This window comes from Ramlibacter aurantiacus, assembly GCF_016722895.1.
GTDB lineage: Bacteria > Pseudomonadota > Gammaproteobacteria > Burkholderiales > Burkholderiaceae_C > Ramlibacter > Ramlibacter aurantiacus.
In genome coordinates this window covers 109,980-165,264 of record NZ_JAEQNA010000006.1, presented here as the reverse complement: position 1 = coordinate 165,264, position 55,285 = coordinate 109,980, and the positions used below count along the sequence as shown (strand labels likewise).

At 68.7% G+C, this 55,285-nt stretch carries 57 protein-coding genes and 1 riboswitch (1 of these 58 running past the window's edge); of the genes, 35 read left to right on the top strand and 22 right to left on the bottom strand.

The window, feature by feature from the left end:
- Window positions 1-71: 71 nt before the first annotated feature.
- From JI739_RS16460 to JI739_RS16430, 7 genes are read left to right on the top strand one after another with little or no spacing between them, the layout of a single operon-like run.
- Window positions 72-1,232 (top strand): alpha/beta hydrolase family protein, encoded by a 1,161-nt coding sequence (locus tag JI739_RS16460; RefSeq protein WP_201685024.1) that lies wholly within the window; start codon window positions 72-74, stop codon window positions 1,230-1,232.
- A gap of 53 nt (window positions 1,233-1,285) precedes the next feature.
- Window positions 1,286-2,335 (top strand): Bug family tripartite tricarboxylate transporter substrate binding protein, encoded by a 1,050-nt coding sequence (locus tag JI739_RS16455; protein ID WP_201685023.1) that lies wholly within the window; start codon window positions 1,286-1,288, stop codon window positions 2,333-2,335.
- 14 nt (window positions 2,336-2,349) lie between these two features.
- On the top strand, window positions 2,350-3,264 hold the full coding sequence (locus tag JI739_RS16450) for an amidohydrolase family protein (RefSeq protein ID WP_201685022.1): 915 nt from the start codon (window positions 2,350-2,352) through the stop codon (window positions 3,262-3,264).
- On the top strand, window positions 3,261-3,992 hold the full coding sequence (locus JI739_RS16445; protein ID WP_201685021.1) for a cysteine hydrolase family protein: 732 nt from the start codon (window positions 3,261-3,263) through the stop codon (window positions 3,990-3,992). The genes JI739_RS16450 and JI739_RS16445 overlap by 4 nt, the downstream gene beginning before the upstream one ends.
- The gene (locus JI739_RS16440; protein ID WP_201685020.1) at window positions 3,989-5,173 is read left to right on the top strand and encodes an alpha/beta hydrolase; all 1,185 of its coding nucleotides are present in this window, start codon (window positions 3,989-3,991) and stop codon (window positions 5,171-5,173) included. Before JI739_RS16445 ends, JI739_RS16440 begins: the two co-directional genes overlap by 4 nt.
- 4 nt (window positions 5,174-5,177) lie before the next feature.
- Window positions 5,178-5,654, top strand: coding sequence for a (2Fe-2S)-binding protein (locus JI739_RS16435; protein ID WP_201685019.1), 477 nt, complete (start codon window positions 5,178-5,180; stop codon window positions 5,652-5,654).
- Window positions 5,651-7,801: a xanthine dehydrogenase family protein molybdopterin-binding subunit gene (locus JI739_RS16430; protein WP_201685018.1), complete on the top strand. Its 2,151-nt coding sequence runs from the start codon at window positions 5,651-5,653 to the stop codon at window positions 7,799-7,801. The genes JI739_RS16435 and JI739_RS16430 overlap by 4 nt, the downstream gene beginning before the upstream one ends.
- 38 nt (window positions 7,802-7,839) lie before the next feature.
- Here the strand turns inward: JI739_RS16430 and JI739_RS16425 are convergent, their stop codons facing one another.
- Window positions 7,840-8,745 (bottom strand): dihydrodipicolinate synthase family protein, encoded by a 906-nt coding sequence (locus tag JI739_RS16425; RefSeq protein ID WP_201685017.1) that lies wholly within the window; start codon window positions 8,743-8,745, stop codon window positions 7,840-7,842.
- 112 nt (window positions 8,746-8,857) lie between these two features.
- Between JI739_RS16425 and JI739_RS16420 the strand changes: the two genes are divergently transcribed.
- Window positions 8,858-9,883, top strand: coding sequence for a LysR family transcriptional regulator (locus JI739_RS16420; protein ID WP_201685016.1), 1,026 nt, complete (start codon window positions 8,858-8,860; stop codon window positions 9,881-9,883).
- Window positions 9,884-9,941: 58 nt separating this feature from the next.
- Here JI739_RS16420 and JI739_RS16415 read toward each other — a convergent pair whose 3' ends face one another.
- Genes JI739_RS16415 through JI739_RS16390 form a run of 6 tightly spaced genes read right to left on the bottom strand, consistent with a single transcriptional unit; the run spans window position 9,942 to window position 16,421 of the window.
- Entirely contained in the window at window positions 9,942-10,964 is a 1,023-nt protein-coding gene (locus tag JI739_RS16415) for an aromatic ring-hydroxylating dioxygenase subunit alpha (RefSeq protein ID WP_201685015.1), read from the bottom strand.
- 14 nt (window positions 10,965-10,978) lie between these two features.
- Entirely contained in the window at window positions 10,979-11,914 is a 936-nt protein-coding gene (gene kce, locus JI739_RS16410; protein WP_201685014.1) for a 3,5-dioxohexanoate:acetyl-CoA acetone transferase, read from the bottom strand.
- A gap of 5 nt (window positions 11,915-11,919) precedes the next feature.
- Window positions 11,920-12,786 (bottom strand): fumarylacetoacetate hydrolase family protein, encoded by an 867-nt coding sequence (locus JI739_RS16405; RefSeq protein WP_201685013.1) that lies wholly within the window; start codon window positions 12,784-12,786, stop codon window positions 11,920-11,922.
- Between the two features lie 17 nt (window positions 12,787-12,803).
- Window positions 12,804-13,733 carry a VOC family protein gene (locus tag JI739_RS16400; RefSeq protein WP_201685012.1) on the bottom strand — a complete coding sequence of 310 codons (930 nt, stop codon included), beginning with the start codon at window positions 13,731-13,733 and terminating at the stop codon, window positions 12,804-12,806.
- Window positions 13,734-13,743: 10 nt separating this feature from the next.
- Window positions 13,744-14,739, bottom strand: a complete 996-nt coding sequence (locus JI739_RS16395) for a Bug family tripartite tricarboxylate transporter substrate binding protein (protein ID WP_201685011.1) — start codon at window positions 14,737-14,739, stop codon at window positions 13,744-13,746.
- 35 nt (window positions 14,740-14,774) lie between these two features.
- A complete protein-coding gene (locus tag JI739_RS16390) occupies window positions 14,775-16,421 on the bottom strand; it encodes an FAD-dependent monooxygenase (protein WP_354003739.1) in 1,647 nt (548 codons plus the stop codon).
- A 105-nt stretch (window positions 16,422-16,526) separates the two neighbouring features.
- On the opposite strand from JI739_RS16390, the gene JI739_RS16385 reads away from it, so the two are divergent.
- From JI739_RS16385 to JI739_RS16370, 4 genes are read left to right on the top strand one after another with little or no spacing between them, the layout of a single operon-like run.
- Window positions 16,527-17,435 carry a LysR family transcriptional regulator gene (locus JI739_RS16385; RefSeq protein WP_201685009.1) on the top strand — a complete coding sequence of 303 codons (909 nt, stop codon included), beginning with the start codon at window positions 16,527-16,529 and terminating at the stop codon, window positions 17,433-17,435.
- Window positions 17,436-17,491: 56 nt separating this feature from the next.
- Entirely contained in the window at window positions 17,492-18,607 is a 1,116-nt protein-coding gene (locus JI739_RS16380; protein ID WP_354003738.1) for an acyltransferase family protein, read from the top strand.
- Window positions 18,608-18,664: 57 nt separating this feature from the next.
- On the top strand, window positions 18,665-19,546 hold the full coding sequence (locus JI739_RS16375) for an alpha/beta hydrolase (protein ID WP_201685007.1): 882 nt from the start codon (window positions 18,665-18,667) through the stop codon (window positions 19,544-19,546).
- 54 nt (window positions 19,547-19,600) lie between these two features.
- On the top strand, window positions 19,601-20,272 hold the full coding sequence (locus JI739_RS16370) for a TetR/AcrR family transcriptional regulator (protein ID WP_201685006.1): 672 nt from the start codon (window positions 19,601-19,603) through the stop codon (window positions 20,270-20,272).
- Here JI739_RS16370 and JI739_RS16365 read toward each other — a convergent pair.
- The 3 genes from JI739_RS16365 to JI739_RS16355 are packed head-to-tail and all read right to left on the bottom strand — an operon-like array spanning window position 20,262 to window position 24,372.
- Window positions 20,262-21,740, bottom strand: coding sequence for an amidohydrolase family protein (locus JI739_RS16365; protein ID WP_201685005.1), 1,479 nt, complete (start codon window positions 21,738-21,740; stop codon window positions 20,262-20,264). The two genes, JI739_RS16370 and JI739_RS16365, sit on opposite strands and share 11 nt — an antisense overlap.
- A 31-nt stretch (window positions 21,741-21,771) precedes the next feature.
- Complete coding sequence (locus JI739_RS16360; protein WP_201685004.1) at window positions 21,772-22,731, bottom strand: VOC family protein; 960 nt, start codon at window positions 22,729-22,731, stop codon at window positions 21,772-21,774.
- A gap of 24 nt (window positions 22,732-22,755) precedes the next feature.
- Entirely contained in the window at window positions 22,756-24,372 is a 1,617-nt protein-coding gene (locus JI739_RS16355) for an FAD-dependent monooxygenase (RefSeq protein ID WP_236589788.1), read from the bottom strand.
- 203 nt (window positions 24,373-24,575) lie between these two features.
- Between JI739_RS16355 and JI739_RS16350 the strand changes: the two genes are divergently transcribed.
- The 5 genes from JI739_RS16350 to JI739_RS16330 all read left to right on the top strand — a co-directional run bounded on the left by JI739_RS16350 (window position 24,576) and on the right by JI739_RS16330 (window position 28,207).
- Window positions 24,576-25,496: a LysR substrate-binding domain-containing protein gene (locus tag JI739_RS16350; RefSeq protein WP_201685002.1), complete on the top strand. Its 921-nt coding sequence runs from the start codon at window positions 24,576-24,578 to the stop codon at window positions 25,494-25,496.
- 131 nt (window positions 25,497-25,627) lie between these two features.
- Window positions 25,628-26,467 (top strand): fumarylacetoacetate hydrolase family protein, encoded by an 840-nt coding sequence (locus tag JI739_RS16345; RefSeq protein WP_201685001.1) that lies wholly within the window; start codon window positions 25,628-25,630, stop codon window positions 26,465-26,467.
- A gap of 29 nt (window positions 26,468-26,496) precedes the next feature.
- A complete protein-coding gene (locus JI739_RS16340) occupies window positions 26,497-27,078 on the top strand; it encodes a VOC family protein (protein WP_201685000.1) in 582 nt (193 codons plus the stop codon).
- On the top strand, window positions 27,075-27,767 hold the full coding sequence (locus JI739_RS16335) for a glutathione S-transferase family protein (protein WP_201684999.1): 693 nt from the start codon (window positions 27,075-27,077) through the stop codon (window positions 27,765-27,767). Before JI739_RS16340 ends, JI739_RS16335 begins: the two co-directional genes overlap by 4 nt.
- The gene (locus JI739_RS16330) at window positions 27,764-28,207 is read left to right on the top strand and encodes a nuclear transport factor 2 family protein (RefSeq protein WP_201684998.1); all 444 of its coding nucleotides are present in this window, start codon (window positions 27,764-27,766) and stop codon (window positions 28,205-28,207) included. The genes JI739_RS16335 and JI739_RS16330 overlap by 4 nt, the downstream gene beginning before the upstream one ends.
- Here JI739_RS16330 and JI739_RS16325 read toward each other — a convergent pair.
- Window positions 28,176-28,796 carry a LysR substrate-binding domain-containing protein gene (locus tag JI739_RS16325; RefSeq protein WP_354003737.1) on the bottom strand — a complete coding sequence of 207 codons (621 nt, stop codon included), beginning with the start codon at window positions 28,794-28,796 and terminating at the stop codon, window positions 28,176-28,178. The genes JI739_RS16330 and JI739_RS16325 overlap by 32 nt on opposite strands.
- A gap of 594 nt (window positions 28,797-29,390) precedes the next feature.
- Between JI739_RS16325 and JI739_RS16320 the strand changes: the two genes are divergently transcribed.
- Window positions 29,391-29,654 (top strand): type 2 periplasmic-binding domain-containing protein, encoded by a 264-nt coding sequence (locus JI739_RS16320; protein ID WP_201684996.1) that lies wholly within the window; start codon window positions 29,391-29,393, stop codon window positions 29,652-29,654.
- Here the strand turns inward: JI739_RS16320 and JI739_RS16315 are convergent.
- Window positions 29,641-30,714, bottom strand: a complete 1,074-nt coding sequence (locus JI739_RS16315) for a Rieske 2Fe-2S domain-containing protein (RefSeq protein WP_201684995.1) — start codon at window positions 30,712-30,714, stop codon at window positions 29,641-29,643. The two genes, JI739_RS16320 and JI739_RS16315, sit on opposite strands and share 14 nt — an antisense overlap.
- Window positions 30,715-30,871: 157 nt before the next feature.
- On the opposite strand from JI739_RS16315, the gene JI739_RS16310 reads away from it, so the two are divergent.
- Both JI739_RS16310 and JI739_RS16305 read left to right on the top strand, forming a co-directional pair.
- A complete protein-coding gene (locus JI739_RS16310; protein WP_201684994.1) occupies window positions 30,872-31,855 on the top strand; it encodes a Bug family tripartite tricarboxylate transporter substrate binding protein in 984 nt (327 codons plus the stop codon).
- A 123-nt stretch (window positions 31,856-31,978) separates the two neighbouring features.
- Complete coding sequence (locus tag JI739_RS16305) at window positions 31,979-32,974, top strand: NAD(P)H-quinone oxidoreductase (protein ID WP_236589786.1); 996 nt, start codon at window positions 31,979-31,981, stop codon at window positions 32,972-32,974.
- Window positions 32,975-33,003: 29 nt separating this feature from the next.
- On the opposite strand, the gene JI739_RS16300 is transcribed toward JI739_RS16305, so the two are convergent.
- The 8 genes from JI739_RS16300 to JI739_RS16265 form a co-directional block, all read right to left on the bottom strand.
- On the bottom strand, window positions 33,004-33,222 hold the full coding sequence (locus JI739_RS16300) for a hypothetical protein (RefSeq protein ID WP_201684993.1): 219 nt from the start codon (window positions 33,220-33,222) through the stop codon (window positions 33,004-33,006).
- An 85-nt stretch (window positions 33,223-33,307) separates the two neighbouring features.
- Window positions 33,308-33,475, bottom strand: a complete 168-nt coding sequence (locus JI739_RS16295; protein WP_236589784.1) for a hypothetical protein — start codon at window positions 33,473-33,475, stop codon at window positions 33,308-33,310.
- A gap of 120 nt (window positions 33,476-33,595) precedes the next feature.
- The gene (locus JI739_RS16290) at window positions 33,596-34,426 is read right to left on the bottom strand and encodes an alpha/beta fold hydrolase (RefSeq protein ID WP_201684991.1); all 831 of its coding nucleotides are present in this window, start codon (window positions 34,424-34,426) and stop codon (window positions 33,596-33,598) included.
- Complete coding sequence (locus JI739_RS16285) at window positions 34,423-35,790, bottom strand: metal-dependent hydrolase family protein (RefSeq protein WP_201684990.1); 1,368 nt, start codon at window positions 35,788-35,790, stop codon at window positions 34,423-34,425. Before JI739_RS16285 ends, JI739_RS16290 begins: the two co-directional genes overlap by 4 nt.
- Entirely contained in the window at window positions 35,787-36,563 is a 777-nt protein-coding gene (locus tag JI739_RS16280) for an ABC transporter permease (protein ID WP_201684989.1), read from the bottom strand. Before JI739_RS16280 ends, JI739_RS16285 begins: the two co-directional genes overlap by 4 nt.
- A gap of 14 nt (window positions 36,564-36,577) precedes the next feature.
- Window positions 36,578-36,988: a RidA family protein gene (locus JI739_RS16275; protein WP_201684988.1), complete on the bottom strand. Its 411-nt coding sequence runs from the start codon at window positions 36,986-36,988 to the stop codon at window positions 36,578-36,580.
- 76 nt (window positions 36,989-37,064) lie between these two features.
- On the bottom strand, window positions 37,065-38,081 hold the full coding sequence (locus JI739_RS16270) for an ABC transporter substrate-binding protein (protein ID WP_201684987.1): 1,017 nt from the start codon (window positions 38,079-38,081) through the stop codon (window positions 37,065-37,067).
- 42 nt (window positions 38,082-38,123) lie between these two features.
- Window positions 38,124-39,029: an ABC transporter ATP-binding protein gene (locus JI739_RS16265; RefSeq protein WP_201684986.1), complete on the bottom strand. Its 906-nt coding sequence runs from the start codon at window positions 39,027-39,029 to the stop codon at window positions 38,124-38,126.
- Window positions 39,030-39,291: 262 nt separating this feature from the next.
- On the opposite strand from JI739_RS16265, the gene JI739_RS16260 reads away from it, so the two are divergent.
- From JI739_RS16260 to JI739_RS16195, 14 genes are all read left to right on the top strand, one after another.
- Window positions 39,292-40,548 carry an aromatic ring-hydroxylating oxygenase subunit alpha gene (locus JI739_RS16260; protein ID WP_201684985.1) on the top strand — a complete coding sequence of 419 codons (1,257 nt, stop codon included), beginning with the start codon at window positions 39,292-39,294 and terminating at the stop codon, window positions 40,546-40,548.
- On the top strand, window positions 40,545-41,018 hold the full coding sequence (locus JI739_RS16255) for an aromatic-ring-hydroxylating dioxygenase subunit beta (protein ID WP_201684984.1): 474 nt from the start codon (window positions 40,545-40,547) through the stop codon (window positions 41,016-41,018). The genes JI739_RS16260 and JI739_RS16255 overlap by 4 nt, the downstream gene beginning before the upstream one ends.
- 15 nt (window positions 41,019-41,033) lie before the next feature.
- Window positions 41,034-41,771, top strand: coding sequence for a GntR family transcriptional regulator (locus JI739_RS16250; protein ID WP_201684983.1), 738 nt, complete (start codon window positions 41,034-41,036; stop codon window positions 41,769-41,771).
- Entirely contained in the window at window positions 41,768-42,511 is a 744-nt protein-coding gene (locus JI739_RS16245) for an SDR family NAD(P)-dependent oxidoreductase (protein WP_201684982.1), read from the top strand. Before JI739_RS16250 ends, JI739_RS16245 begins: the two co-directional genes overlap by 4 nt.
- Window positions 42,512-42,566: 55 nt before the next feature.
- Window positions 42,567-43,346, top strand: a complete 780-nt coding sequence (locus JI739_RS16240; RefSeq protein ID WP_201684981.1) for an SDR family oxidoreductase — start codon at window positions 42,567-42,569, stop codon at window positions 43,344-43,346.
- 67 nt (window positions 43,347-43,413) lie between these two features.
- Window positions 43,414-43,525, top strand: a riboswitch (TPP riboswitch).
- 62 nt (window positions 43,526-43,587) lie between these two features.
- Complete coding sequence (thiC, locus tag JI739_RS16235; protein ID WP_201684980.1) at window positions 43,588-45,399, top strand: phosphomethylpyrimidine synthase ThiC; 1,812 nt, start codon at window positions 43,588-43,590, stop codon at window positions 45,397-45,399.
- A gap of 77 nt (window positions 45,400-45,476) precedes the next feature.
- Window positions 45,477-46,232 (top strand): SDR family NAD(P)-dependent oxidoreductase, encoded by a 756-nt coding sequence (locus tag JI739_RS16230; protein ID WP_201684979.1) that lies wholly within the window; start codon window positions 45,477-45,479, stop codon window positions 46,230-46,232.
- Between the two features lie 8 nt (window positions 46,233-46,240).
- Window positions 46,241-47,137, top strand: coding sequence for a LysR family transcriptional regulator (locus tag JI739_RS16225; protein WP_201684978.1), 897 nt, complete (start codon window positions 46,241-46,243; stop codon window positions 47,135-47,137).
- 283 nt (window positions 47,138-47,420) lie between these two features.
- The gene (locus JI739_RS16220; RefSeq protein WP_201684977.1) at window positions 47,421-48,407 is read left to right on the top strand and encodes a substrate-binding domain-containing protein; all 987 of its coding nucleotides are present in this window, start codon (window positions 47,421-47,423) and stop codon (window positions 48,405-48,407) included.
- A 31-nt stretch (window positions 48,408-48,438) separates the two neighbouring features.
- On the top strand, window positions 48,439-49,683 hold the full coding sequence (locus tag JI739_RS16215) for an aromatic ring-hydroxylating oxygenase subunit alpha (RefSeq protein WP_201684976.1): 1,245 nt from the start codon (window positions 48,439-48,441) through the stop codon (window positions 49,681-49,683).
- A gap of 12 nt (window positions 49,684-49,695) precedes the next feature.
- Window positions 49,696-50,073 (top strand): RidA family protein, encoded by a 378-nt coding sequence (locus JI739_RS16210; protein WP_201684975.1) that lies wholly within the window; start codon window positions 49,696-49,698, stop codon window positions 50,071-50,073.
- 80 nt (window positions 50,074-50,153) lie between these two features.
- Window positions 50,154-51,059 carry a substrate-binding domain-containing protein gene (locus JI739_RS16205; RefSeq protein ID WP_201684974.1) on the top strand — a complete coding sequence of 302 codons (906 nt, stop codon included), beginning with the start codon at window positions 50,154-50,156 and terminating at the stop codon, window positions 51,057-51,059.
- Between the two features lie 70 nt (window positions 51,060-51,129).
- Window positions 51,130-52,131, top strand: a complete 1,002-nt coding sequence (locus JI739_RS16200; RefSeq protein WP_201684973.1) for a tripartite tricarboxylate transporter substrate-binding protein — start codon at window positions 51,130-51,132, stop codon at window positions 52,129-52,131.
- A 12-nt stretch (window positions 52,132-52,143) separates the two neighbouring features.
- Window positions 52,144-52,878, top strand: coding sequence for an SDR family oxidoreductase (locus tag JI739_RS16195; protein ID WP_201684972.1), 735 nt, complete (start codon window positions 52,144-52,146; stop codon window positions 52,876-52,878).
- Between the two features lie 35 nt (window positions 52,879-52,913).
- On the opposite strand, the gene JI739_RS16190 is transcribed toward JI739_RS16195, so the two are convergent.
- Together JI739_RS16190 and JI739_RS16185 are read right to left on the bottom strand one after the other, a co-directional pair.
- The gene (locus tag JI739_RS16190; protein ID WP_201684971.1) at window positions 52,914-53,576 is read right to left on the bottom strand and encodes a ChrR family anti-sigma-E factor; all 663 of its coding nucleotides are present in this window, start codon (window positions 53,574-53,576) and stop codon (window positions 52,914-52,916) included.
- Entirely contained in the window at window positions 53,573-54,157 is a 585-nt protein-coding gene (locus tag JI739_RS16185; protein ID WP_236589782.1) for a sigma-70 family RNA polymerase sigma factor, read from the bottom strand. The genes JI739_RS16190 and JI739_RS16185 overlap by 4 nt, the downstream gene beginning before the upstream one ends.
- 317 nt (window positions 54,158-54,474) lie before the next feature.
- Here JI739_RS16185 and JI739_RS16180 point away from each other — a divergent pair, with 317 nt between their 5' ends.
- Window positions 54,475-55,285, top strand: the 5' portion of a protein-coding gene (locus tag JI739_RS16180) for a DUF4331 domain-containing protein (RefSeq protein ID WP_201684969.1). The gene runs 704 nt beyond the window's last position; the window shows 811 of its 1,515 coding nt (coding positions 1-811); it begins with the start codon at window positions 54,475-54,477; its stop codon lies off the right edge, out of view.

Here is a 55,285-nt window from a genome sequence, read left to right as displayed (position 1 = left end):
TTTCCGTACATTGCCCTGGCACCGGCCTTCCCGAGACGCTCCGGGCCGGCACAAGAACCAGGAGACACGCGATGATCGACCACGCCCGTCGTGGCCAGAAATGGATCACCGAGGAGTTCTACAAGGTCCTCGACATCTTCGGCTTCCGCGCCGTGATGTTCGTGGAGTGGGGCTTCCGCCCCGCGGACGTGAAGCGCACCACCGAGCGCATCAAGATCCCCGGCCAGGTCGTCAAGGAATGGGTGCGCACCGCGCGCCAGGAAGAAGCCCTGGCGCAGGAGGCCGAGGCCGCGGGCCACCGCGAAAGCGCGGCCGAGTTCTACTACCGCGCCGCGCTCTACTACGGCCCGGCCTGCGGCGTGATCCACGCCAACACGCCGCGCAAGCTCGAGCTGTACGGCAGGCTGGTGCACTGCTACACCCGCTTCACGGAGCTGTTCGAGGAAGGCTGGGTGCGCCGGGTGGAGATCCCGTTCGAGAACGGCAAGACCATCCCCGGCATCCTGCAGACGATCCCGGGTCGCCAGGCGCCCTGCGTGCTGGTGGTGCCGGGCATGGACACCATCAAGGAGTACATGCCCAGCCCCTACCACAACCACTTCCGGCGGCGCGGCATGGCCACCCTCACCATCGACGGGCCCGGGCAGGGCGAAAGCAACATCCGGGAGAACTGGGTGACGCTGGACAACTTCGAGCGCTCCGGCCGCGCGGCGATCGACTACCTGCAGGCGCTGCCCGAGATCGATGGCGACCGCATCGGCGCCTACGGCTGGAGCATGGGCAGCTATTGGGCGCCCCGCATCGCGGCCTTCGATCCGCGCGTGAAGGCGCTGGTGGGCGCGATGGGCGTCTATGGCCAGAAGGACACCCTCTTCAAGCACAGCAAGCCGGCCTATCGCGCCAACTACATGTACATGTCGAACACGCGTGACGAAGAGGCCTTCGACGCGATGACCGACCAGATGTCGCTGGAGCCGCTGGCCGAGGCGATCCGCTGCCCCACCCTGTTGGCCATGGGTGAGTTCGACGAGCTGTGCCCGCTGGAAGACGCCGAGGCCCTGTTCGACCAGCTCACCTGCCCCAAGGAGCTGTGGGTGTACGAGAACGAGACCCACACCTTCGGCAACCGGCTGCCCGACTTCTACCTGCACGTGGCCGACTGGATGCGCGATGCGCTCGACGGCAGGTTCGCGGCCGGCCACGCCCGCCGCGTCGACCACGCGGCGCGCTGAGCCATCCCAGTCACCGAGTGTCCCTTTCGTCAACCGAGCCCTGAGGAAACGCCATGAAGCACACCTTCGACCTGGCCTGCGGCACCGACTCCGCCCCCGCGAACAAGCGTCGCCGAAGCGGCCTGCGCCGCCGCGCGGCAATGGTCCTGCTGGCCGCCGCCAGCTCGATGCTGGCGTGGTCGGGACCGGCCGCCGCACAGGCATCCAATTACCCGAACCGGCCGATCCGGATGGTCGTGCCCTTCCCGGCGGGCGAGTCCATCGACGTGATCGCGCGCATCATCGCCGAGCGCTGGTCGACGGCGCTGGGCCAGAACATCGTGGTCGAGAACCGCGGCGGCGCCGGCGGCATGATCGGCACCGACCAGGTGGCCAAGTCGGCGCCCGACGGCTACACCCTCCTCATGGGCAACGTGGGCGGGCTGTCCATCATCCCGGCCACCAACGCCAAGACGCCCTACAACCTGATGCGCGACTTCGCTCCCGTGTCGCAGGTGTCGAACGTGCCCTTCTTCATGTTCGTGAGCGCGCAGACGCCCTTCACCAACGCGCAGGGCGTGGTGGACTACGCGAAGAAGAACCCCGGCAAGCTGAACTTCGCCTCCACGGGCATCGGCTCGGGCGTGCACCTGGCCGGCGAGCTGTTCAAGAACGTGGCCGGGGTGGACATCGTCCATGTGCCCTACAAGGGCGTCAGCCTGGCGCTGCCCGAACTCATCGCCGGCAACGTGCAGCTGGTCTTCTATCCCATCACCTTCCTGCCGCAGGTCAAGGACGGCAAGTTGCGACCCTTGATGATCACGGCCGACCGGCGCTCCACCGCGCTGCCCGACGTGCCCACGGCCGCCGAGGCCGGCATGCCCCGGATGCTCGCCGGCTCCTGGCATGCGGTGGTGGCGCCGGCCGGCACGCCGCCCGAGGTCCTGGACAAGCTGCACAAGACGCTGTCCGGCGTGCTGAAGGATCCCGCCGTGCGCGACAAGATGATGAGTTTCGGCGCCGAGCCCATCGGCAGCTCGCCCACGGAGCTGAAGAAGTTCCTCGAGACCGAGCTGGAGACCTGGCGTTCGGCGGCATCGGCGGCCGGCGTGAAGTTCGAGTAGGCGCGACCCGACCGATGGCCGCTCCCGCCACCTCCGGCGACGCCGCGCCGGTCGTCGCCGCGCCCGACCCGCAGCCCCGTGCGCCCGGGTTCACCGTGCCGCCTGGCGCCTGCGACTGCCATGCCCACGTGTGCGGGCCGGCCACCCGCTACCCGCTGTTCGCCCGCCGCATCTACAGCCCGCCCGAGGCCACCGGCGCCGCCGAGTACGCCGGGCTGCGGGCCCGCCTGGGCATCGAGCGCGCGGTCCTGGTGCAGCCCAGCTTCTACGGCACCGACAACCGGGCGCTGCTGGATGCGATGGCGGCGGGCAACGGCCGCATGCGCGGGGTCGCCGTGCTCGGCGATGCCGACGACGCGCGCACGCTGGAACGCCTGCACGAAGCCGGGGTGCGCGGCGCCCGGGTCAACATCGTGGACCTGGCCGACGGCAAGGGGCAGTTGCCGGTGGACCGCCTGCGCGCCCTGGCTGGACGCATCCGTCCCTTCGGGTGGCACCTGGAGCTGCTGATGCACGTGGACGAGTTCCCCGGGCTGGACCGCCTGCTGGCCGACCTGCCGGTGCCGCTGGTCTTCGGCCACCTGGGTTATGTGCGCAAGGGCCGCGGTGTCGACGAGCCCGGCTTCCAGGCCTTCCTGCGCCTGCTGCGCGACGGCCGGGCCTGGGCCAAGCTCACCGGCCCCTACCGCATCTCCTCGCAGGGGCTGCCGCACCCCGACATCGAGGCCTTCGCGCAGGCCCTGCGCGAAACGGCGCCCCGGCGCCTGCTGTGGGGCAGCGACTGGCCGCACGTGATGCTCCAGTGGAACATTCCCATGCCCAACGACGGCGACCTGCTGGACCTGCTGGCCCGCTGGGTGCCCGACGCCGGACAGCGCCGCCAGGTGCTGGTGGACAACCCGGCCGCCCTCTACGGATTCCCGACATGACCCCCATCGACCGCTCCGACATGGTCTCGCGCATGCGCGAGGCCCTCACGCTCGACCCGGCCCGCTGCGCCGTGGTCACCATCGACTGCCAGCGCGGCAACCTCGAGCCGGGCATCGCCTCGCTGCCGGTGCCACCCGCCGAGTGCGCACGCGTGATCGCCGGCACCAATACCCTGCTGCGGCTGGCCCGGGCGCACGGCATCGCCATCGTTCACGTGACCACCGCGTGGGAGCCGCCGCTGCTGGCCCGGCACCCGTTCGAGCGGGCCATGCTGGCCCTGCGGCAGTCCTTCGTGCCGGGCGGGCAAAGCGACTTCGCCCGCCACAAGAGCCCCGGCTCGCCCGAGGCGCAGATCGTCGCCGCGCTCGAGGTCGACTGGCGAGGCGACCTGCTGGTGGACAGCAAGCGCACCTTCGACAGCTTCGAGGGCACGCCCCTGGACCGGCTGCTGCGCGCCATGGGCAAGGACACCCTGCTGCTGGCCGGCTGCAACACCAACACGTGCGTGCTGTCCACCACCTTCGGCGCCTACAACCGTGGCTATCGGGCGGTGGTGGTGTCCGATTGCGTGGCCTCGGCCTATGGGGAAGACCTGCACCGCTTCTCGCTGGAGAACATCCAGCGCCGCCTGGGTTGGGTGCTGGACCTCCCGCAACTGCAGGACAAGCTGGCCGCGTCAGCCCGTGGCTCCTCCGCGGAAGCTGCCGCCGCACGGAGCGCGGCATGAGCGGCGCCCCAACCGGCGCCGGGCCCTGGGTCGAGACCTTCCCCGGCAACATGGTGTGGTCCAACGCCACGCTGATCACCAAGGGCATGGCCCACTACAACGCCGTGGCCATGGCCGAGGTGGACGCGGTCTGCGAGCGCCTGCGGGTGCGCCAGTCCGAGCCCGATGCCTGGCGCCAGGAGTGGTGCGCCATGGGCGAGCGGGTGCAGGCCTTCGGTGACGAGGCCGAGGCTGCCGGGCACCCGCTCACGGCGGCCAATTACTGGCTGCGTGCCGGCATGTACTGGTTCACCGCCGAGCGCTTCGTCGAGCCCGGCGAGCTCAAGCGCTCCATCGGCGAAAAGGCGCTGCGTCTGCAGCAGGCCGGCCTGCTGCGCCGCTATCCGACGATGGAGAAGGTCGAGGTGCCCTATGAAGGCACCACCCTGCCCGCGCTGTTCCTGAAGGCGCCGGGCGCCGACGGTCCGCGGCCGACGGTGGTGATGTTCAACGGCATGGACAACTGCAAGGAGATGAGCGTGCTGTTCGCCGGGCTGGAGTTCGCCCGGCGCGGCTGGCACACCCTCGCCATCGACGGCCCGGGCCAGGGCGAGTCGCTGCGCCTGCGGGGCCTGTTCGCGCGGCACGACTACGAAGTGCCCGGCGCCGCGGCCTACGACTGGGTGGCGGCGCGGCCCGAGGTCGACGCCGCGCGCGTGGTGGTGCTGGGCTACAGCTTCGGCGGCTACTACGCCGGCCGCATCGCGGCCATGGAGCACCGCTACGCGCTGGGCGTGGCCTTCGCCGCGTTGCACTGGGACCTGGCCGGCTGGCAGGCCGAGATCAAGCGGCGCCAGGACGCCGACCCCAAGGCCACCGCGCAATCGACCTTCCACTTCCGCTGGATCATGGGTTGCGACACCGCCGAGGCCGCCATCGAGAAGGCTAGAAGCTTCAACCTGGCCGATGTCGCGCAGCGCATCACCCGACCCTTCCTGATCGTGCATGCCGAAGAGGACAAGGTGGTCCCTGCGCCCTCGGCCCGCAAGCTGTACGAGGCCATCGCCTCGCCGCGCAAGCACCTGAAGGTCTTCACCGCCGAGACCGGCAGCCGCTACCACTGCCAGATGGACAACCGGCAGGTCGGCGTCGATTACATCGCCGACTGGATCACCGACAACCTGCCGCCCGCCGACCGCTGACACCATGGCCGCCGATGCTTCCGCCCCCGACCTGGCGCTGACCGTCAACGGCCGCCCGGTGCGCGTGAACGCGGCACCGGCCACGCCCCTGCTCTACGTGCTGCGCAACGACCTGGGGCTGGTGGGCGCCAAGTTCGGCTGCGGCCAGGGGCTGTGCGGCGCCTGCACCGTGCTCGTGGACGACCAGGCCCTGCGCTCGTGCGACGTGCCGCTGTGGGCGGTGGCCGGCAAGTCCGTCACCACGGTCGAAGGCCTGGCCGGCGACGGGCCACCGCACCCGCTGCAGCAAGCCTTCGTCCACGAGCAGGCAGCCCAGTGCGGCTACTGCACCGCCGGCATGATCATGTCGGCCGCCGCGCTGCTCAAGCGGCAGCCTCGCCCAGCCCGCGCCGACATCGTCCAGGCGCTGGAACGCAACCTGTGCCGGTGCGGCACCCATCCGCGCATCGTGCGGGCCATCGAACGCGCCGCCGCTCCATGACCGCCACCGCCCCCCTGCCCTTGCCGGCCGCCCTGGCCCTGCAGCCCCACCTGTCGGCCTGGCTGCGGTTCGCCGACGGGCGGGTGCAGGTGCGCACCGGCAAGGTCGAGATCGGCCAGGGCATCGTCACCGCGCTGGCGCAGGTCGCCGCCGACGCGCTGGGCGTGTCGCTGGAGCGGGTGGCCATGGTGCCGGCCAGCACCGAGTCGCCCGACGAGGGCATCACCTCCGGCAGCCGCTCGGTCCACGAGAGCGCAGCGGTGCTGCGGCGCGTCGGCGCGCACGCACGCGCACGGCTGCTGCACGCGGCCGGCCGGCAACTGGACATCGAGCCTGGCGCGCTGGCGGTGGTGGATGGCGCCGTCCTTCATGGCGGCACGACAACGGGCATCGACTACTGGAGCCTGGGCCCCGGCTGGCTCGACGGCGACCTGCGGGCCGGCGACACCGCGCCTGCCGGCCCCCCGCCGCGGTCCGTCGTGGGCCGCAGCGTGCCGCGGCTGGACCTGCCGGCCAAGGTGATGGGTCGACCGGCGTTCGTGCACGACCTGGTGCTGCCCGGCATGCTGTTCGGCCGCGTCGTGCGATCGCCGCAGGGGCACGAGGCGCTCGCGTCGATCGACCTGGCGGGCACCGCCGGCCTTCCCGGCGTGGTGGCGGTGGTGCGCGACGGCGACTTCGTCGGCGTGATCGCCCGGCGCGAAGAGCAGGCCGTGCGCGCGCGCCAGCACGCACTGGACAGCGCACGCTGGAGCCGGCGCGAGCGCTTCACGTCCGATGCCGCGGTGCACGAGTGGCTGCAAGCCCAGCCGACCGTGGACGGCGTGGTGCTGCAGCAGGTCGACGAGGCCGCGCGCGCCCGGGCGGTGCAGCGGCACCGCGCCCGCTACACGCGCCCCTACATCGCGCACGCGGCGCTCGGCCCGTCGTGCGCGGTGGCGCGGATCATCGAGGGCCGGGTGGAGGTCTGGACGCACAGCCAGAGCATCCACCTGCTGCGCGAGGACCTCTCGCGCGTGCTGCGCCTGCCTCGCGAGCGGATCACCGTGCACCATGCACAGGGCGCGGGCTGCTATGGCCACAACGGCGCCGACGACGCGGCCCTGGACGCCGTGCTGCTGTCCAAGGCGGTGGACGGCCAGCCGGTGAAGCTGCAGTGGATGCGCGAGGACGAATTCGCCTGGGAGCCCTATGGGCCGGCGATGGTGGTGGAACTGCAGGCCGGGCTGGACGCAGCACGCCGCATCGTCGACTGGTCGCTCGATGCGTGGAGCAACGGGCACCTGTCACGGCCCGCCGTCTCCAAGGGCAGCGCAGAGCCGGCCTCGGCCCTGCTGGCGGCCTGGCAGCTCGATCACCCGATGCCCCGCGCTCCGCAGGTCGATCCGCCCATGGTCAACGGCATCGAGCACGGCGGCATCGGACGCAACGCCGCCACGGCCATCTACGCGCTGCCGAACCAGCGCGTCCTCACCCACCGCGTGGACGCCTTGCCCCTTCGCGCGTCGTCACTGCGATCGATCGGGGCCTACGCCAACATCTTTGCCATCGAATCGTTCATGGACGAGCTGGCCGAACTCGCCGGAGTCGACCCGCTGGCCTTCCGCATGCAGCACCTGCGGGACGAGCGGGCCCGTGCCGTGCTGGAACGTGCGGCCGCGGCTGGCGGCTGGCGGCCGGGCCGGCCGAGCGATGGCACCACCGGCTGGGGCCTGGCCTGCGCGCAGTACTGCAACCACCTGGGCCATTTCGCCGTGGTGGTCCGGCTCGGCGTCGATCCCGACCTGCGCGTGCAGCGGGTGGTGGCTGCGGTCGACGTGGGCCAGGTGATCAACCCGGACGGCCTTCGCAACCAGGTGGAAGGCGGCATCGTGCAGGCCATCAGCTGGACGCTGAAGGAGCAGGTGCGCTTCGACGCGCAGGGCATCCACACGCAGGGGTGGGCGGACTACCCGATCCTCGGCTTCGCGGAGATTCCCGAGATCGAGGTGCACCTGATCGACCGACCCGACGACGAGCCGCTGGGCGCAGGAGAGATCACCATGGGTCCGGTGGCGGCGGCCATCGGCAACGCCGTCCACCACGCACTGGGGCTTCGGGTGCGCGACCTGCCGATCACGCGGGAGCGGATCCTGGAGCTGGCCTGAGGGAGGCCTGTCGCGCGGATGAAGGCGGCTGCACCCGCTCAGAGCGAAGAACCCCGCAAGCGCCGCACCTCCTGCACCACCCATTGCCGCGCCTCTTGCGAAAGCGCCACCAGCGGGGGCAGCGGCTTCTCGTACACCGGGTCGCTGCGCAAATCGGCCACCACCGCCTTCACGCTCGCCACCAGGTTGTGACGGCTCACCGCCGCGCGCATCGCCTTGGCGACCTCCAGCGCGCGGTCATCCCCTTCGCGCCAGGCCCGCGCGCACAGTTCGCTGTTCACATTGGCACTGGCCGAGATGCAGCCGGCGAACGCGCCGCCGCGAGCTTCCAGCAGCACCGCTTCATTGCTGGGGAACACATCGAAATCGGGAGCGATCGCCGCCACGCTTCGCGCATACCCCATGTCCCCTGCCGAGTCCTTCAGCCCCCGCAGCCTCCCACCCAGCCGATGCCGCAGCAGCCCGATCACCTCCAGCGTGAACGGGACCTTGGTATTGGCCGGGATGTGATACAGGTAGATCGGCAGCGCCTGCGCAGCGGTCGCGTCGGCCAGGCGCTCGAAGTAGTCGGCCAGGCCCTGGGGACTCGGATCCGGATAAAAGAACGGCGGCAGCACCAGCGCGGCGCCGAATCCGAGTCGCGCCGCGTGCCGCGTGAGTTCCACCGCGTCGGCCACGGCGGCGGCGCCGGTGCCCACCATCAGGCGTTCGCGCGGCAGGCGCTCGGCCGCGGCGCTCATGAGGGCCATGCGCTGCGCCACCGGCATCGAGGTGGCCTCGCCGGTGGTGCCGCAAAGGTTGAGGGCATCGCAACCGTGCGACAGCAGCCACTCGCACCAGTCCACGTAACGCGGCAGGTCGGGCTCGCCGGACGCATCGAAGGGCGTGGCGACGGCGGCGATCACGCCCTTCAGGCGGGTCTGCGATTCGAGTGCGGCAGGCATGCGGTGCTCCAGGGGTGGCCAGGCGCAGGGAATTTACTGAAACGCATTCCGTGGCGGTAGCGTAGGCTGGCTTGCATCAACCGCAACCCCAGCTTGTAAATCGGGCCGGCCCATGGAGTACCTCCGAGCGATCCACACCTTCCTGCAGGCGGTCAAGTACGGCAACTTCAGCGCGACCGCGCGGCACCTGCACATCACGCCGCAGGCCGTGAGCCACCAGGTCAGCCAGCTGGAGAGCTGGCTGGACGTGCGCCTGTTCAACCGCACCACGCGAAAGATCAGCCTCACCGCCGAAGGCAGCGCGCTGTTCGAGCGCTGCAACCAGGGCATGGAAACCATCGAGGACGGCGTGCGCCAGCTGCGCGAGCGCAACGAGGCCGCGGCGGGCCTGGTGCGGCTGGCGGTGCCCTTCGGGCTGTCGCAGGCCCTGCTGGTCGACCTGCTGCCGCAGTTCATGGAGCAGCACCCGCGCATCGCCATCGAACTCATCATCGGCAACGAGCTGCCCGACGTGGTGGGCCAGTCCATCGATGTCGGCATCGTCGGCGGGGAGGTGCCCATGGCCTCGCTGGTCGTCCGGCGCATCGCCTCGTTCCGCCTGGTGCTGTGCGCGGCCACCAGCTACCTGCAGCGCCACGGCGTGCCGCAGACGCTGGAGGACCTGCGACACCACCGCTGCGTCCACCTGCGCCACCACCGCACCGGCAAGAACCTGCCCTGGACCTTCCAGCGCGGCGACGAGGTGGTCACGCTGGACCTGCCCGGCGCCCTCACGGTGGACGACACCGAATCGCACCGCCGCGCCGTGCTCAATGGCGCGGGCATCGGCCAACTCGCCAGCTTCTTCGTCGCGCCGCAGGTGCGCAGCGGCCACTTGCAGGCACTGGGCGGGCTGGGCTACACCGCCCCGCCCATCGGGCTGTACCTGTACCTGCCCAACCGCCTGCACATGCCGCGCAAGAACCGGCTGCTGGCCGACTTCCTCTACGACCAGCTCACGCGGCACCCCGACCTGCAGGCGGCGCCGGACGAGGCGGCCGCCGGCGCGCCACGCATCCCGTCCCCGACACCGGCCGCGCGGCCGCGGACCCGCCGCCCCCTGCAGCCACTCGACGGCCAGCTGCTCCACCGTGCCTGAGGCCTGCACGCCACCTCCCCTGTGACGAGGCATGGAAGCCGGCGTTGCCCATGCCGGCTCATCCCTGCGCCTGCAGCATCGCCTGCACCAGCCGCCGTGCCCGCACCATCCCGGCGTCCGAGGCGATCATCACCAGCGGCTCGGGCTGCCGCTCCAGCGACTTCTGCTGGGCTTCGACCACCACCTTGTCCTCGCCGAAGGTGACTTCCAGGCTGGCGCGCAGGCGATCGCAGCCGCTGGGCCCGCCCGGTTGCCGCTTGTTGGCGCCCGACCAGAAGTAGTGCGTGCTCGACTCGGTCTCCGGCGTCATGGTGTTCAGGCCCAGGAAGGCGAAGCCGCCGTCGCGCCGCCCCTCGGTGGCGCCGGTGCCGGCATCGACCGCGCCGGTGTGGATGCGCACGGTGGAGGGTGCGAAGAAGTCGATCTCCATCCAGCGATCGACCCGCTCGGTGTTGAACCTGCAGGCGGCGGTGTAGGTCGGCGGCGGAATGGAGTCGAGCATCCAGCGCTCGACCCGCACGCCTTGCTCGGTTTCCTTCACCGTGGTCTGCGCCTGCGAGTGCGCCTGCGGCGTGCCGCCGATGGTGCGGCCGTGCACATAGCCCACGTGCGTGAGGTCCATCAGGTTGTCGGTGATCAGCTGGTAGTTGGCCGCGATCGGGTAGCGGTCCTTGACCCATTCCCAGGCCGGATCGTCGTGCCAGGGGTGGCGCGGGATGCGCGCCGGATCCGCGCGGCCCTCGTCCCCCATCCAGATCCACAGCAGGTGGTCCTGCTCGACCACCTCGTAATGCCGCACGCGGGCATTCGGCGGAATGCGGTCCTGGCCCGGCACCTTCACGCAGGCGCCGCGGGCGTCGAACACGAGGCCGTGGTAGCCGCATTCGATCCGATCGCCGAGCACGCGGCCGTGCGACAGCGGCAGCCCCCGATGGCAGCATCGATCCTCGAGCGCGCCGGCGCGACCCTCCCCGGTGCGATACAGCATCACGGCATCACCGAGCAAGGTGCGCGCGAGCATGCCGCCCGGCCCGATCTCGTCGGCCCAGGCGGCCACGTACCAGCTTTGACGAACGAACATGGAGCGGCCTTCCGTCAGGGCAGGTGGACCCGCTCGCGGCCCTTGAGTCCGAGCATGGCGCGCGCTTCGTCGGGCGAGGCGACCTCCAGGCCCAGAGACTCGAGTACGCCGCGGATCATGCGCACCTGTTCGGCGTTGGAAGTCGCCAGGCGGCCGCGGCCCACCGAGAGCGAATCCTCCAGGCCCACGCGCACGTTGCCACCCATCAGCGCGGCCTGCGTGACCAGCGGCATCTGGTGGCGGCCGGCGCACAGCACCGACCACTGGTAGCTATCGCCGAACAGCTTGTCGGCGATGCGCTTCATGTGCACCAGGTTTTCCGGGTCGGCGCCGATGCCGCCCAGGATGCCCATCACGAACTGAAGGAAGATGGGCGCCTTGACCAGGCCGCGGTCGACGAAGTGCTTGAGGTTGTAGAGGTGCCCCACGTCGTAGCACTCGAATTCGAAGCGCGTGCCGTGCACCTCGCCCAGGCGGGCGAACACCGACTCGATGTCGGCGAAGGTGTTGCGGAAGATCGCGCTGCGCGTGTTCTCCAGGTGCTGCGGCTCCCACTCATGCTTGAAGGCCTTCATCTTGTCCAGCACGGTGAAGAAGCCGAAGTTCATCGAGCCCATGTTGCACGAGGCCATCTCGGGCGAGACATCCAGCGCGCCGGCCAGCCGCTGGTCCAGCGTCATGGTGTGCGAGCCGCCGGTGGTGATGTTGATCACCGCGTCGGTGGCGCGGTGGATGCGCGGCAGGAACTGGCGGTACACCTCGGGCTCGAAGGACGGGCGGCCGTCCTGCGGGTTGCGCGCGTGCAGGTGCAGGATGGCCGCGCCGGCCTCGGCCGCGGCGATGGCCTGTTCGGCGATCTGGTCCGGCGTGACCGGCAGGTACTCGGACATGCTGGGCGTGTGCACCGATCCGGTGACGGCGCAGGTGATGATGACTTTGCGTGCGGCCATGGCGTTCAGGCGGGTTCGGGGATGACGAGGTTTTCGATGTGGCCGATGCCGTCGATCTCGACGCGCATCACGTCGCCCACCTTCACGAACTGCGGCGGCTGCATGGCCGCGCCAACGCCCGCCGGCGTGCCGGTGGCGATCAGGTCGCCCGGCTCCAGCGTCATGACGGTGGAGAGGTAGGCGATCTGCTCCCAGATGCCGAAGATCATCTGGCCGGTGTTGACCCGCTGGCGCTCCTGGCCGTTGATCGTCATGCGCAACTCCAGGTCCATCGGGTCGCGCACCTCGTCGTCGGTCACGATCCAGGGGCCGATGGGGCCGGTGGTGTTGAACGATTTGCCCAGCGTCATGGTGGCGGTCCGGCGCTGCCAGTCGCGCACCGACACGTCGTTGACGCACAGGTAGCCGGCAACCACCGTGCGTGCATCCTCGACCTTGACGTGGCGGCAGCGCTGGCCGATCACCACGCCCAGCTCGGCTTCGTAGTCGAGCTTGTCGGACACACTGGGCATGTGCACCGGGTCGTACGGCCCGTTGATGCACGAGACCTGCTTGTTGAACCACACCTGGTATTCGGGCACGTCCACGCCGGCGCGGCGCGCTTCTTCCGCGTGCTGGCTGTAGTTCATGCCGATGGCCAGGAACTTGCTGGCGTTGGGCACCGGCGCTTCCAGCCGCACGTCGGCCAGCGGGTAGCCCACGGCGTGTTCGCTCACCGCGCGGGCGCGCTGCAGCAGGGGCTGGCCGCCTTCGAGCAAGCTGCGCATGTCGCGGGGCAGGCCGGGATCGGAGGCGGGCAGGTCGATCACGCGCCGACCGAGCACCTTGCCGATGGAGACGCGGCCCTGCCGCGAGAAAGTGACGAGTTTCATGGATGTCCTCGAGGGGTTCAGGCCGCCGCAACGCCCAGCAGCTCGCCGAGCACCTGCGGTGGCTGGTGGCCCCACTCGCTGATGCGGTCGTATTCCTGCGCGCCGGTCCAGTCTTCGTGCACCACCTTGCCGGTGGCGCCGATCTCCACCTGCCAGCCATCGGGGCTGGCGCTGTAGAAGCTGACCATGCGGTCGTTGGCGTGCTGGCCCATGGTGTTGGTGATCCGCGTGCCGCTTCGGAGCGCACGCTCGAACGCCGTTCCGACATCGACCACCTGGCTCACCTCGAAGTTGACGTGGTGCAGGCGCTGCGGCAACTCGGGCGCCGGGACGAGCGCGATGGCCAGCGAATGGTGGCGCGGGTTGCAGTGCAGGAAGCTCACGTGCATCTCGGCGCCCGGCCCGAGCGGCATCCGCAGCCAGTCCGACAAGCCCATGCCCAGGCCCTGCAGGGCCAGGTGGCGGGCGGCTTCGTAGTCGGCCTTGTCGTTCACCGCGAAGACGAAGTGCCCGAAGCCCTGCCCTTGGGTGACGAAGCCGTTCGGGAAGGCGGCACTGGCGAACGGCGTGCGCGCCTGTTCCAGGCCGAGCACCACTTCGAGCGGCACCCGCCACGGGGTGTCGCAGCGCACCAGCGCACGCACCCGCCGGGCCCGCAGCGTCGCCGCGTCGCCTTCGGTGAGCGTCGCGCCGGCGCCGCGCAGCGAGGTGCAGATGCGGTCGAAGGCCCGTTCGTCGCGTGCCTCGAATCCGGTGCAGATGGCGTCGGCGCGAGCGCCCTGGCGTGCGAAGACGCGATGGGCCTTGCCGTCGACACGCCAGGCCAGGCTGCCGTCCGCCAACGGCTCGGCCGGCATCAGGCCGATGACGTCGGTGAGGTAGGCGCCGATGCGAGCGGGGTCGGGGCTCTCCAGCCCGATGTAGGCGGTTTCCAACTGGAAGCTCATGGCCGCGCCCTTACTGCTGAACCGGCTGGGCGCCGACGTCCTTCAGCGCCTTCTCCCAGCGCTGGCGTTCCTGGTTCCAGAAGGTGGCGAACTGCGCCGAGCTCATGGGACGGGGGTAGACGCCGAAGCCGTCCAGCCGCTCGACCACGTCGGGTTGCGCCAGCACGGAGGCCAGGTCGCGGTGCACCTTGTCGACCACCGAGGGCGGCGTGCCGTTGGGCGCCACCACGCCGAACCAGCCGTTGACCACCATCGACGGGTAGGCCTCGGCCACCGCAGGCAACTGCGGGCGGTTGGGAATGCGGCTCTCGCTGAACACCGCGATCGCCTTCAGCCGCCCGCCCTTGACCATGGCCTCCAGCGGCGGAATGCCGTCGATCACCACCTGCGCGTCGCCGTTCACCACGGCCGAGATGCTCTGTGCACTGGACGCGAACGGCACCGACCGCAGCGGCATGTCGGTCGCCTTGGCGAGCATGTCGGCCGTGAGGTGCGGCACCGAATACTGGAAGGTGGTGGCCGCGACGTACTTGTCGGGATCCTTGCGGGCAGCGGCCACCAGGTCGGCCAAGGTGTTGATCGGGCTGTTGGCAGCCACCGCCATCATCATCGGACCGACCGCCACCAGGGACACGGCGGTGAAGTCCTTGGGAATGTCCACCTGCGTGGGCCGGTACATGTACTGCGTCATCGTCAGCACCGAAGCCGGCGCCAGCACCAGGGTGTGGCCGTCGCGTTCGGCGCCGCGCGCGGTGACCATGCCGATCACGCCGCCGGCGCCGGGCTTGTTCTCGACCACCACCGACTGCCCCCATACCTTGCCGAGCTTGTCGCCAAGGATGCGCGCCATGATGTCCGGCGCGGTGCCGGCCGCGGCGGGCAGGATGATCTTCACCGGCTTGGTCGGCCAGGCGGCGGGCTGCTGGGCCCAGGAGGTGGTGGTGAAGCCGGCCAGCGCCAGGGTGGCGATGCCGGCTGCGACGAGGCGGCGGCGGGATGCGGTCATGGTTTGTCTCCTTCTTGGGGTGGTCATGGAATGGATCACGCGGGCTGGGTGGCGCTTTGGGGGGACTGCACCGCCTGCCCGCAGGCCACGCGCAGCGCCAGGGCTGCGCGGTCGAGGTCGTCACCGCGCCAGGCCACATGGTGGTCGGGGCGGATCAACGCGTAGTCGGCGCCGAACAGCTCGGCCAGGCCCGCAGCCTCGGGTGCGATGCAGCGCAGTGGAATGCCGGCTGCGGCCGCGTCAGCCGCCAGGCGCCGCATCTCGTCGGTCACGCGTGCGCCGGTGGCGAGCAGGGTCATGCCGCTGGGGTCGTAGTGGTCGAACAGCGAGGCGCCTTCGCCACGCCCTGCCGACAGCCAGGCATGCGGCGACCGGCAGCCCGGGCGGGCCGAAGGCTGGTAGGGGGCGGCGGGTTGGCGCTCCGGCTCGTCCGCCACTTCGCGCAGCAACACCGGCGACCGCTCGTAGTGGTAGCCGATCACGATGCCCAGCGAATCGAACTCGGGCCGCTTGCTGGCCAGGATGCGCTCGCGCGTCGAGGCGCGCAGCGCGTCGCCCTGCGGCCCGGGTGCAGCGAGTCCCGGAGCGTAGAAGGACGAGGACAGGTGGCGGTGGTTGGACACCGATTCATCCACCACGCGGCGGTGCACCTGGCGCCGCTCGATCTCGTAGCTGTCCAGCAGCCGCGGGCCGCCCCAGCCGGCCAGCGTGGCGTGCAGCTTCCAGCCCAGGTCCACCGAGTCGCCGATGCCCATGTTCATGCCATGCCCGCCGAACGGCGGATGCAGGTGGCAGGCGTCCCCCACCAGGAACACGCGTCCCTGGCGGTACTGGCGCGCGATCAATTCGTGGGCGGTCCAGTCGTCCTCGGTGAGGATCTCCAGTTCGATGTCCAGGCCCATCGCACTGCGGATCATGTCGGCCGGATCGCCGCTGACCGCGCCGCGCGGGCAGCCGAAAGTCCAGAGGTCACCGGCATCGAGCGGCGCCACCACCGCCGGAAAGCGGTCGTTGACCAGCCAGTACATGACGCCGGGGCCGAGCGGCGTGCGCCCGGCCAGGCCGGGCGCATGGAAGATGTAGTTGCGGTGCTGCCCGAGCGGCGACGTGCCGTCCATGCGGATGCCCAGCAGCTCGCGAACCGTGCTGCGCGCACCGTCGGCGCCCACCAGGTACCGCGCCCTGACCTGCCAGCTGCGTCCGCCCTCCCCGTCCTGCAGTTGGGCCAGCACGCCTTCCCCGTCCTGCGAGAACGAGACCAGCCGCGTCGGCTCGCTCAGGCTCACGCCGGGAAACGCCAGGGCCCGCTCGCGCAGGGCCTGTTCCACCTTGTACTGGGGAATCCACTGGGCATGCTCGGAGAAGCGGTCGTCGCGCCGCGGCGAGCAGTACATGGCGTTGTGGAAGCGGGCCAGCTCGGGCCCGACCATGCTGCTGGCGAACACGACGTCCGACGGGTAGTCCACGCCGAACGGCGCCAGCTGCGCCAGCCGGTCGGCCATGCCCCAGCGGCGCATCAGCTCGCGGGTGCGCACGTTGGTGGTCTTGGCGCGTGGCGCCAGGCCGGTGCGGGCCTGGCCCTCGATCACCAGGCAGCGGCGGCCGTGCAGCCCCAGCTCCAGCGCCATCGACAGGCCGGCCGGGCCGGCGCCCACGACCATGACTTCAACTTCCAAAGGCACGGACTGTGCTCGCTCCATATCGTTCCTCGCACGGATCGTTCGCTCGAGGGTGGGATGCTAGGAGTTGCGCCGTCATCCTGAAATATGATGGATTCGATACAGGTTATGAGCGAATTCGATCACCCCATCCAGCTGTCCGACCTGCGCGCCCTCATGGCCGTGCTGCGCGACGGCACGGTCACCAGCGCGGCGCAAGGCCTGGGCCTGACGCAATCGGCGCTGAGCTATCAGCTCGATCGCATGCGAAAGACCTTCGGCGACCAGCTCTTCGTGCGGGTGGGAAACCGCATGGCGGCGACGCCCTTCGCGCAGCGCCTGGCGGACCCGGCGACGCGCGTGCTGCAGATCGTGGACGGCGAGATCTCGCAACTGGGCCGCTTCGATCCGGCGACCAGCACCCGCACGTTTCGGCTTGGAGTCAACGAGATAGGCGCCATCGTGCTGGTGCCCAAGGTCATCAAGCGGCTGGGGCAACTGGCGCCGCGCGCCACCCTCGCGCAGATGCAGGTGCGGCCCGAGGAGATGGCGACGCAGTTGCAGGACGGCGCCATGGACCTCGCCGCCGGCCACCTGCCCGAGCTGGACAAGGGCTTGCTGCGCCAGCGCCTGTACCGGCGCGACTACACCTGCATCGTGAGCCAGGACCATCCGCGCGTGGGCGAGACGCTTACGGTGCGGCAGCTCGGGCAAGAGCAACTGCTGGAGTCCCCCGGCGTGCCGGCGACCAACCGGTGGGTGCGCACCCTGCTGGAGCAGTCGGGGCAGCTTTCCAAAGCGCCCATGACCACGCACCACGTCGCCGCCATTCCCTTCATCGTGGCCGCGAGCGAACTGGTGGCGGTGGTGCCGCGCGAGGTGTTCGACATCTTCCGGCCGATCGCCCGCGTGCGCGCCGTGCGGCTGACGCGGGCGATTCCATCGATCGACATCCACCAGTACTGGCACCCACGCCTGGCCAGTGATCCGGCCGTGCGCTTCCTGCGCGAGCTGGTGTTCGAGGTGGCGCACGAGTAGGTGGCGAGCGTTCGCCGGCCTTCATGCCAGCATCCCTTCTGCAAGAATCCCGCCCCGTGTCCACCCGAAACCCCTGGCTCGACCAGATCAAGGCCCTCGCCTGCCTCGCCATCGTGGGTCACCACCTGGCGTTCTACGGTCCCATGGCCGACGCGGTGCGTCCGGCGCTGCCGGCCCTGATCGGCTGGCTCGACGATTACGGCCGCATGGCCGTGCAGGTCTTCCTGGTCCTGGGGGGCTACTTCGCGGCGGCGGCAATCGCGCCGCACGGCATCGCCAGGCAGGAGGCCTTCTGGCCGGCCCTGGGCAAGCGCTATGTGCGCCTGGCCCTGCCCTACGCGGCAGCCCTTGCCCTCGCCATCGTGGTCAACGAGATCGTCCGCACGGCGGGGTTCGACCACGAATCCGTGTCGGCCACGCCCACGTGGCGCTCGGTGCTGGCGCACCTGGCACTGCTTCACAGCATCGGTGGGTTCGAATCGCTGTCTGCCGGCGTGTGGTACGTCGCCATCGACTTCCAGCTGTACGGCCTGGTGCTGCTGTGGTTCTGGCTCTGTCGGCGAGCCGGCGTGGTCCCCACGACCGCGCAGGCGGTCGTTGCCACCGTGACCGCGGCTTCCCTGTGGTGGTGGAACCGGCACGCCGCCCTGGACGTCTGGGCCTTGTACTTCGTGGGCTCCCATGGCCTGGGCATGATGGCCTGGTGGGCCTCGCGCAGCCCCCAGGCCAGCCACCGCCTCGGGTGGACGCTGGCGCTGGCCATCATCGGCTGCGTCGCGCTGGTGATCGAATGGCGCACACGCATCGCCGTCGCCTTGGCCATGGCACTGCTCGTCGTCGTTGCCGCCCATGCCAGGTGGCCCCGACGCGTCAGGCGCTGGCATGCCCGGCCACTGAGCTGGGTCGGCGAGCGCTCCTACTCCATCTTCCTGATTCACTTTCCCGTGAGCCTGCTGGTCAACGCCGGGTTCCACCTGCAGGGGTACCAAGGTGTCTACCTCAACGGCGTGGGGATGCTGCTGGCCGTGTCGCTGTCCCTCGCGGCGGGTTCGCTGCTGCATCGATTCACCGAGGTGCCCGCGCCCACGTGGCCGAGATGGGCACGCTGGCGTCGCGGGCCCGCGGCCGCCAAGTGCGGCCCTGGGGACGGTGTATTCCCGGACTCACATTGAACACCTGTCCGGCGCAGGGCCTGCCTACGATCTCCACCCGCAACAGAGACATCGATCATGAGCACCTCGCCCTGGCAACCCTCCCTGTTCGGCGGCCTGTCCGGCCGCCATCAGTGCCCGCCTGAACTGCAGCCGCGCACGCCGCTGGTCATTGCGATCCACGGCGGCACCTACACCTCGGCCTACTTCGACGTGCCCGGCGCATCCTTGCTCGCGCGGGCCCGGGCCAACCGCATTCCGGTCCTGGCGCCCGACCGGCCCGGCTATGGCGACAGCCCCATGCGGGCTGCCGGCGAGATGACCATCAAGGGACAGGCCAGGCACCTGATCGGCACCTTGCGCGATGCCTGGTCACGCCATGGCGAAGGCACGGCCGGCATCGTGCTGATCGGCCATTCGATCGGCGGTGCGATCGCGGCCACCATGGCTGCCGAGATGGCCGGAGGTTCCTCCGACGTGCCCCTGCTGGGCCTTGCGGTGTCCGGCATCTGCATGCGCACGCCGCCCGAGCACAAGGAGCAGTGGGCGCAACTGCCCGACACGCCCACGGTGGAGATTCCGCCTCCGGTGAAGGACTTCGTCATGTTCGGTCCCCAAGGCAGCTTCGATCCGAAGATGGTCGATGCCAGCCGCGCCGCCAACACCGCCGCACCCAAGGCCGAGCTGGTCGATATCGTGAGCACCTGGCAAGACCAGGCGCCCGAGGTGCTGGGGCGCATCGAGGTACCGGTGCACTACCGGCAGGCCGAGGTCGACCACTTGTGGATCATGAGCGCCGACGAGGTGGAGGCGTTCCGCCGCGCCTTGAAGCGATCCCCCCGTGTCGACGCGGCGATGGTGCGCGGCGTCGGCCATTGCATGGACTTCCATCACGTGGGCAGGGCGCTGCAGTTGCAGCAGTTGGGGTTCGCGCTCGAATGCGCCAGTGCGGCGGCCTAGGGCCAGGGCGAGGTGCCGATGCTAGGGTGTGGGGCCCAGCCCTTGCACCGAGCCATGCCCGACCACCGCACTGAAACCGCCGACAAACGCCGCGCGCGCATGCGGGCGCGCCTGCTGCAAGCCATGCTGACCACGTGCACGGCCCAGCTACGCGCCGTCCCCACCGTCGAGCAGATCACCGACATCGCCCGCGTCTCGCGCGGCACCTTCTACAACCACTTCGATTCCATCGAACAGGCCCTGGCCGCGCTCGGCGAGGAGATCACCCGCAGGGGCTTGCTGGAGGGCGAGCGCTTTCGCTGCGTGTTCAAGGAGAAGTGGAAGAGCACCGCGGTGGTGCTGCGCGTGGTGCTCACGCGCGCGCTGCTGGACCGCACCTGGGCTGCCTTCGTGCTGCGCACGCGGGCTTTCGCGCATGACCCGCTGCTGGGGACCATCGTCATGCAGGACCTGGCCGAAGGGCGCGCCAGCGGTGAATACCGCGTGCTGGACGACCGTGTCGCGCTCGACGTGCTGCGTGGCCTGCTGGACGCCTGCATCTCGGCCTTGCACCACGGCGTGGCCGATCCGGTGGCCTACATCGACAGCGCCATTCACCTGTGGCTGCAGGCGCTGGGTTGCGATGCGCAGCTGTGCGCCCAGGCCCCCGCCATGTCGCGGCGGTTCCTGGACGACTATTTCAACGAGGAACTGCAGCCCCTGCTCGAAAGCGAGCCTAGCGCCTAGCCTGTTCCTTCATGGCCTTCAGCGCCTCGCGGTCGAAGTAGCGCCCATCGAGGAAGAGGCCCGCGATGCGGTCGAGGTTGGCCACGTCGGCCAGCGGGTTGGCGTCGAGCAGCACCAGGTCGGCCTGCTTGCCGGCCTCGACGGTGCCGTGGCTGGACTCACGCCCCAGGTACTCGGCCGGGTTGAGCGTGGTCATCTGCAGCACCTCCAGCGGCGTCAAGCCGGCCGCCGCGAGCTCGCGGAATTCCTGGTGAAGGCCAAAGCCCGGCAGCACCCAGATGCCGCCGTAGTCGGACCCGGCCATCATCTTCACGCCCTGCTGCTTGAGCAGCTTCACCGCCTGCAGCTGCAGCTTGTAGTAGTCGCGGAAGGTGCGCGCGGTGTCGCCGGGCACGGTCTGCTCCCATTGCTGCGCGGCCCGCTCCCACATCGCGCGGGTCGATGGGTCGAGGTAGGCCAGGTTCGGGTTGTTGCGGTACTGCGGGTCGTCGCTGAAGTGCATGGTGCGCAGCCGGATCAGCGTGGGCACCTGCCAGGTCTGGTTGCGAGCGAAGGTGCGGCCCAGGGCCTCGCAGGCCTTCGGATCGAAGCTGGCCATCACGCGTGCGTAGATGGGGGCGTCGTTCACGCGGAACAGCAGCGGGCTGAGGATGGCCAGCGGCGAGAGCACCGGCGGCGTGGCCTGGGCGGCTGCGATGTCGCGGCGGATGGCCGCGCGCTCGGCGGCGCAGTCCAGCGGAACGCCGACGCCGGCGCCCAGGTGTTCCATCGACCGGAACCCCACTTCCGAGGCGGCAGCCGAATCGATCAGCGGCGGCAGATGGCCGGCGACCGGGATGTTCCGCGCCTTCGCTTCCCTGAGCACCGCCATGATGGCGGGCGGCGAGCCGCCGACGACCTTGACGAAGTCGGCCCGCAGCTTCTGCGTGGCCTCCACGTGCTGAGCCGCCGCCTGCGGCGTGGGAGCGCCGACGAACAAGGGGCCCGCGATCTGCACGACCTCGGGCGCGTCGACGCGGCCCGCCGCGCGGTCGGCATTGAGCCGGCGAGCCCGCTCGATCAGGGCCGGCGGGGTGCCCGACATCTCGCGGATGCCGGTGATGCCGTGCGACAACAGCAGCGGCCACGGCGGCTGCCGGTCGGCGTGGACCAGCGTGTGCGTGTGCATGTCCAGGTAGCCCGGCACGACGAACTTGCCCGAGCCGTCCACCACCCGGGCCGCACCGCCCACGCGCACCGGCCGGTCGGTCACCGCCGAGATGCGCCCCTCCTGCAGCACCACGGACATGCCGGACGCGATGCGCCCGGTGCGGGTGTCGACCACGGCGGCATTGCGCACCACCGTGCCGCCCGTCACGTCCAGCGGGGTGGGCGTCTCGGAGGCGCAGGCCACCAGCAGCACGCAGCTCGCCAGGATGGCCGGCGCCGGCACGCGGCCGGCGCGCGGGCGTCGGTTCCGGATGTTCATTCGTGTCTCCGTTCTTCTTCTCGATGGGGGCTCACGGGGTGGCCGCGGCCTGCTCGTGGTTGGTGACGAAATCCGGCGGCACCGGCGGGCCCCAGACATAGAGCGAGTCCTCCGGCGGATGGTCGGCGGCGGGCCACTCCAGGTCGTGCGGCACGAAGTCGATGTCGAACGAGTACTCGGCGAAGCTGCCCCACGGGTCGCGCACGTAGTGGAAGTAGTTGGATCCCAGCACGTGGCGCCCGACACCCCAGCCCTGGTCGAATCCGGCGATGCGCATCTGCTCGGCGCCCGCCCCCACCTCGTCGATGCTGCCCACGTCCCAGCTGGAGTGGTGCAAGCCCGGCCCGTGCGACTTGGCGAAGGCCACCAGATGATGGTCGCTGCCGTGCGCGCCGTGCATGAAGGCGATGATGTCGCCGGACCGGTCCGACAGCCGCAGCCCCAGCACCTCGCTGCAGAACTCGATCATGCGCGGCACATCGGGGGTGAAGAACAGCACGTGCGACAGTGCGCGCGGCCGCACCGGGCGCACCTTGCTGCGGACCGGTGCCGCCCCCTGCCCCGGCGCCACCGGTTCACGTTCGCTCGGCCGGCATTTCGCGGCCGGCGAGACCTTGGGTGATTCGATCAACTGCAGCGGCGTGCCGTCGGGGTTGCGCAGCCACAGGCCGCCCGGGCGGGCGAGCCGGTGCGGCTCGCAGGCCAGGCCCCGCCGCTCGATGCGCTCGCGCAGCACGGGCAGCTCGTCGGCATGCACGCCGAAGCTCACGTACTCGAGTCGCTTGGGAACGCCGCTGGCGTGGATCGAGGCCCAGCAGTGCGGGTGGCCGAAGGTGTACAGGTCCAGGTGCCCGTCCACCTCGCGCACGTCGAGGCCGAAGGCCGTGTAGAACCGGCGCGCCTCGGCGAGGTCGGGGACCGAGAACACGAAGCGTTCCACCGAATGGACGCCGACGGCACCTGGGCGCCGGGGAAAGTCTGCAAGGGTCATGGCCCTGTCTCCTTGGTCGATGTGTCAGTCCGCGGTCCGGCCGGTCAGTTGCGCCAGCAGCGCCGCGCCGTCCGTGGGCCACGCGTCACCGCGCCAGGCCACGTGCTGGTCGGGACGGATGAGGGTGTAGCGGGTCGGGTAGAGGCTGGCAAGCCCGCCTTCCTGCGCCTGCAGCACTTCCAGCGGCACCTGGCAGGCCGCCGCATCGGCACGGATGGCCTCGACGTCGTCGCCCGGCCGTGCAACCAGCGTGAAGCCGGCCCCGAAATGGTCGTAGAACGAACTGCCGTCGTGCATCCAGGCATGCGGAGCCAGGTGACCCGGGCGCGAAGTGGGCACGTAGTTGACGAAGTCGGGCGGCGGCGCGGCGGTGCCATCGGCCGCGATGACCGGCGAGTTTTCATAGCGGTAGCCCAGCACCACGCCCAGCGTGACGAACTCGCGCATCTTGGCGGCTTCGATGCGCGCGCCCACCTCGCGTCGGATGCGGTCGCCCGCCTCGCCTTCTTCCTCCAGGCCCTCGGCGGTGAGCTGGTCGCCCAGGATCGCGTGGTTGGCCTCGGCCTCGGCCATCACCCACTCGTGCACCGGCCGGCGCTCGGCCTCGTAGCTGTCCAGCAGCACCGTCCCGCCCCAGCCTTGCAGCACCGCGGCGAGCTTCCAGCCCAGGTCCACGCCGTCGGCCACGCCCATGTTCATGCCGTAGCCGCCGAAGGGCGGATGCAGGTGGCAGGCGTCGCCGGCCAGGAACACCCGGCCCTTGCGGTAGCGGTCCGCGATCAGGCGGCTGGCCACCCACTCGTCGCTGCTGAGTACCTCGTAGGGCAGGTCGATGCCGGTGGCCTGGCGGATCATGGCGGGCGCATCGAGGTCGGCCAGCTTCACGTCGGCCTTGACCCGGGTGGGCATGAAGAACCAGGTGTCGCCCTTGTCCATGGGGCCGATCAGGCTGGGCGGTTCGCTGTTGAGCTGCCAGTACATGATGGCCGGCCCATGCGGGTGGGCGCGGTCCAGCCCCGGGGCGCGGAAGACGATGTTGTAGTTTTTCGAGAGGCCATACCTGCCTTCGAGGCGGGCACCGATCAACTCACGCACGGTGCTGCGCGCGCCGTCGGCGCCGACCAGGAAGTCGGCCTCGACGGTCGACTCGGTCTCCGTGGTCGTGTCGACGATGCGGGCGCGCACCCGCTGCTCGTCCTGCTCGAAGCCGCGCAGCTCGCAGTTGAAGCGCAGTTCGACCCCCGGCAGCGACTGCGCATGCTCGCGCAGCACCTCCTCCACCGTGTACTGCGGAATCCACTGCGCATGCTCCGAGTACAGCGGGCTGCGGCCCGGCCCGCAGTACAGCGCGTTCTCGAAGCGCGCCAGCTCACGGCCGGCCAGGCGGGTGACGAACAGCACGTTGGACGGGTACTGCGGCCCCAGCGGCGACGCGGCCTTCAGCCGGTCGGCGATGCCCCAGCGGCGCAGGTGCTCGCGGGTTCGCACGTTGGTGGTCTTGGCGCGCGGGGCGTAGCCGACCCGGTCGTTGCGCTCCACGACCAAACAGGGCACGCCGCGGTGGCCGAGCTCGATCGCCAGGGCCAGGCCGACCGGGCCGGCGCCGACGATCAGCACGCGAGGTGAACTTGTCTCATTCATGACGCAATCCTTCTGCGAAGGCGAGATTCGAGGTGCGCGCATGCTACGGAGCGCCACCACGGCGCAACAGATGGCAGGAATGCGCTGGCGATGCCGCCGTGGCATCACTGCCCAGCCTGCGCGCGCTTGCGGGATTGCCCCCGCGTCCGGCATCGCGGCGCCGGCGAAAATCGGCGCCACTGATACTGAAAACGGATCACGAGATGAAGCTCAACGCCTTGCGCGACTTCCTGGCCGTTGCCGAGCGCGGCAGTGTCCGCGCGGCGGCCCGGCAGTTGCGCTTGTCGCAACCGGCCATGACCCGCAGCATCCAGGAGCTGGAAAAGGAGCTCGGTGCGGAGTTGTTCGAGCGGCGCACGCGGGGCGTGGCGCTCACGCCCATGGGCGAGGTGTTCCTGCGGCGCGCCCAGGCGTTGCGCAGCGAAATGCGCCGGGCCCAGGACGAGATCGACCAGCTCAAGGGCAAGCTGCACGGCCACCTGCGCATCTGCCTGTCCAGCGGTGCCCACATGGCCTTGTTGCCGCAGGCGCTGCGGCCCTTCCGCCAGCGCTACCCCGACGTCACCCTGGAGATCATCGACGCGGTGCTGCCCCGGATCGAGCGCGAGCTGCTGGACGGCACGCTCGACCTGTACATCGGTCCCTCGTATGACGACGTGAGCACCGAACTGACCGTGGAAAAGCTCTTCGACAACCAGCGCGTGGTGCTGGCCCGCAAGGGCCATCCCCTGGCCGGCGCGACCTCGCTGGCCCAGCTGGTGGGCGCCGAATGGGTGACCACGTCGGTGACCCACCGCGCCGAGGACGAGCTGTCCCCGGTGTTCGAGCGGCTCGGCCTGCCCGCGCCACGCATGGTGGTGCAGGGCCACTCGGCCCTCACCTTCTTCCTGTCGGTGGCCTACTCGGACCTGCTCATGATGCTGCCGGTGCAGTGGCTGCAGTCGCCGCCGTTCAACTCGCTGCTGGTGCGGGTGCCGGTGCGCGAACCGCTGTGGGCGCCGCCGATCTGCATCGTTCGCCGGTCGGGGCTGCCCCTGACGCCCGCCGGTGAGTACTTCTGTGACATGACGCGGCGCGCGGCGGCGCACCAGGAGGCCTTGGCGGTCGCGGCATTGCGGGCCTGAGAGGTCGCCCTGATGCGCAGGTGCGATCGGTGCGCGATTTTCTGCATCTGGCGCGGGCGCCGGGCCGTGTCTACCATCCACGCCGCTGAGGTCGCGCGGCTGGTCGCGCGCCCGCTCTTGAAGGCTCGAACATGAAACTGCTCCGCCACGGCCCGATCGGCCAGGAAAGGCCCGGTGCCCTGGATGCCGACGGCCAGGTACGCGACCTGTCGCTGCTGGTCCCCGACTTCACCCCCGAGTGGCTCGCCCCCGACAAGCTGCGGGCGCTCACGGCCATCGACCTGCAGCGCATGCCGCTGGTCCCCCAAGGCAGCCGCCTGGGCACCCCCGTGGCCGGCACCCGGCAGTTCGTCTGCATCGGCCTGAACTACCGCAAGCACGCGCTCGAAGCCGGCATGGATATCCCCAAGGACCCGGTCGTCTTCACCAAGGCCATCACCTCGCTGGCCGGCCCCGACGATGACGTGCGGCTGCCCGAAGGATCGGAAGAGACCGACTGGGAAGTCGAGCTGGGCTTCGTGATCGGCACCCAGGCCCGGCACGTGCCGCGCGACCGCGCCCTGGCGCACGTGGCCGGCTACTGCCTGGCCAACGACGTGTCCGAGCGCAACTGGCAGGCCAGGCGCGGCGGCCAATGGGGCAAGGGCAAGAGCTTCGACGGCTTCGGCCCGGTGGGCCCGTGGCTGGTGACCGCCGACGAGGTGCCCGACCCGCAGAACATTCCGCTGGAACTGAAGGTGAATGACCAGGTTCGCCAGCGCAGCAACACCGCCGACATGATCTTCCCGGTGGCCGAAATCATCGCGCACCTGACCCAGTTCATGACGCTGCTGCCGGGCGACATCGTGATCACCGGCACGCCCGAAGGCGTGGGCCTGGGCATCAAGCCCACCCCCGTGTTCCTCAAGCGCGGCGACGTGATGACGCTCAGTGCCGGCCCGCTGGGCACCCAGCGGCAGAAGGTCGTCTGAACCGTTTCGAGACCCCGAGGAGACAAGCCATGACCACCGCCATCCGACCCAAGACCTTCGCGCATGTCGTCTACCGCACCTACCGCTTCCAGCAGATGCTGGACTGGTACACCAAGGTGTTCAACGGGAAGGTGCAGTACCAGAACCCGGTGATCGCGTTCGTGACCTACGACGACGAGCACCACCGCGTGGCGCTGCTCAACCTGGGCATCATCAAGGGCGAGTCCGACGAGCGCGCGCCCCGCGGCAAGCCGGGCATGGACCACGTGGCCTACGGCTACCGCAGCCTCACCGAGCTGATGGACAAATACGTCGAGCTCAAGGAAAAGGACGTGATGCCCTACTGGTGCATCCATCACGGCGTGACCATCTCGCTGTACTACGCCGACCCCGACGGCAACCAGATGGAGTTCCAGGCCGACTGCTTCGACACCGTGGAAGGCGCCAACGACTTCATGCACGGCCCGCACTTCGAGACCAACCCGATCGGGGTGGAGTTCGACCCCGAGGTCATGGGGGCCAAGCTGCGCGCCGGCGTGCCCGAGTCCGAGCTGCTGCCGCGGCGCGAGCAATTGCCCGTGTCCGACATCCGTGGTTCCCTGATGGCATGACGACGACGCGCGGCCCCACCCCCGAGCTGACGCTCCACCACTTCCCCGGCGCCTGCTCACAGGTCTGCGTGTTCGCCCTCGAGCACGCCGGCCTGCCCTACCAGCTGCGGCTGGTCGATCTCGCATCGGGCGAGCAGTCGCAGCCGGCCTACGGCGCCATCTCGCCGCTGGGCAAGGTGCCGGCGCTGATCGTCGACGGCGAGGTGCTCACCGAGAACGCCGCCATCCAGACCTACATCGCGGCCCTGCGCCCGCAGGCCGGGCTTTTCCCCGAGCCTCGGTCGCCGCTGGAGGCCGCCCGGCTGCAGGCCGGCCTGTCCTTCTGCGGCGGCGCGCTCCATCCGACGGTGCGCGGGCTGGCCAATCCGCAGCGCATCACCGACGGGGACCCCGAAGGCGTGCGGCGCAAGTCCGCGGAACTGGCCGCCAAGTCGTTCAAGGTGGCCGACCAGCGGCTGGCGAAGAGCGGATGGTGGCTGGACACCTTCTCGGTGGTCGACGTCTACCTGAACTGGGCGGTCTCGGTCGCCCGCAACGCGGGCTTCGACTTCAGCGGCTACGCCCGGCTCGAAGGGCTGCAGGCACGATTGTCCGAACTGCCCGCGTTCCGGCGCATGCTGGAGATCGAGGAACAGTCCCGGGCCACGCTCGCCCAGCAGCGCGCGGCCCGTGCGAAGGTGGCGCCATGAGCCAGCCCGATGCCTGGCTGGACGAGGCGGCCTGCACGCGCCTGTGCATCGACTTCTGCAACCACATCGACGCACGCCGATATAACGAATGGTTAGATCTCTTCACCGAGGACGGGGTGCTCGATCGCATGGGCACGCCCGTCACGGGCCGGGCCGGGCTCGCGGCTTTCCTGCAGGCGCGCCCCGCCATGGTGGAGACGCGCCACCTGTGCACCAACGTCCGCGTGGAACTCACCTCCGCCGATGAGGCCACCGGCTTCTGCTATGCCCTGTTCTTCCAGGGCACGAGCGACGGACCGGGCGGACCCGCCACCGCGACCGGCGCCCCCGGCGTGGTGGAGTACCACGACCGCTACCGGCGCACGCCGCAAGGCTGGCGCATCCAGGAGCGCCGGATCCGGATGGCGATCAGGCCCTGGCAGCAGGCACACACCTCCTGATGTCTTCCAACAGGCGCTGCACGGCCGCGGATGGCAGGTAGCCCGCGCGGACGGTGAGGCCGACCGCCCCTTCAGTAGACCTCGTGTCCACCGGCAGGCGCAGCAAGCGGCCTTCCCGCAGGTCGGCCTCCACGGCCCCTTCCGGCACGAACCAGACGGCATCGGTCTGCCGCACGTAGCTGCGCCCGAACGACGCGTCGATCGTCTCCACCACCCGTTCCGGCAGGCCGATGCCCGACCCCAGGAAAAAGCGGTCGGCCGACTCCCGGATGCGGGTGCCCGCATCCGGCAGCACCAGCCGCCACTGGTCCAATGACGCAGGCGAAACGCGCCCCTGGCGCGCGAGGGGATGCCCGTCGCGAACCACGAAGATCAGGCATTCGCTGTAAAGCGGCTCGAAGCTCAGGCCCTGCATGCCGGATGGATCGACCAGGCGGCCGATGACGAAATCGACCTGCTCCTGGCGCAGACCGGCGAGCAGGTGTGCATTTGCTGCCGGTGACCACGCGGACCTTCGCCATCGACTCGACCTCGGCAAAGATGCGCCGCGCCCGTGGCAACAGGCCGGCGGCCACGTTGGGCGGAGCACCGACCACGATGACCGGGGCGTCGGCCGCGCGCTCCCGCGCAATGCTGTCCAGCCCGTCCTTCAAGGTGCGCAGGCTGCTGCCCGCATAGCGCACCAGGCGCGGTCGGGGTCAGCTCGACCCCGCGCGTGGGCGATGAGGCTGCGCAGGTGGCGAAGCTTGATGCGGTCCATCGAGGGCATCCGTGACTATAACCAGAGGGAATAGTGGTCCGACAAAGTTTCAGTGGCGCAGACCCCGGACGGTCCTTAGATTCCCGGCTTCGCACGGGCCTGTCCCCTCCCCCCTCGACCTTCACGAGAAACCGAGCATGACGAACGCACGAGACGCCGCGGCCAAGCCCGAGGGCAAAGCCCAGCTCACGCAGGTCTACGTGCCGCCCCCGGTGCGACTGGTCGCGCTGGAAGAGCACTTCCTCTACGACGGGCTGCTGGCCACCTACGACGACACCGACCGCGCCCTGCTCTCGCCGGCACGCGTACCCGGCCTGGGCGAGATCGGCGACATGCGCATCGCCGAGATGGATCGCGCCGACATCGACGTGCAGGTGCTCTCGCGAGTACGGCGTACCACGCGTCCACCGCATCCATCGCGGCATGGCCCTGCTCGCGGAAAGTGCGCACGTCCGGGATCAGCGTGCTGCGCTGCTCGCCGGTCCCGCCAAGACCTCACCCGAGCTGGTGGCCCGGCTCAACCGGGATTTCGCGGAGGTGATGAACACCGACGAGGTGAAAACCGAGCTTGCACGGCAAGGGCTGCTGGTGCGCACCGGGACGCCGGAGCAACTCGACGCCTTGATCCGCAGCGACATCGCGCGCTGGCAGAAGGTCGTGGACACCGCCGGCATCAAGGCCGACTAGCCGCTTGCGCCCGCTGCTCCTGCGCGATCAGCTCGGCCAGCACGCGGCGCGCGCGCACCGCGGCCGCGTCCGTCGTGAGCAGCACCGGGTTCAGCGACATCAGCTCGGCGCCGGCCATGCGCGCCTGGCAGTCGCGAATCATGGGCTCGTCCTCCAGTCGGAACGCGGCGTCGATGCCGGCGCGGATCTTCTCGCTCAGGCCCTGGTCGTCCCGCTTGCAGTCGCGGGCGGCGGCCCAGAAGTAGTGCGTGCGGTGGGCGGTCTCGGGGGTGAGCAGGTGGGCGCTTGGCATGGACGGCCCATCGGAAACCGGCGCGCCGCATTCGGTGAAGCCCACGTCCAGCAGCAGGTGCGAAGGCGGATCCCAGCGCATGTGCGCGCGCCGGTCACCCACCTGCGATGGCGTGTCCCACATCATGCGGAACAGCGGCGTCAGCGGCTCGCCGGGCATGCTGTTGCGGGCCCAGACCGTGTGGCCCTCCTGCTTCATCTCGAAGATGTTGCGGGTGCTCGAATCCTTGTTGCCGATGAATTGGTGGATGAACTGCGCGTGGCTCAGGTCGAGCAGGTTGTCGGTGATCAGGTCGTAGCTGGCCGGAACGTTGAGGTAGCCCCGGACCACCGCATGGTGTTCATGGTCGGCCATGACGCTGAAATCAGGCAGCCGCGACGGGTCCGCCGCATGCGGCTCGCCCATCCAGATCCAGAGCATGTCGTGGCGCTCCAGCAGCGCAAAGGTCTGCACCCGCGCCGCCTTGGGAATGGGCCCATGCGGGTTGTGGACGCAGTCGCCCTGCGACCCGAAGCGCAGGCCGTGGTAGGGGCACTCGATGGCGCCCTCGACCAGCTTGCCCTTGGACAGCGGAGCGAACCGGTGCGGACAACGGTCGGCCAGGGCAACGGCTGCGCCGGCGGCGTCGCGATAGAACACGATGGGCTGGTCCAGGATGGTCCTGGCGATCGCGCCGCCGGCGATCTCGTCCTGCCACGCAGCGGCGTACCAGGCGTTCCGCGCCGAACCCCGCCTGGAGCGAGGCCCGCGCGAAAACGCCGGGATCATGGGCGACGAAGGGCCGGGTGCACAGCATCAACCCTGCCTGGCACTACAGTGATCGAAAAGCAGCATCGGCGACGGAAAACTGCGATCTTCCGGCGCTGCCACCCCCATGGCAGCATCGCGCCGGCTTCGCATTTCTGAATTCGAACTGGAGACAAGCATGTCCTCGAGCATCCCGCGCCGCGGCGCGATCCTGCTGGGGTTGTCGGCGCTCATCGCCGCACCCGCAGCCATGGCCCAGCAATACCCCACCAAGCCGGTCCGCGTGATCGTGCACTTCTCCGCCGGCAGCGGCCCCGACGTCGCCATGCGCATGGTCGGCGAGAAGCTCTCGCGGGCCTGGGGCCAGCCGGTCATCATCGACAACCGGCCGGGTGCCAGCGGCTGGATCGGCATGGAAGCGGCCAAGAAGGCACCGGCGGACGGCTACACGCTCATGCTCTCGACCAACGAGCAGTTCTCCATCCAGCCGCACGTGTTCCGCAAGCTGCCATTCGATTTCGACAAGGACTTCGAGCCGATCACGCCGGTCTACAGCACGCACTTCTTCATCACGGCCAGCGCGAATTCGCCGTGGAACAACCTGAACGACCTCATGGCCGCCGCGAAAGGCCGCTCCGGGCAACTCACCTACGGATCGTGGGGGACCGGCAGCCTGGGCCACCTGGCGGGCGCGCTGCTCGACCAGTCGGCCAGGACGGAGATGACGCACGTACCGTTCAAGGAACTGGGCCAGCTCTATAGCGGTGTCGCCAACGGCGACGTGTCGTGGGCACTCGGCAGCGCAGGCACCACCAGCGCGCTGCACCAGGCCAGGAAGCTGAAGTACCTGGCCATCGCCGCGCCGCAGCGGCTTGCGAACTACCCGGATGTGCCGACGGTCAGCGAGTCCGGCGGACCGCCGAACTTCGAGGCCCGTGCCGTCACGGGCCTGTTCGCGCCGCGCGGCGTGCCGACCGAGATCACGGACCGCATCACGCGCGACGTGGCCAAGGCACTCGAGGAGCCGGACGTGCGGCAGAAGCTGGGCGTGATGGGCTTCGTGCCGCTGCCTGGCAATGCCAGGACGCTGGCCGATGCGATCGCGGCGGATTCGCGGCGGTACCGCGACGTGAGCACGCGGGCCAACATCTTGCTCGACTGAACCGCACGCTTCGCCTGCGCGGACGCGATGCCGCGCTTGGCGAGGCCATCGTCACGCTGCCGATAATCGCCGCTTGCCGGCCATTTCTTGCGTCGGCACACCTTCCACACAAGGCAGTTGACGATGATGTCCCCGATCCCCTCGACGATGAACGCCGTGATCCCCACGGCAGGCGGCGGCCCCGAAGTGCTCGACCTCCGGCAGGTGAACGTTTCCACGCCGCAGGCCGGCGAGGTGCTGATCCGGGTTGCATTCGCCGGCATCAATCGCCACGACGTGGGCCAGCGCAAGCGGGGGCATCCGCCTGCGGGAGCCACGCCGATCCTGGGGCTGGAAGTGGCCGGCGAGGTGGTGGCCATCGGACCCGGCGTTGCACAAGACCTGCTGGGGCGCCGGGTCTGCGCGCTGGTCAATGGCGGCGGCTACGCCGACTACTGCCTGGCCGAGGCCGCCTTGTGCCTGGACGTGCCGGCCGGCATGCCGCTGGAGCACGCGGCAGCCGTGCCGGAAGGCCTGTTCACCTTCTGGTTCAACGTCGTCACCCTGGGCGGGTTGACGGCGGGCAAGTGGCTGCTCGTTCATGGCGGCAGCAGCGGCGTGGGCAGCCTGGGTATCCAGGTGGCCAAGTGGCTGGGCGCGCGGGTCATCACCACCTCGGGTACCGAGGAGAAGTGCCGGGCCTGCCTCGCGCTCGGCGCCGACCACGCGCTGAACTACAGGACGGCCGACTTCGAAGCCGAAGCCATGAAGTTCACGGACGGCCGTGGCGTGGACGTCATCCTCGACATGGTGGGCGGCCTGTACGCACAGAAGAACGTGGACACGCTCGCGATGGACGGCCATCTGGTCCATCTCACCCACGCCAACGGACCCGAGTTCAAGGTGGCGCTGTCGTCGATCATCCGCAAGCGCGCGGTCGTCACGGGTTCACTGATGCGCGGACTGGAGAGCGACAAGAAGCACGCGCTGGCGCGCGAACTGCGCGAGTCGGTATGGCCCGATGTCGCAGGCCGGATCAAGCCGCTGGTCCATTCGGTCTACCCGCTGGCCGAGGTGCGGGCCGCGCATGCGCTGATGGACAGCGGCGAGCAGAGCGGGAAGGTCCTGCTGCGGCCCTAGCCTCAGCCGGCGGCGCCGATCCCATGGCGCTAAGGACTCGACAGCGCGAGAACGCGGTCCCAGCCGGGCCAGATCGTGATGCCGATGGCCACCGCGATGGCGATGACGATGGCCGATCCCAGCCAGTTCAAGGGATGCCGCCAGGGCTCCAGCCCCGCGCGGACCTCCTGTTCCCAGGCCCAGGGCTCTTCGTGATCTTCGCGGGCGTCGCCGAGGTGGCCGTTCGGCTCGGTCGTGGGCTTGTTCATGGCCACTCCTTCGAAAGATCCGAGCATGCGCTCTTTCTCACGCGTTCGGTGAGCGCACGAACGCCGCCCGGCTCGCGCTGCCGGTCTATCGCCGCTTCTTGCCCGTGGTCTTGCGGGGCCCGCCCGTCCAGAACTCGAGCACCTGCCGGGTGGCCTCGGCCCGGGCGGCCGCCACCTGGCTGCGTCCAGCGCTCATCGCGTGCCCACTCGCGGTACCCGCGGCCCGGTTGGCAGCGGTGAGCCACATGCTCATGAAAGGGTTTTTCTTTAGCCAGGGATTGTTCACTTGCAGATCCGATCGGGCCGGAAGCCCAAAGAGACAGCATGGGGCAACAAGCCGCCTGCCCGCCTAGGCGCCGGCCGGGCCCTGGCGTCAGCGATGGGCCCGAAGAAACGGCAGCAGCGCCTGCTGGAAGTCCGTGGGTTGCTCGGCGTAGGGCGCGTGCCCGGCGTTCGCGATCTCGACCAGTTCGACGCCGGGCAACAGCGCCCGCGCCTCGCGGCCGACCGCCAGCGGGACCGCGCGATCGAGCGCACCCCACACCAGCAGCATGGGCAGCCGCTCACGCATCGCCGCGAGCCGCGGACCCACCACGTGCGTGTCCACCGCATCGGCGATGTAGTCGCCCAGCACCCGGAAGCTCTCGGCCGCACCCGGCGAGTTGTTGATGCGGTATTCCTCTTCCAGCATCTGGTCGTCGACCAGTCCCGGCTGCGCGAAGACGAAGTTCATCTTGGCGGCGATCTTCTCGCGCGAGGTCTCGCGAACGTTGGCGCGGATGTTCGCTCCGGCGGCCGCGCCGATGGGCACCAGGCCGAGACTGCCGACCAGCACCAGTGACTTGCACAGGCGCGGGTGATCGAGCGCCACGTGCGCGGCGACGTGGCCACCCAGCGAGGTGCCGACCAGGTGCAATTCGGACCACCCCATCGCGCGGCAGACGTCGGCCACGAAGGCCGCGAGCGCGGGCACGGTGGCGGGGATGTGGGCGCCCTTGCCGGCGAATCCATGTCCCGGGAAGTCGACCGCGAAGGCATTGAAGCCGTGCTCGGCCAGGCTGGGCAAGGTCGTGCGCCAGCGATCGGCGCGCGCACCCAGGCCGTGCAGGCACAGCACGACCGGACCGTCGGCGCGGGCCTGCAGCACACGGGTCTGCAGCGCGCCGCTGCCGATGGGGTACTGGATCACGCAGGGGGTGGTCACGGCTTCACCTCGCCTGAGCGGGTTTCCCGGTTGTAGTGGAAGGTTCCGGGCAGGAAGGTCCTGTGCTTCTCGTACGGCCACACGCGACGCGGCGGGATCGGCGTGGTGGTGTCGACGATGCGCCCGCCCTTCATCACGGTGGCGATGCGCTGCGGATCCTGCAGGGTGCGGATGTCCTGCAGGGGATCGCCGCTCACCAGCAGCACGTCGGCAAGATAGTTCTCCTGCAGCCGGCCGATGCGCCCGCTCCAGCGGGGCAGGCAGCGGCTGGCAGCGTCGGTGGCCGCGTGGATGGCCTGCAGCGGCGTGAGGCCCAGCAGCTTGACGAAGATCTCCAGTTCCTTGGCATGCCACTGCCCGTACGGCACGAGCGACCAGCCGCTTTCGGACCCGCAGACCAGGGGCACGCCAGCCCGGTACGCGCGGCCGAGGTTTTCGGCGGCCGCGTCCATCTCGGCCTTGAACACATCGATGATGGACGCGCCAGCGGATTCGCCCGCCGAGTCGACGATGTTGGCCAACAGGGTCAGCGTGGGCGTGATGCCGATCCTGTTCTTCAGGCACAGCTCGATGCCTTCGTCGTCGATGTACGAGGCATGCATGATCCAGTCGAAGCCGGCGCGGGCCGCATGCAGCACCGATTCGCGAGAGCGCGCATGCACGGTGCACTTGCGCTGCAGCCGGTGGGTTTCCTGCGCGATCAGCTGGAACTCCTCGGCCGTGAAGGCCGCGCTGTCCAGCGGCTCGTCGGTGATGGCGGAATCGCTGGAGCCCGAGACCTTGATCACGTCCACGCCGTCCTTCACCTGCAGGCGGATCGCCTCGACGATTTCGTCGCGGCTTCGCACCAACACGCCCGCCTGGCCGGGCGGGAACTGCATCGAGCTGGGGAACGAATCCTCCAGCCCCTGGTGCGTGGTCAGCTGCCGCCCCGCGACCGCAAGCCGGGGACCCTCGAACATGCCGGCTTCGATGGCGTCGCGCACGCTGGCCGCCACGTTGTAGGTGGTGGCGGCGTCGAAGGCGCTGGTGACGCCGGCGCGCAGCACCTTGCGGGCGTTCCACACGGCGCGAATGGCCCGATATTCCACCGGGGTGTAGAGCGCCAGTTCCTCTTCGGAGCGCGCCTCGCCGAACGAGATGTGGATGTGCCCGTCGATCAGGCCCGGCATCACCGTGTGCCCGGGGCCACCCAGCACACGAATGCCGGGTGAGCGATAGGCGTCGGGCAGGCGGGCGGCATCACCCACCCAGGCGATGCGCTCGCCGCTCACGACGACCGCGCCGTCGGCAATCGGGCTGCCGAGCGTGCCGTCCAGCACCTGTCCGCGCAGGACCGTGGTGTCGCCTGTGGTGTTTGTCATCGTGGAGCCACCTTGGAAACGAAATACCAGGGCATCACCAGCCGTTCGGCCAGGCTCACCAGCAGGAACATCGACATGGCCATGAAAGCCAGGTAGAAGATGGCCGCGAACACCAGCGTGGTCTGGAAGCCGGCGATGGCCGAGATCATCAGTGGCCCGAGCCCTTCATGGGCGCCGACCCATTCGCCCACGATGGCGCCGATGGCGCTGATCGATGCGGCGTTCTTCAGCCCCGCGAACACGAAGGGCATCGAAGCCGGTACGTACACCTTGGTGTAGATCTGCCTGCGCGAGGCGCCGAACGCGTCCATGAGCTGCACGGTCTCGCGATCCACCGAGGCCAGCCCCGCGACGGTGTTGACCGCGACCGGGAAGAAGGTGATCAGCGCCACCACGATCACCTTGGGCGTCATGCCGAAGCCGAACCAGATGATCAGGATGGGGGCGATGGCGATCACCGGGATGGCCTGCGAGCCGATCACGATGGGCAGCAGGCCGCTGCGAAGCAGCTGCGAGAAATGGATGGCGGTGCCGGCCCACAAGCCCACGCTTGCGCCGAAGGCGAAGCCGACCAGCATCTCCTGCAGCGTGACCCACGACGCGGGCAGCAGCACGTCGGTGCGCTGCCAGATCGCCCCCACGATGTCGTGGAAGGCCGGCACGATGTAGGCCGGCTGCCTGGTGATGATGACGAACAGCTCCCACAGCGCGATCAGCCCGAGGATGGTCACGACGCTGGGAAGCGCCTGGCGCAGCCGGTGGTTCATTCGCATGGCTCGGGAGCGGGTCAGCGGGGGATGCCGGCGACGGCCTCGATCTCCACCTTCATGCCGGGCACCGCAAGCTGGTGCACCGCGAACAGGGTGCTGGCGGGGCGGTGCTCGCCGAAGTACTCCTGCCGCACCGGGTTGATCAACTGGCGGTCGTTCACGTCGGTGAGGTACACGGTGACCTTCAGGATGTCGGCGAAGGATGCGCCCGCGGCGGCCAGCGCCTTGCGCATGTTCTCGAAGACCTGTCGGGTCTGGGCGGCCACGTCGTCACCCCCTACCACGCGGCCTTCCTCGTCCAGCGGCGCCATGCCGGAGACGAACAGCAGGTCGCCGAAACGCACGGCGTCGCAGTAGTGGCTGATGGGCGGGTTCACGCCCGGGGCGGAGTATTCCTGGCGTTGCGGGTTGGAGGCGGTCATCGGCATCGGTGGGTCCTGGTGGATCGCGGCGGACGGCGCAGCCGGTGGCGGGCACCCCGGCTGCCGTCGCGCCCGATGGGTTTCAGTTCACGAAGCGGTTGGTGAAGTAGGTGGTGGCCGGCACCGTCTTCTTGATGATCTGGCGCTTGAGCGCCCAGTCGCGCGCCTCGGCCCAGACCTTCTCGTCCTGGCGGAACACCTCGCCGCTCGGGCCCGTCCAGTGCGTGGCCGTCATCTGGTGCATCTTCTCGTGCTGCGGCTTGGTGAACTGCGTGTTCTTGGCGGCAATCCACGAGATCGCTTCCTGGGGGTTGGTGCGCCATTCCTCCACGCCCTTGCGCGTGGCGCGCAGGAAGCGGCAGGTGGTGGCGGCGTTCTTCTCGATCCAGTTCTCGTTGCCCACCAGGAGCTGGTAGTACATCTTGGGCACGCCGAAGTCGGTGTACATCAGCCAGCCGGCGCCCTTGTTGCCCTGCGCGATCATCTGGTCGTTGGCGACCATGCCCTCGCCGTAGGTCAGGCCATGCGCCGCGTCGATGCGGTCGGTCAGGATCATTTCCTTGTGGGCGAAGCCGGGGTCGACGATCTTCACGTCGTTGCGGGTCAGGCCGCCGGCCTCGAGCACGGTGCTCAGGAACGCCTGAGCGTCCTGCTTGGGCCCGACGCCCAGCGTCATGCCCTTGAGGTCGGCCGCCGACTTGATGGGCTTTTCGCCCTTGAAGAACAGGCCCGAGGACAGCACGCGCATGGTGGTGCCGACCGACACGATCGGAATGCCCTGCTCGCGCGCCATCATCACTTCGGGCACGTAGGTGAGGCTGAAGGTCACGCGCTCCGCGGCGACCAGGCGGATGGGATCGGCGGGGTTGGCCGGCGACATCAGGTTCACCGTGATGCCCTCATCCTTGTAGAAGCCCTTGAGCTGCGCCGCCACGATCGGCCCCTGCGAGGCCCAGGGCAGCCAGTCGGCCATGACGCTGATCTCCTTGGCCTCCGGCGGACGGTCGCAGGCGGAGGCCGCCTGCGTCTGCGCCGACAAGGGGGCGGCGGCCATCGCAAGGGCGACGAGCGCCAACTTCGGTAGGGCTGGGACTTTCATGGGGCAGGCTCCTTCAGGAAAAGAGGGCGCGGGGGGGGTGAACTAAGGGCGGTCGGCCATCTGCTCGGCACGCAGGCTGTCGTCGTAGATCTGCTCGAGGATGTCCTTCTTCAGCCGCACGAAGGCGTCGGACGTGAGCATCTCGCGGTGTCGCGGGCGCGGCAGGTCGATGGTGAACTCGCCCTTGATGCGGCCAGGCCGGGCCGACATCGTGAGCACGCGATCGGACAGGAACACGGCCTCCTCGATGTCGTGGGTGATGAACACCACGGTGCGGTGCTCCTTCTCCCAGATGCCCAGCAGCCAGGCCTGCATGACCGAGCGCGTGAGCGCATCGAGCGCGCCGAAGGGTTCGTCGAGCAGCAGGCAATCGGTGTCGAGCACCAGGGTGCGCATCAGCGCCACCCGCTGGCGCATGCCCCCGGACAGCTGCGAGGGGTACTTGTCGGCGAAGGCCGCGAGCTCGAAGCGTTGCAGCAGCGCGAGCGCCTTTGCGCGTGCGGCGGACCCCGACACGCCATGCACCTCCAGCCCGAGGGCCACGTTCTCGACGATGGTGCGCCAGGGCAGCAGCAGGTCTTTCTGGAACATGTAGCCGAAGCGGCCGCGGCGCTCGCCCGCCTCTTCGCCGTGGATGCGGATGCGCCCGCGGGTGGGCTGGTCCAGCCCGGCGAGCAGGTTCAGCACGGTGCTCTTGCCGCAGCCGCTGGGGCCGACGATGGTGAGGAACTCGCCCGGGTAGGCGTCGATGTGCACGTCGTCCACCGCCACGACGGCGCCGGCACTGCCTTCGGTGCCGAAGACGCGGCTCACGCCTTCCAGGCTGACGTGGGGAACGCGCGGGTGCAGGTGCGCGCGTGCGGCGCCGAGGGGCGCCAGGGGCACCTCGTCAACGCCGGCCCCGGCCGCCTGTGCCGGGATCCTGCTTGCCTCGAGCTCGCGTCGCATACGTCCCCTGCAAAAGTGGATACGCGGATACGATTCATCGTAGAAGCGGACCCACAAATGTCAAGGCGGTTTTCTGGCCCTTTTCTTCGGGGAAACGCGAAGACTCGGCGCATCGGCCGCCCCCATGCCGGTCCGTCGAAGCCGAGTTTCTGGTGCTTGTTCGCGTTGACGCCCCCCAGGAGTGAGGCCTATATTGGATACAGTTTCACGCCATTGCGGCTTGGAGCAGCTAGAGCAGCAGCATCTGCATCCATGGAGGCCCATGCGAACCTTCGAAGACCTGCGTTGGCCCGCGGCCGACATGACGCGCATTCCCTTTGCCGCGTACCGCGAACGCGCCATCTACGAACAGGAGCAGGAGCGCATCTTTCGCGGGCGCACCTGGAACTACCTGGCGCTGGAAGCCGAAGTGCCCGATCCCGGCAGCTATGTCACCAGCTACCTGGGCGATACCCCGGTGGTGGTGAGCCGCGATGCCGACGGCCAACTGCATGCCTTCGTGAACCGCTGCGCCCACCGGGGCGCCATCGTGCGGCGCGAAGCGCAGGGCCAGGCCAACGAGCATGTCTGCTGCTACCACCAGTGGACCTACAACCTGCAGGGCGACCTGATCGCCGTGCCGTTCAGGCGCGGTGTCAAGGGCAAGGGCGGGCTGCCACCGGACTTCGACACCGCCAGGCATTCGCTGCGCAAGCTCAGGGTGCAGTCGTATTCGGGCGCGATCTTCGGCACCCTCTCGCCCGACGTGGAGCCGCTGGAGGACTACCTCGACGAGCCGATGTGCGCGCAGCTCGAACGCCTGCTGCACAAGCCGGTTCGCGTGCTGGGTTACCAGCGCCAGGTGGTGCACGGCAACTGGAAGCTGTATGCGGACAACCTGCGCGACCCCAACCACGGCGGGCTGCTGCACATGTTCCAGATCACCTTCGGCATCGCCCGCCTGAGCAACTGGGGCGGCGCGCGCATGGACCGCCGGCATCGCCACAACATCTCCTTCACCGCCGAGAGCACGGCCACGCTGGGCAAGGACGATTACCAGCAGACCAGCCGCGGTGACGGCCAGATCAAGCTGGAGAACGCAGCCATGCTGCATTACCGGCCCGAATTCCCCGACCCCATGAGCCTGTCGATCATGTCGATCTTTCCCAACGTGGTGTTCCACCAGATCGGCAACAGCCTGGCCACCCGGCAGATCCGCACGCGCAGCGAATCCGAGTTCGAGATCTACTGGACCTACTACGGCTACCCCGACGACGACGAGTCCATGACCGAGCACCGCCTGCAGCAGGCCAACCTGGCGGGACCCGGCGGCTACATCTCCATGGAAGACGGCGAAGCGATCGAGCTGGTACATAAGGCGCTGGTGCGCGAGCAGGACGCGTATTCCTTCGTCGAGATCGGCGGCCGCGGCGAGCCGGCAGACCAGGACACGCTGGTGACCGAGGTGCCGATGCGCGGCTTCTGGATGGCCTGGCGCGAACTCATGTCCACGCCTTCGACCCCGCAGGAGCGGCCATGACCGAGACCCAGCTCATGGAGCAGGTGCGGCGCCTGCTCGCCGACTGCTGCGCCCACCTGGACGACGGCCAGCTGGAAAGGTGGAGCGACTGCTTCACCGAAGACGCCGTCTACCGCATCGTCGCCCGCGAGAACCACGTGCGCGGGCTGCCGCTGTCGCTGCTCACGTGCGACAACAAGGCCATGATCCGCGACCGCGTGGCATCGCTGCGCCAGGCCAACATCTACAACATCCACACCGACCGCCACGTGATCAGCGAACCGCGCGTGACGGCACAGGCCGGCGACGAATGGCAGGTGGAGACGAGCTACGCCCTGTTCCAGACCAGCCAGGAAGGACAGAGCTTCGTCTTCAGCGTCGGCGTGTACCAGGACACCGTGGTGTTCACGGGCGGTGCCCCGAAGTTCAAGCGCAGGCTGGTCATCACCGACACTGCGGCCATCCGCACCTTGCTCTCCACGCCGATCTGAAGCGCCCCCCACCCCATGCCATCCCATTCCACGGACCCCTCCACCGCGACGCAGGCCTACTGGCAGGCCTACGGCCACATCCGCAACAAGATCCTGTCCGGCGAGTTCGCGGGCGGCGAGCGCATCAACCCCGCCGACATCGGCGATGAACTGGGCATCAGCCGCATGCCCGCGCGCGAGGCCTTGCGACAGCTCGACGCCGAAGGGCTGGTGACCATCCGGCCCAACCGCGGCGCCGTCGTCACCGAGCTGACCCCCGCCGAAGTGTCCGAGCTGTTCGAGATGCGGGCCGTGCTCGAGGCCCTGGCCGCGCGGCTCGCCCTGCCCCACCTCACGGCAGACGACCTGGTGGAGCTGGAGACGCTGCGCCAGCGCATGGACCGGGCGCGCGGCGACGTGAAGCTCTGGATCCAGCGGCACAACGAGTTCCACGACTTCATCGTGGCCCACGCCAGTCGGCCGCGCCTGGCCGGCGACATCCGCCGCATGCGCGACGCGTTGCAGCCCCACCTGCTGCTCTACATCGATGTCTACAAGGCCACCGAGATGAGCGGGTTCGAGCATGAAACCATGATGGACGCGATCCGCAGCAAGAACGCGCAGTTGCTGGAACTGTGCGTGCGCGACCACGTGATGAGTGCTGGCGATGGCGTGATCGCCTTCCTGGAACAGCGGCAGGCAGCCGCCGCGCCGCGCCGCGGCCGCGCGAGAGCGGCCGTCGCCGCGGAACCCAAGCAGGTCATGGCGCCATGAAGCCCGTCGCGCTGGTGACCGGCGCCGGATCCGGCATCGGACTGGCCGTGGCCCAGCGCCTCTGCGGCGATGGCTGGCAGGTGGTCGGCCTGGCGCGGCGGGAGCAGGTCCTTCGTGAGCGGCTGCCTGGCGGATGCGACGTGCTCGCCTGCGACGTGGCCGACGCCGGCGCCGTCGACCGAGCCATGGCGCAACTGCTGCAAAGCCACGGCCGCCTGGACGCGGTGGTGAACTGCGCCGGCATCGTGCACCGGGGACTCCTGCAGGATCAGTCGCTGGCGCACATCGACTCGCAGATCGACATCAACCTGCGCGGCACCATCCACGTCATTCGCGCGTCGATCGCGGCCTTGAAGGCCACGCGCGGCAGCATCGTCAACTTCAGCTCCACGCTCGGCCAGCACCCCGTGCCCGGAGTGTCGATCTATGCCGCGACCAAGGGCGCCATCGAGGCGCTGACCCGCGCCATGTCCATCGAGCTGGCGGCCGACGGGGTCCGCGTCAACGCGATCTCCCCCGCTCTGGTGCGCAGCGAGATCTGGCAAGCGGCGGGCATGAGCGACGGCGACTACCAGGCGCTGATGGCCGCCCGCGCGCGCGAGTACCCGCTGGGTCGCGTGGGTGAACCGGAAGACGTGTCGGCGCTGGTGGCGTTCCTGCTGTCGCCGAACGCGGGCTGGCTCACGGGGCTGTGCATTCCGGTCGACGGGGGAAGCAGCGTGAACCTGGTGCGACGATAGCGACCGCGGACGGGTGTACAACGCGCCCTATCGCAACGACGACTGGAGACACATCGTGGACTTGGGAATTGCCGGGCGCACCGCCTTCATCATGGCTTCATCGAGCGGCCTGGGCCTGGCCTGCGCCAAGGCGCTCGCGGCCGAGGGCGTGGACGTGTGGCTCAACTCGCGCGACGAAGGCCGCCTGCAGGCCGCGGCCGCCGAGGTGCTGCAGGCCACCGGCCGGCCGGCGCGCACCGTGGCCGCCGACATCACCACCGAGGCCGGCCGCGCCGCCGTGTTCGCGGCCGTTCCCGAGGTCGACATCCTGGTGACCAACAACCAGGGCCCCAAGCCCGGCAAGCTGGAGGAGTGGGACCACGACGCCTGGGTGGGCGCGTTCGAGAGCAACATGATTCCCCATGCCCTCTTCATCCGCCGCTATGTGCCCGGCATGCGCGCGCGCCGGTTCGGGCGCATCGTGAACATCACCTCGGCCATGGTCAAGTCGCCGCGCGTGCACCAGTCGCTTTCCAGCGCGGCCCGCACCGCACTGACGGGTTTCTCGAAGGCGCTGTCGATCGAGGTGGCCCCGGACAACGTGACCATCAACAACCTGCTGCCCGAACGCATCGACACCCCGCGCCAGCGCGACCTGGCCGAGCAACTGATGGCGCAGCACCACATCACGCTGGAGGAGGCGCGCCAGCGCTTCGCCGACAGCATCGCGGCCAGGCGCATGGGTACCCCGGAGGAATTCGCCAGCGCCTGCGCCTACCTGTGCTCGGCGCAGGCAGGCTTCATCTCGGGGCAGAACCTGCAGGTGGACGGCGGGTCGTACCGGGGCGTGGTCTGAGCCTTTGACGATGGCCGCCGCCCACGCCAGGATTGCCACGAAGGCTCTGTGTTTCCTGTGTACAGTTGGCCCCGCTCCGGGGTGCGAGCGGCCAGAGGCCGCATTCGCTGAGATGGCAAGACCAAACCCGTGAACTTGAACCGGTTCGTACCGGCGTAAGGAGAGCTGAAGGCAGTGCCCATCCACGGGCTGGCCCGCCGTCCTCCCGGAGCAGTTCTCAACTCTCCGAACAGGATGGACCATGAATACCCCCGACTCCATGGCGCACCGGCTGGCGCGCACGCGCGAACCGCACCCCGCGTCGCGCAAGGCTTTCGCCCCGGGCGAGCTGCACCCGGACCTCAGGGTCCCCATGCGCGAGGTCAGCCTATCCAATGGCGAACGCGTCACGCTGTACGACACCTCAGGCCCCTACACCGATCCGGCCGTGGACATCGACGTGCGCCGCGGATTGCCAGCGCCGCGCTCGCCCTGGGTCTTCGCGCGCGCCGATACCGAAACCTACGCCGGCCGCGCGCCCCAGGCTGGGGACGACGGACGACGCGGCGCGGGCCCGGACCCACGCCTGGATGCGCTCCGGGAGCAGGCACGCGCCCTGGCGCGTCAACCACGTCGGGCTGTAGCGGGCGCGACTGTCACGCAGATGCACTACGCGCGGCGCGGCATCGTAACGCCGGAGATGGAGTACGCCGCCATCCGCGAGAACGGCCGGCGCGAATGGATGGCGGAGTACCTCGCGGACGCCGAGCGTGCCGAACGCCTGCGGGGCAATTCCATGGGCGCGCAGATTCCGGAGTGCATCACGCCGGAGTTCGTGCGGCAGGAGGTGGCGCGCGGACGCGCCGTGATCCCCGCCAACATCAACCATCCCGAACTCGAGCCGATGGCCATCGGACGCAACTTCCTGGTCAAGGTGAACGCGAACATCGGCAATTCGGCCGTGACCTCCAGCATCGAAGAGGAAGTCGAGAAGCTGGTCTGGGCCACCCGCTGGGGCGCCGATACGGTGATGGATCTTTCCACCGGCCGCAATATCCACACCACGCGCGACTGGATCATCCGCAACTCGCCGGTACCCATCGGCACGGTACCCATCTACCAGGCGCTGGAAAAGGTCGGCGGCGTGGCGGAAGACCTGACCTGGTCGATCTTCCGGGACACGCTGGTCGAGCAGGCCGAGCAGGGCGTGGACTACTTCACCATCCACGCCGGTTTGCGCCTGCCGTTCATCCCGCTCACCGCCAGGCGCCGCACCGGCATCGTCTCGCGCGGGGGATCCATCCTGGCCAAGTGGTGCATGGCCCACCACCGCGAGAACTTCCTGTACACGCACTTCGAGGAGATCTGCGACATCATGAAGTCGTACGACGTGACCTTCTCGCTCGGGGACGGCCTGCGACCGGGATCGGGCGCGGACGCGAACGACGAGGCGCAGTTCGCGGAGCTGCGCACGCTGGGAGAGCTGACGCAGATCGCCTGGCAGCACGACGTGCAGACCCTCATCGAAGGCCCGGGACATGTGCCGATGCACCTGATCCAGGCCAACATGACGGAGCAGCTGAAGCAATGCCACGAGGCGCCCTTCTACACCTTGGGGCCCCTGACCATCGACGTGGCGCCGGGGCATGACCACATCGCCAGCGCCATCGGCGCCGCCATGATCGGCTGGTTCGGCACCGCCATGCTGTGCTACGTCACGCCCAAGGAACACCTCGGCTTGCCGAACCGCGACGACGTCAAGCAGGGCTTGATCGCGTACAAGATCGCCGCCCACGCGGCAGACGTCGCCAAGGGACATCCGGGGGCACGGGCGTGGGACGAGGCGCTGTCGAAGGCACGGTTCGAATTCCGCTGGCAGGACCAGTTCAACCTGTCGCTGGACCCGGAGACGGCCAAGGACTTCCACGACGAAACCTTGCCGGCGGAAGGGGCCAAGGTGGCGCACTTCTGTTCGATGTGCGGTCCGAAGTTCTGCTCGATGAAGATCTCGCAAGACGTGCGCGAGTTCGCCGCAGGCCGCGGGAACTCATGGCGCCCGATATACCCCGGTTAGACTTTGTGCAGCCATACGCCCGCCCCATGGCCCATGGGGCGGGTCCCGCTTCACACCCCGTCAAAAGGACACCCCTCATGAACGATCTCAAGGGCAAGGCCGTCTTGATCACGGGCGCCTCCACTGGCATCGGTGCCGGGTGCGCCCGGGCACTGGGCGCACTCGGTGCCAGGGTGGCGGTGCACTACAACAGCTCCAGGTCGGCCGCCGACGAGGTGGTCGCCGACATCGTGAAGTCCGGGGGCGACGCCTTCGCGCTGCAGGGCGACCTGCGCCAGAGCGCGCACTGCGAGCGGGTGGTGACCGAGGCGGCCACCCGCTGGGGGCGGCTCGACGTGTTGATCAACAACGCCGGCTCGATGGTGCCGCGCGTGCCAGTCACCGAGATCACCGACGAGTTGTTCGACGAGATCATCAACCTGAACGTGCGCTCCACCTTGATGTGCACCAAGCACGCGGTGGGGCACATGAAGGACGGCGGCAGCATCATCAACCTGACCAGCGTGGCCGCGCGCACCGGCGGCGGACCCGGTGCCATGCTGTACGCCGGCTCCAAGGGCTACATCAGCGTGGCGACCAAGGCCATGGCGCGTGAACTGGTGAGCCGCAACATCCGTGTCAACGCAGTCGCCCCCGGCGTGATCCAGACGCCCCTGCACGACAAGTTCTCGACGCCGCAACAACTCGAAGCGCTGCGCCAAGGCATTCCCATGGGGCGCGTGGGCACGGTGGACGAGTGCGTGGGCGCGTTCATCTATCTCGCCTCGGCACAGCTGTCGAGCTATGTCACGGGCCAGGTGATCGAAGTCAACGGCGGGCAGTTCATGCCCTGACCGCTCGCATGATCGAGCTGCGGCATCTGCGGTATTTCATGGCGGTGGCGGAAGAACTGCACTTCAGCCGTGCGGCCCTTCGCCTCAACATGTCGCAGCCGCCGCTGAGTCAGCAGATCCGGCAGCTGGAAGAAGAGATCGGCGCGCAGCTCTTCGTGCGCAACAAGCGGTCGGTGACGCTGACCAACGCGGGCCGGGACATGTATGAACACCTGTCCCCCTGGATCGACGAGCTGAGCGAAATCTTCGCCCGAACGCGCCTGATCTCGGAGGGCGAGCGCGGCAGTCTCAGCGTGGGCTGCAGCTACACGACCAGTCACCGCCTCGTGCCCGAGGTGGTGCGCATCTTCGCCGAGCGATACCCCACGGTCACCATCAAGCTGCTGGAGCAGCCCTTCGCGCGGCAGGTGGAGGCCTTGATCCGCGGCTTCGTCGATGTGGCGATCATCCGCCTGCCGGTGTCGCACTCGGAGCTGGTGTCCAGGGAGCTCTACGAGGAATCGCTGGTGGCCGTGCTGCCGCACAAGCACCGCCTGGCCGGCAAGAGCAAGCTGCGGTTGCGCGACTTGAAAGACGAGGTCTTCCTGACCCCGAGCCGCCATCCGGCGGGGTTGTTCGATTCGGTCCAGACCATTTGCGAACACGTGGGCGGCTTCAAGCCCACGGTCCTGGACATCAGTTCATCCGCCAATTCGGCGGTGGCGCTGGCGGGCGCCGGAATGGGCGTCACGCTGGTGCCCGATGCGGTGCGCCACGCCGACCACAAGACCGTGGTCTACAAGACCCTGGTGGACTCGCCCCGATCGATGGTCGGCGTGGTCTGGCGGCGCGCGAATGCGTCTCCCGTCACGCAGCTTTTTGTGGACGTCGCCACCGAAGTGGCTGCCGTGTCTCCCATCGGCTGAGGCCCTGCTTCGCGCGGCGGGCGCCCCGCGCAGTGATTCGTGCCACGACTAAGAGGCGGGCCAATCGATATTGGACCGGGCTCGCGGCCCACTTCGAGAATGCACCTGAACACCCCTGTGGCAGCTGCACCCGTTGTGGCACCCATTCCAACGGTGGGCGCGCGCCGCGCGGTTGCCTGGTAAGTCGCCACAGGAATTTGTTGGCTCAAGCATCCAGGAAGGAAAAGCCTTGAAGCTGGTTCGATACGGCGCTTGCGCCCAGTGCCAGGCGGGAAGCTGATCGATGGCCCTCGAGCTGTCCCTGTCCTGCCTGCCGTCCGACCGGACCTACGCCCTGTACGACGGTGGGGTGCAACCGGCCGGCATCAACCTGAACGTGCTGCCGTTCGGCGATGACGATCCCTATTGGTCATGGCGCAAGACGCGCAACCACCTCTTCGACGTCTCGGAGATGTCGATCTCCAACTACCTGATCCAGCTCGACCAGGGCAACACCGACCTGATCGCCCTGCCCGTCTTTCTGTCACGGGGTTTCCGCCACGCCAACCTGTTCGTGAACCCCGCCTCGGGCATCCACACGCCGCAGGACCTGAAGGGCAAGAAGGTCGGCATGGCCTTCTACGACCCGACCACGCCGGTGTGGGTCCGGGGCTTCCTGCAGCATCAGTACGGCGTGTCACCCTCTGACATTCGGTGGCACCTGTTCGAGCTGTCCCTCAAGGGCATGAGCATTTCGCTGCCCGCAGACGTCAAGGTGACGATCCTGTCGCGGCAGAAACCGCTGGACCAATGGCTGGTCGAGGGAGAGATCGACGCCCTCATCAACGCCGGCCAGCCACCTCGTTTGTTCCAGGCTGGGGATCCCCGCATCGTCCCGCTGTTCGCCGACTTCCATGAAGAAGAGCTTGCTTTCTACCGCCAGTTCAAGCTGTTCCCGATCATTCACACGGTGGTGCTGAAGCGGCACATTCATCAGCAACACCCGTGGGTGGCCCAGAGCCTGTACGACGCTTTCTGCCAAGCCAAGCAAGCGGCCCCTTTGTCCGCCATGGCTCTCGACGGGCACTTGAAGTACACCCTGCCCCTTCTGCACGCCTACGTCGAGGAGACACAGGCTGTGTTCAAGCGGGACCCGTGGATTTATGGCCTGTCGAACAACAAGCCAGAAATCGAGACATTGATCCGGTATTGCCGCGAACAGGGCCTGGTCAAGTCCGGGCTGTCGCTGGAACAGGCATTCATCCCCGACTTGAACGAGGCGCTCTGCTGATCGAGCCGGACAAGCAAAGGAATCGCGCCGAATGACCACCCCCGAACAGAACGAGACCCTCACCCGCGTGGGCAAAGGCACCCGCATGGGTGAGTTGCTGCGTCGCTATTGGCACCCCGTCGCACTGAGCTCGGAGTTCGAGGTGGCGCGCATCAAGAAGGTGAAGATCCTGGGCGAAGAGCTGGTGCTCTATCGCGACCAGTCCGGCACCCTCGGGCTGATCGACAAGACCTGCAGGCACCGCGGCGCTTCCCTGGAGCACGGGATCATCCAGCGCGAGGGCATTCGCTGCGCCTACCACGGGTGGCAGTTCAACGAACGCGGGAAGTGCCTGGACCGGCCGTGCGAGCCCGAAGGCGGCACGTCGACCTCGCGCATCGAGATCAAGGCCTATCCCGTCATCGAAAAAGGCGGCCTGTTGTTCGCCTACCTGGGGCCCGCACCGGCACCCGAATTCCCCAGGTTCGAGGTGTTCGAAGAAGGCAATGTGGTCAAGACGATCGGCTACGCCACCGTGGGCGTGAACTGGCTGCAGATCATGGAGAACTCCATGGACCCGGTGCACGTGGAATGGCTGCATGGGCACTTCTCGATCCAGGAGTACGGCCGCAGCGAGCCGCCCTTCGACACGTTCGCCAAGCGCCACGTCAAGATCGCGTTCGAGGAATTCGAGTACGGGATCATCAAGAAGCGGCTGCTGGAGGGACAGAAAGAGGAAGAGTCCTCCGACTGGACGACAGGTCATCCCATGATCTTCCCGAACATGCTCCTCGTGGGGGACACCCGGGTCCACCAGTTCCAGATCCGCGTTCCGGTGGACGACGTGACGACGCTTCACTATTGGTACAACTGCTTCCGCCCGGCCGATGGCGTGGACATTCCAGACCATTACCCGACGACGTCTTACGAAGTGCCGACCCGGGACAGCCACGGCCAATACATCAAGGACTACGTCGATGGCCAGGACATCATGCTGTGGGAGTCGCAAGGCGCCATCAACGACCGAACGCAAGAGCTCCTGGGCACCACCGATCGCGGCATCGTGCAATACCGCCGGATGCTGATTCGGGAGAGCGACAAGGTCGCCAGGGGCGAGGACCCGATGTGCGTGTTCAGGCAGCCCGTGCCGATTCACCTGCCGGTCGAGGAAAACCGGCACGGCTTGCCGCCCGGGGCGTTCCTGAACCACACGGCCAGCCGGGACTACCGCTACGCCCCGAATATCGACGAGATCGTTCAGATGGTCAGTGGCGCCACCGTCGGCGCGGACAACTAGGAGGCAACGACGATGCGAGACTTCATCAACCTGCCCAGCGGCAAGAAGGCAGGCCCGCCGTTGACCACGGCCATCCGCTGTGGCGACACGCTCTATGTGTCGGGCCAGACCCCGATGGACCTGCACACTGGAAAGTTCATCGAGGGCGACATCGCCACGCAGACCCGGCAGGTACTCGACAACGTCAAGTGGATCCTGGGCGAGTGCCAGTCGAGCCTGGCCGACGTGGTGAAGGTCACGGTGTACCTCACCGACCTCGACGACTTCGCGGCATTCAACGAGGTCTACAAGGAATACTTCAAGGAGCCGTATCCGGTGCGAACGCTGGTGGGCGCCAAGCTGCTGTTCACCTTCAACGTCGAGATCGATGTGATCGCCCGTATCGGCTGACGCGGCCCCAAGGAGCTCCCGGCGTGACCCGCAAACTCCCCTTGTCCCTGGCGTGCATCCGATACGACCGGACCCGCGCCGTGCTGGACGGCACACTCGCGCCCGAGGGCATCGACCTGGTGACGCGGGAGATCGTCGATCACGACAGCGCCTGGCTGATACCCATTCACTACCGCATCTTCGATGTGGCCGAGATGCCGTTGACAAACTACGTCATTGCGCTCGATGCGGGACACACGGATTTGGTCGCTTTGCCGATTTTCCTGTCCCGGTCGTTCCGGCACTCGACCGTGTACATCAACAAGAATTCCGGCATCACGGACGCCAGGGACCTGGAAGGCAAGCGGGTAGGCATCGGCAACTACTTTGGATCGACCACGCTCTGGGCGCGCGGCTTGCTGAGTGACGAGTACCAGGTCGACCTGGACGCCATTCAATGGGTCACGCGAAACAAGGTGCCGCCGAACAAGCTGCCCCCTTCGGCCCGCCTGCAGGTTCTGGAAGGACAGCAAAGCCTGGAGCAGCTGCTGCAGGCCGGTGAGATCGATGCCCTCGTCACCGAACGCCCCCCCCAGGCCTACCAGCGCGTGCCCCATGTGGCGCGGCTATTCGAGGACTACAAGAGCGAAGAGATTCGCTTCTACGAAAAGACCAAGGTCTTTCCGATCAGGCATGTGCTGGTCCTCAAGAGGCACATCCATGAGAAGCACCCCTGGGTGGCGCAGAGCCTTTACAAGCTGTTCGACCTGGCAAAGAACGAGGCGAGCCCGGGGCGCATGTTCGACGGGCATTCCAGGTTCATGCTGCCCTCGCTGCAATACGCGATAGCCGAAACCCGAAGGCTGTTTGGCGACGATTGCTGGCCTTACGGGTTGCCGAAGAACACGCCAACGCTGGAAGCATTTGCAAGGCATTGCCACGACCAGGCCTACACGGCCAGGCGCTACAGGCCCGAGGAGTTGTTTGCGGACGTCGTGAGCTTCTAGCGCATGGCGGGTTCGAGGTGGTCCCCAGGGGGCCCGGCATTCGGTAAGTCGATTCAACAGGAGTTTGACGATGCAGATCACGAAACCTTCGGCGGTAACCCGCCTGTCTTGCGTGGTGTTCTGTGCGCTGCTGGGCGCCACCGCTGCCGCGCAGGCACAGGCGCCCGCCAGCTATCCGAGCAAGCAGGTGGACATCACGGTGCCGTTCGCGCCCGGGGGCGGCGTGGATCTTCTGGCGCGCCTCATCGCGCAGCCTCTGGGGGTCGCTTCCAACCAGAACGTCATCGTGGAGAACCGCCCGGGTGCCAGCGGAACGATCGCGGCGCGGCACGTCGCCGGTCGGCCGGCCGACGGGCACTCGCTGCTGATGATGAACGACACGTATGCCATCGTGGCCGCTGCCAGCAAGAAGCTGCCGTTCGACGCCAAGAAGGACATCGCGCCCGTGCTGATCGTGGCTTATGCGCCGCAGCTGCTGGTGACCTCGCCGCAGTCGCCGTTGCGCACGTTCGGCGATGTGCTCAAGGCGGGCAAGGCCAAGGACGCGAAACTCTCGTACGGCGCCTGCGGCGCGGGCACGCCCGGCCACCTGGGTGCGGAGTCGTTGAACCTCGAATTCGACATGAACATCCTGCACATTCCGTACAAGGGATGCGGCCCGACCATGGTCGACGTGATGGGTGGCGGACTCGACATGGCCTGGGTCACGCTGGGCGCTGCCGTGCCTCACGTCAAGGCCGGCAAGTTGAGGGCGATCGCCGTGTCCGCCAAGGAACGCTCCTTGGCGCTGCCAGACGTGCCCACCGTGGCCGAGAGCGGCGCCCCCGGCTTCAACTTCAGCTCGTGGCAGGCAGTCGGCGTTCCCGGCGGCACGCCAGAGAACGTGAAGACCCAGGTGTATGCCGCCATTGCCCGGATCCTGAAGACGGACGCGATGCAAAAGCGGCTCACGGAGCTGGGGTACACGCCTGCCAACCTGGACGACACGCCGCGTGCCGTCAATCAGGTGGTCGATGGGGACATCGACAAGTTCACCACCCTGACCCGGCGAATCAACTTCGCCATGGATTGAGACGGAGCTTGCATGCGCTTGAAGAACAAGACCGCCCTGGTGACCGCCGCCGGCCAAGGCATCGGCCGCGCGAGCGTGCTGGCCATGGCCGCGGAGGGCGCCCAGGTGCTGGCCACGGACGTGAATCCCGCGCTGCTGGAGGCCTACGAGGGCGTGACCCATGTCACCACGGCCACGCTCGACGTCACCGACAAGGCCGCCATCGGACGCATCGTGGCGCAGATGCCGCGCGTCGATGTCCTCTTCAACTGCGCTGGTGTCGTGCACAACGGCTCCATCCTGCAGGCGACCGACGCCGAGTGGGAGTTCGGTTTCAACCTGAACGTGCGTGCCCAGTTCTGGGCCATCCAGGCCGTGTTGCCCAAGATGCTGGAAGCGGGCGGCGGCAGCGTCATCAACATGTCCAGTGCGTGCAGCAGCCTCAAGGGCTTGCCCAACCGCTTCATCTACGGCGCCACCAAGGCCGCCGTGATCGGCCTGACCAAGGCCGTGGCGGCCGACTACGTGCGTGCGGGCATCCGCTGCAACTGCATCGCGCCGGGCACCGTGGACACGCCTTCGCTGGCCGAGCGCATCAACAGCTACGCCGATCCGGTGCAGGCGCGCAAGGACTTCGTCGCCCGGCAGCCGATGGGGCGGCTGGCACAGGCGCATGAGATCGCCCCCATCATTGTTTATCTGGCGAGTGACGAGTCGGTATTCGCGACGGGCCAGGTGTTCTCGGTCGATGGCGGAATGACGATCTGAAAGCTGCAGTTCGCTCGAGCTGCGGGCCTCCTATTTCAGACCCCCACCCAGCGGGCGATGGTTGCGGCGATGCCGCTGTCGAAGCGCAGGCGCCCTTCGATCCAGGTCAGGCACACGCACATCGCGCCGGGCTGGGCCACCAGCTCGTGCTGCACGTCGGCATCCGCCGTGTCGAAGTCGCCCGGGCCGAAGACGGCCCGGCCGTCCGAGAACGCGCCGCACAGGACCTGGGTCAGCTCCAGTCGCTCGTGCCCATGCCGTGGGAAGCTGCGCCCGGGTTCGATCCCGAACAGGAACAGCGAACCGCCGTTTCCATGCGCAAGCCGCACACGGCAGATCCGCCTGCCAGGCCCGACCCTGCGCCAGGGACCGAGCTCGCAGCCGCGCAGGCTGGCCGGCCAGGCGCAGTCGCTGGGAAGCCACGACGCGGCTGGCGGTACCGCGCCCTCCTGTCGCCGAGGCGGCCGCTGCGGCACGTCGCCCAGGCGCTGGAGCGTCGCGGCAAGCGCGTTGGCCGCAAGGGCGTGCGGCTCGCTTTGTTCCAGCAGCGCGCCGCCCACCGCGTTCAACACGCGCAGCCTGCCGGCGCACTCGGGGCAGCTTTCGACATGGGCCGAGACGACCGCCTCGGGTCCAGCGCCCAGGCGGCCCGCGGCCAGCGCGAGCAGGGATTCTTCGGGGGGATGGTGTCCGATCATGGTGCGAGCTGATCCAGTTTTCGGCGGAGCTGGGCGACCGCCAGCCGGATGCGCGATTTCACCGTGCCCAGCGGAAGCTTCAGCTCTCGGGCGATGGTGGCGTGCGGCTGTTCCTCGAAAAAGGACAGCCGCAGGACCAATGCGTGCTCGGGCGGCAGTTCCGCCAACGCGCGGCGCACGCTGAACTCGCGCTCGGCCACCTGCGCCCATTCATCAGGCCCGGGCTGCGGATCGGCGACCTGCGGGGCCTCGTCCCCCGCCTCGCTGTCGGGATCCGGGTACGCGCCCGCGGCGACGTCCAGCTTCGCGCGGCGGAAGTAGTCGACGCGCAGGTTGCGCGTGATCGTGAAGACCCAGGTGGACAGCGCCGCGCGCTGCGGATCGAATGTGGCGGCACGCCGCCAGAGGATCACCATCGCCTCCTGCGCCAGGTCTTCGGCCACTGGCGCCGGCGTGCCCGACCGGACGAGAAAGCCCTTCACGCGCGGCGCGAAATGCCGGAACAGTGCGGCGAACGCCTCGCGATCGCCGTTGCTGGCGACGGCGCAGATCCACTCGTTCAACTGGTCGTTGGTCGGCATACGGAAAAAGTCGCCCCGGGGGCGATGGCGCGAAAACGCGTCGGCACGCCGGACGGTTCGGCCGCGAGCCGGTGCCATCCTGGTTGAAGCGGCGGGGGTCATGACCCTTGTACGCCGCGCGAGGGCGATTGGATCACGAGCCGCGATGGCCATCCGGAACGCACCCGATGCCTGGGCCGTACGACGCGGCCTCGTCCTACACACCGACTCACCCGCGTCTACGTACCACCGTCACCATGCGCTAGTTCCCAGGGCGCGTGGCGGCTCATCCACCACCCGCATGTGCTCTTCACCCAGCAACAGCGTCAGGAGTTCTTATGAAAATCCCGTTTCCGACAGCCGGTGTCGTCATCGCGCTTTGCGCCGCGACGGCCAGCATGGCATCCAGCCACCGTGAGGCACCGGCCATCGCCGGCATGCCCAAGGTCGACGCCACCGATCTCTACATGTTCCGAAGCTACGAGAGCGGGCGCCAGGACTACGTGACGATCCTGGCCAACTACATGCCGTTCCAGGATCCGCAGGGCGGACCCAACTACTACATGTTCGATCCGGACGCCCTGTACGAGATCCACATCGACAACAACGGCGACGCGAAGGAAGACCTCAGCTTCCAGTTCAGATTCCAGAACACGTCCAAGGGCACGCCGATCATGGTCGGTGGCAAGCCAGTGAAAATTCCGCTGATCATCAATGGAGGCGTGTCCGGCGTGAACCCGGCCTCGCTGCTCGTGCGGGAGACTTACAGCATGGACGTGGTGCGCGGTGACCGGCGCAGCGGCACCCGCTCGGCCGTCGTGAACACCGCCGGCGGCGCCAGCACCTTCGACAAGCCGGTGGACAACATCGGCGAGAAGACCTTCGGAGGCGCGGGCGGCTATGCGGCCTACGCGGCCCAGCACCTCTACACCGTGGCCCTGCCCGGCTGCAGCGCACCGGCCAAGGTGTTCGTGGGGCAACGCAAGGAGCCGTTCTACATCGCCGTGGGCAAGAGCTTCGACCTGTTCAACCTGAACCCCCTCGGCGCCGAGAGCGGCGGCAACAACAACGACCTCGAGGGCAAGAACATCAGCACCATCGCGATGGAGGTGCCGATCGCCTGCCTGACCAGCGGCAGCGATCCGGTCA

Coding starts and splice junctions, on each gene's coding strand:
- JI739_RS16460 (WP_201685024.1), top strand. CDS start 72: ATGATCGACCACGCCCGTCGTGGCCAGAAATGGATCACCGAGGAGTTC.
- JI739_RS16455 (WP_201685023.1), top strand. CDS start 1,286: ATGAAGCACACCTTCGACCTGGCCTGCGGCACCGACTCCGCCCCCGCG.
- JI739_RS16450 (WP_201685022.1), top strand. CDS start 2,350: ATGGCCGCTCCCGCCACCTCCGGCGACGCCGCGCCGGTCGTCGCCGCG.
- JI739_RS16445 (WP_201685021.1), top strand. CDS start 3,261: ATGACCCCCATCGACCGCTCCGACATGGTCTCGCGCATGCGCGAGGCC.
- JI739_RS16440 (WP_201685020.1), top strand. CDS start 3,989: ATGAGCGGCGCCCCAACCGGCGCCGGGCCCTGGGTCGAGACCTTCCCC.
- JI739_RS16435 (WP_201685019.1), top strand. CDS start 5,178: ATGGCCGCCGATGCTTCCGCCCCCGACCTGGCGCTGACCGTCAACGGC.
- JI739_RS16430 (WP_201685018.1), top strand. CDS start 5,651: ATGACCGCCACCGCCCCCCTGCCCTTGCCGGCCGCCCTGGCCCTGCAG.
- JI739_RS16425 (WP_201685017.1), bottom strand. CDS start 8,745: ATGCCTGCCGCACTCGAATCGCAGACCCGCCTGAAGGGCGTGATCGCC.
- JI739_RS16420 (WP_201685016.1), top strand. CDS start 8,858: ATGGAGTACCTCCGAGCGATCCACACCTTCCTGCAGGCGGTCAAGTAC.
- JI739_RS16415 (WP_201685015.1), bottom strand. CDS start 10,964: ATGTTCGTTCGTCAAAGCTGGTACGTGGCCGCCTGGGCCGACGAGATC.
- kce (WP_201685014.1), bottom strand. CDS start 11,914: ATGGCCGCACGCAAAGTCATCATCACCTGCGCCGTCACCGGATCGGTG.
- JI739_RS16405 (WP_201685013.1), bottom strand. CDS start 12,786: ATGAAACTCGTCACTTTCTCGCGGCAGGGCCGCGTCTCCATCGGCAAG.
- JI739_RS16400 (WP_201685012.1), bottom strand. CDS start 13,733: ATGAGCTTCCAGTTGGAAACCGCCTACATCGGGCTGGAGAGCCCCGAC.
- JI739_RS16395 (WP_201685011.1), bottom strand. CDS start 14,739: ATGACCGCATCCCGCCGCCGCCTCGTCGCAGCCGGCATCGCCACCCTG.
- JI739_RS16385 (WP_201685009.1), top strand. CDS start 16,527: ATGAGCGAATTCGATCACCCCATCCAGCTGTCCGACCTGCGCGCCCTC.
- JI739_RS16375 (WP_201685007.1), top strand. CDS start 18,665: ATGAGCACCTCGCCCTGGCAACCCTCCCTGTTCGGCGGCCTGTCCGGC.
- JI739_RS16370 (WP_201685006.1), top strand. CDS start 19,601: ATGCCCGACCACCGCACTGAAACCGCCGACAAACGCCGCGCGCGCATG.
- JI739_RS16365 (WP_201685005.1), bottom strand. CDS start 21,740: ATGAACATCCGGAACCGACGCCCGCGCGCCGGCCGCGTGCCGGCGCCG.
- JI739_RS16360 (WP_201685004.1), bottom strand. CDS start 22,731: ATGACCCTTGCAGACTTTCCCCGGCGCCCAGGTGCCGTCGGCGTCCAT.
- JI739_RS16355 (WP_236589788.1), bottom strand. CDS start 24,372: ATGAATGAGACAAGTTCACCTCGCGTGCTGATCGTCGGCGCCGGCCCG.
- JI739_RS16350 (WP_201685002.1), top strand. CDS start 24,576: ATGAAGCTCAACGCCTTGCGCGACTTCCTGGCCGTTGCCGAGCGCGGC.
- JI739_RS16345 (WP_201685001.1), top strand. CDS start 25,628: ATGAAACTGCTCCGCCACGGCCCGATCGGCCAGGAAAGGCCCGGTGCC.
- JI739_RS16340 (WP_201685000.1), top strand. CDS start 26,497: ATGACCACCGCCATCCGACCCAAGACCTTCGCGCATGTCGTCTACCGC.
- JI739_RS16335 (WP_201684999.1), top strand. CDS start 27,075: ATGACGACGACGCGCGGCCCCACCCCCGAGCTGACGCTCCACCACTTC.
- JI739_RS16330 (WP_201684998.1), top strand. CDS start 27,764: ATGAGCCAGCCCGATGCCTGGCTGGACGAGGCGGCCTGCACGCGCCTG.
- JI739_RS16320 (WP_201684996.1), top strand. CDS start 29,391: ATGGCCCTGCTCGCGGAAAGTGCGCACGTCCGGGATCAGCGTGCTGCG.
- JI739_RS16315 (WP_201684995.1), bottom strand. CDS start 30,714: ATGATCCCGGCGTTTTCGCGCGGGCCTCGCTCCAGGCGGGGTTCGGCG.
- JI739_RS16310 (WP_201684994.1), top strand. CDS start 30,872: ATGTCCTCGAGCATCCCGCGCCGCGGCGCGATCCTGCTGGGGTTGTCG.
- JI739_RS16305 (WP_236589786.1), top strand. CDS start 31,979: ATGATGTCCCCGATCCCCTCGACGATGAACGCCGTGATCCCCACGGCA.
- JI739_RS16300 (WP_201684993.1), bottom strand. CDS start 33,222: ATGAACAAGCCCACGACCGAGCCGAACGGCCACCTCGGCGACGCCCGC.
- JI739_RS16295 (WP_236589784.1), bottom strand. CDS start 33,475: ATGAGCATGTGGCTCACCGCTGCCAACCGGGCCGCGGGTACCGCGAGT.
- JI739_RS16285 (WP_201684990.1), bottom strand. CDS start 35,790: ATGACAAACACCACAGGCGACACCACGGTCCTGCGCGGACAGGTGCTG.
- JI739_RS16280 (WP_201684989.1), bottom strand. CDS start 36,563: ATGCGAATGAACCACCGGCTGCGCCAGGCGCTTCCCAGCGTCGTGACC.
- JI739_RS16275 (WP_201684988.1), bottom strand. CDS start 36,988: ATGCCGATGACCGCCTCCAACCCGCAACGCCAGGAATACTCCGCCCCG.
- JI739_RS16270 (WP_201684987.1), bottom strand. CDS start 38,081: ATGAAAGTCCCAGCCCTACCGAAGTTGGCGCTCGTCGCCCTTGCGATG.
- JI739_RS16265 (WP_201684986.1), bottom strand. CDS start 39,029: ATGCGACGCGAGCTCGAGGCAAGCAGGATCCCGGCACAGGCGGCCGGG.
- JI739_RS16260 (WP_201684985.1), top strand. CDS start 39,292: ATGCGAACCTTCGAAGACCTGCGTTGGCCCGCGGCCGACATGACGCGC.
- JI739_RS16255 (WP_201684984.1), top strand. CDS start 40,545: ATGACCGAGACCCAGCTCATGGAGCAGGTGCGGCGCCTGCTCGCCGAC.
- JI739_RS16250 (WP_201684983.1), top strand. CDS start 41,034: ATGCCATCCCATTCCACGGACCCCTCCACCGCGACGCAGGCCTACTGG.
- JI739_RS16245 (WP_201684982.1), top strand. CDS start 41,768: ATGAAGCCCGTCGCGCTGGTGACCGGCGCCGGATCCGGCATCGGACTG.
- thiC (WP_201684980.1), top strand. CDS start 43,588: ATGAATACCCCCGACTCCATGGCGCACCGGCTGGCGCGCACGCGCGAA.
- JI739_RS16230 (WP_201684979.1), top strand. CDS start 45,477: ATGAACGATCTCAAGGGCAAGGCCGTCTTGATCACGGGCGCCTCCACT.
- JI739_RS16225 (WP_201684978.1), top strand. CDS start 46,241: ATGATCGAGCTGCGGCATCTGCGGTATTTCATGGCGGTGGCGGAAGAA.
- JI739_RS16220 (WP_201684977.1), top strand. CDS start 47,421: ATGGCCCTCGAGCTGTCCCTGTCCTGCCTGCCGTCCGACCGGACCTAC.
- JI739_RS16215 (WP_201684976.1), top strand. CDS start 48,439: ATGACCACCCCCGAACAGAACGAGACCCTCACCCGCGTGGGCAAAGGC.
- JI739_RS16210 (WP_201684975.1), top strand. CDS start 49,696: ATGCGAGACTTCATCAACCTGCCCAGCGGCAAGAAGGCAGGCCCGCCG.
- JI739_RS16200 (WP_201684973.1), top strand. CDS start 51,130: ATGCAGATCACGAAACCTTCGGCGGTAACCCGCCTGTCTTGCGTGGTG.
- JI739_RS16195 (WP_201684972.1), top strand. CDS start 52,144: ATGCGCTTGAAGAACAAGACCGCCCTGGTGACCGCCGCCGGCCAAGGC.
- JI739_RS16190 (WP_201684971.1), bottom strand. CDS start 53,576: ATGATCGGACACCATCCCCCCGAAGAATCCCTGCTCGCGCTGGCCGCG.
- JI739_RS16185 (WP_236589782.1), bottom strand. CDS start 54,157: ATGCCGACCAACGACCAGTTGAACGAGTGGATCTGCGCCGTCGCCAGC.